Source organism: Paenibacillus sp. EB106-04-04-XG159 (genome assembly GCF_058791835.1).
Map to the genome: position 1 here is coordinate 1 of NZ_JBYTDY010000013.1, position 57,671 is coordinate 57,671.

Here is a 57,671-nt window from a genome sequence, read left to right on the forward strand (position 1 = left end):
CTCTGTTAAACCGAGCTGAGGAAAATAAACCAACTGTTTTTGTTTTTTACACTGTCTACTTGACAGGTAGCACTTCACTCTTTAAGGTGGAGCGGCTTTTTTCTGCGCAAATGGATCATAACCGTTATCTATCGGCAATAAATGGAGAGGAGTGTCGGACTATTTCCAGTAAATAACATGAAACGCGCAGTTACTGTCATACGTAACGATGCAATATATAGTGAAAAGGAGCACAAAACCTACATGACTGGCCTACAGCAAGTGTTACAGAGTAAAGGAATGAAACGATTCTCGGTAATAGTTCTGCTTCTTGTATTTATTTATGCATTTAGAAGTATGATGAATTTGCTGCTAATCTTCTACATTCTGACTTACTTAATGAATCAACTCCATAAGTTCTTGACTCGCAAGATGAAGATTAAGACCAAGGCTGGCATGTTAACGACCTTAATTCTTCAGTACGCCATATTCATTGCGTTAATAGGGTTTGGTATATATAAGCTGATACCGAGTGTCCTAACGGAGTTGAAGCCTTTAGTAGATCAGGTAGTTACATTTTACGAGAAGCCGCTGCCTGTTGTTGAGAATCAATTCCTTCAGGACATACTCGCATCAGTCCAGAGCATCGATTTCTCTAAGTATGTGAATCAAGGGATGACATTCATGCTTAACCTCGTGAATAAAGTCAGTGCGGTGGGCATGAACATCATTATGGCATTGATTCTCAGTTTATTCTTCTTGTTAGAGAAGGATCGAATCAAGCAGTTCATTGATCATTTTAGAACGAGCAAGTTGGCTTATTTCTTTGAAGAACTGTGCTATTTTGGAAACAAATTTACACATTCTTTCGGTAAGGTGCTGGAAGTACAGGTAACGATCTCGTTCCTAAACTGCATCATGTCGTTATTTTTCCTGTGGATAATGGGCTTCCCTAATCTGGTCGCACTTGGCCTCATGATCTTTGTACTCGGCTTAATCCCGGTAGCGGGCGTGTTCATCTCTCTTATTCCATTATGTGCGATTGCCTTCTCGATCGGCGGTTTTAAGTTTATCGTTTATGTGCTTATTATGATTGCCGTGCTGCATTCATTTGAAACGTATCTGATGAACCCGAAGCTGATGTCAGCTAAAACGAAGCTGCCAATCTTCTTTACGTTTATCGTACTGCTGGTTTCTGAGCATTTTATCGGAGTGTGGGGATTAATTCTTGGCATCCCATTGTTTATCTTCGTGCTTGACCTGTTAGATGTTAAATTTGCGGACAAGTCTTTGGAGAAGATCAATAGTGCTCATTAATCGTAACGGTGAGAATGTACAAGAAGAATCACCTAGTTGTCCGAAATAGGCTCCAAATGAATAATAAAGATGTATGAAATGCGAAGAACCCTTGATCAGGCAAGGGTTCTTTTTTGATTTGCTGTACATGATGGCGATTGTGGTTAAATTGGAAGGAATTGCTTATTTAATCTCGAAAACGTATACATGAATGCTTTTAAAGCTATGGGGGTGTGCACATGAACGAGAATCACAACTACTTTATTACAGGTTTTCCCGGTTTTATCGCTAGTTTAATAATTCAAGGGATGTTGAAATGCGGGCGTCCAATCGAGCGTATGTACATGCTTGTACTTCCAGATCTAGTGCAGAAAGCACAGGATGAAATTGCATCCATTGCTGCGCAAGAAGGGGTGATGCTTGATTTATTTACGATCGTACCAGGAGACATTACGAAGCAGGAATTAGGTATTGATTCCGTACATCTTCCTATTATGAGAAAAAAGATCACGCATGTATTTCATCTAGCTGCAATATACGATCTAGCGGTGCCCTATGAAATAGCCTATCAAGTGAATGTCGTCGGTACTCGCAATGTCACGGAATGGGTACATGCATTGGACGGCTTAAAGAGGTACGTTTATTTTAGTACCGCTTATGTGTCTGGAAGACGTGAAGGGCGAATTCTGGAATCGGAGCTTCAGCATCAGGCAGGTTTCAAAAATCATTATGAAAGCACGAAGTATGAGGCTGAGGTAATCGTGAAGGAAGCGATGAGTCATATCCCAACAACGATCATTCGTCCGGGAATCGTCAGAGGCGATTCGAAGACGGGTGAAACGATTAAGTTTGACGGACCTTATTTTATGCTGAATATGATAGATAAGCTGTCCTTTCTGCCGTTCATGCCTTATATGGGAAAGGGAGAAGCCAAAGGAAACTTTGTGCCAGTGGACTATATTATTTCTGCTGTTCTTTATCTTGCGCATGATCAGGTAGGTGAAGGAAAGACTTATCATTTGGCAGACCCTAAGCCTTATCCGATGAGGGACGTATACCGAATGCTGATGAAGGAGTACTTGGGCAGAGAGCCCAAAGGAATGCTGCCGCTTGCAGCAGTCAAGCCATTCATGCAGCTCGCGATGATGCGAAAATGGCTGAGAGTGGAGAAGGAGGGGTTGGACTATTTTAGCTGCATGTCCAAATATGATTGCTCACAAGCGGTACGCGATCTTCAGGGAACCGGGATCCTATGTCCTGATTTTCAGGAGACAATTGCGCCAATGGTCTCTTATTATCGCAAGCACAAGAACGACAAGAGCAAGCAGCTAAACATTAAGTGACAACTATGCTTTTCAGAGATGCTGAATCGTGATAGAGACAACAAACAGAAACGCTAAATAACCTGCCACTAGGATGCAACAATTGGGGGTAGATATGGGACAGGAAGAAAGGTAATTCAGTAAAACGGACACTTTGCTGGTCATGTTGACGATTCTCGTTGAAGCAGGTACGATGGACAGGCATTCGAGTTCAGCAACGCGCAGGCTGCTTGCGTGAACTAACGAAAGGGGATACGGTCACATGAGCAACAAAGAAGTAATGGAACAGATCGATATGCTGGAATGGGAAACACGTTATTGGGACCAAGGGTATGAATTTATTGCGGGTATAGATGAGGTAGGCCGAGGGTGCTTGTTTGGAGATGTTGTAGCCGCTGCAGTTATTATGCCGAAGCATGTGAGCTTGGATGGAGTGAACGACTCTAAGAAGCTGACGGAGAAGAAGCGGGAGCTACTATATGAACAGATCATTAATGAAGCAGTGGCATGGTCAGTGGCGCGGGTAGACGCTGCAACAATTGACCGCATCAATATTAAGCAGGCCGCGCGCATGGCGATGAAGATGGCAGTCGAAGGCCTGTCCACATCACCTGATGCGCTGCTCATTGATGCTGAGCGAATTGATCTGCCGCTGCCGCAGGAAGCATTGGTCAAAGGGGATGCAAGGAGCCAAACGATTGCTGCTGCTTCCATCTTAGCTAAGGTGACACGAGATCGTCTATGTGCTGGAGAATGGGAAGAGATGTATCCTGGCTATGGAATAGCTGTGCATAAAGGGTACGGCACTAAAGCGCATTATGCGAAGCTGGATGAGCTTGGAGCAACAGATCTGCATCGCAGAAGCTTTCTTAAGAAGTGGGAGGACCAGCGAAATACGTTGTTTTAGTCTAACAGAGGAATGGAACAGTCTGATTCATATCTGATGTAATTAGGCGGAAAATGCTCTATGTATTTAGTTGATTCCCGTTTCTGCCGATAAATAAGTTAGACTTGTTGTGGAATCGGGGGACGAACATGAATATTACAAGCATGGTACGCGGTATGATGGGGGATGCGAAGCCCGGTGAAACACGCGTGCTGGAATTAAAGACCGGGCAGCAGGTACGCGGAATCGTGCAAAGTGTTTCGGAAAATGGTAAAGAAGCAATCGTTCAAATCAACGGTGTCGCAGTGCGCGCCGTATTAGAAGCACCATTGCAGCAAGGTCAAGCGACTTGGATGGTGGTTGAAGGTCAACAGGAAGACGGCGTCATTATGTTGAAGCCGTCAGATGGACCTAATGCGCAGCCGCTGCCGACCTTGGCGGATGCATTGAAGCAGGCAGGCCTGCCGGATGAGCCGTGGGCGCGAACGCTTGTATTAGAACTGCAGAAGAACGGGGTCCCGTTAACACGCGACTTCATGGAGCGTCTAGGTAAAGCGATGCAGCTGAAGCCTTCGGGAGTGCCATTGGAACAATGGATGCAGGCTGTTGCAGTCGCAGTGAAGCGTCAGCTGCCGTTAACAGCAGCTGGCATAAGCGGCCTGCAGCAAGCGATGTTCGGCAAGCCGTTGAATGAGCTGCTGACAGCGTTTCTGAAGGCGGGCGATACGCTGCAGGGCGGCGGTATGGCGAATACGGCGTGGAGTGGAGTGCTGAAGGAATCGCAAGCACTGGTGCGCACGCTGCTGGCGCTTATGCCTTCCTCAAGCGGCGGGGCAGGTGGAAGTGGAACTGCTGCGGGCTCGGCTGTTGCGGGGCAAGGTAGTGCGCTAAACGCTGGCGGTGCCGGGGCAAGTGCGCTGCCGCAGGGCGTGCAGGCTGTGCCAAGCGGAAGCGGGGTGCTGGCACAGGGCGGTACGACCACGCTGGCTGCGGGCAGCGCAGCCGCAGCGAATGCGGGGCAAGGTGGCGCGCCAAGCGCGGGAGCTGGCGCCACTGGTGGCGCGGCCAATGCGGCACAGGCGCCGGTGGGCAGCGGAGCGGCGAGTGTGCAGCCGCAGCAGGCAGCGGGCGAGCAAGCGCCGGTGGGCAGCGGAGCGGCGAGCGTGCAGCCGCAGCAGGCAGCAGGCGCACAGGCGCCGGTGAGCGGCGGAGCGGCGGGTATGCAGCCGCAGCAGGCAGCAGGCGCGCAGGTGTCGGCGGGCAGTGGAGCGGCGGGTGTACAGCCGCAGCAGGCAGCAGGCGCGCAGGCGCCGAGCACGCCCGCGACGCATGCAGGCGGCATGATCGGCCGCCTGCTGACGCTGCTCGGCGTATCGCACGAGCACGGCGTGCAGCGCACGCTGCTGCAGGGCAGCGCCGCGGCGCCTGCCCAGGCTGCGCCTGCGGCACCGCCAGCGCAAGCGGCAGCGACCGCCGGTCCGGCTGCGCCGGAGGCGGACGTGCCTGCGCAAGAGCTGCTGCGCCAAGCCGCTGCTATGCCAGCGGCCGCGCGCCCTGCCTGGGACGGTTCAATTAACCCGTCCCAGGCACAACAAACGCAAGCTGCGCCGCAAGGGGGCGCGCTTGCGCAGGAGTCGCTGAAGAGCGCGCTGCTTCAGCTCCTCCAGAGCGATAGCTTGCCTCCGGCAATACGCGAGTCCGCTCAATCGATTGTGCAGCAGATAACGGGGCAACAGCTCCTGCTGGCAAGCGATCGCTCGCAGCCGTTTGCGCATGTTACATTGTTTGTGCCCTTTGTAACTCCAGACGGGCAGCAAACGGCTGCAGTGCATGTGCAGGCGCGGCAAGGACGTAAAGGCGAGCTCGACGCCGGCAACTGCAGGCTGTGGTTTGATCTCGAGCTGAAGTCTCTAGGTCGGACGCTCGTTGATGTGAATGTCGTTGAGAAGCTGGTTGCTCTCAACATTCATCATCCGGATGAGGACATTCAAGATAAACTGCGTCTATTCCGCGGCGAGATTGAAGCAGGGCTGGAGCGAATCGGATATCAGATGTCGGCTTACCGGCTGCTCGATCTGCCGAAGAAGGAAGAACGCTCCGAACAAGCGGAGCGAATTATAAAAGATTACACGTCCGAGAGCTACAAGGGGGTAGATCTTCGCATATGAAGAACAACAACTCCAATAAACGCGCCAAAGCAGTAGCCCTCTCCTATAAGCCGGGTGAGACGGAAGCTCCAGTCGTTGTCGCTAAAGGACAGGGATTTCTCGCGGAACAGATCGTGGAAAAGGCCAAGGATCATGGTGTGCCTATCCAAGAGGATGCTTCGCTCGTTGAAGTATTGTCAAAGCTCGACATTGATCAGCAGATCCCGGGGGCGCTGTATGAATTAGTTGCAGAGGTGCTTACCTTTATATACAGGTCGGATCAACGTGCGGCATCGGGCTGGTATGATCATGAGTAATCACAAGGGTAGTGGAATGCGTCGGTCTTCACATACTGTGATCAAGTCTACTGGCAATGAGAAAGTGGCAAGAGGGAGAGAAGCGGAAGAACTGGCTGTGCAGCATCTGCTCGGTATCGGCTTGACGCTGATTGCAAGGAATTGGCGCTGTCGCGGAGGAGAGATCGATGCCATCATGCGGGATGGTGACGAGTGGGTGTTCGTTGAGGTCCGGAGCAGGCTGGAATCTGCTGGCTATGGTACAGCCAAAGAAGCCATTCATTCTAGAAAACAGCAGCGTGTCCGTCAATTGGCTGAGAGGTATGCAGCTTTGAACGGATTATATGATGCTGGATTGCGCTGCGATGCAGTTGCAGTCACCTTTCATTCCGATGGCAGAGCGCCAGTGGTAGAACATTTTCGAGCTGCCTTTTAATCGAGATAATTGAAGTGCATCTTGGATCGGAACAGTAAGAATTTCACCATCATCGCGTTAACTTTGTATAGCAATCCGCTAAATAAAGGAAAAACTGATTACATTTCGGGAATAGAAGGGTGATACGATGGATAAGCATCTGTTCTTAATTGGGGGAGGACCTCCGTTTCCTGCACATTCGGCCAAACGCTTTACTGAATTGCTCTCAGATCCGAAAGCTCCAGTAGCTATCTTAATAGTAGGGAAAGAAGGCTGGGAGCAACATATTCCTAGATACACTCAGGCATTGATCGATTGTGGAGTAGAGGAGTTTCGCTTCCTGCCGCTTCCTTCAACTTCAGTTGAGCAGGTGGTAGAGTGTATCAACAACTGTTCTGGAATTATTATTGGGGGCGGGAATACGAATCTGTATGCAGATTACATTGTAGAAACGGCAATTTCCGACTCTATTAAGCAAAAATATGAGGCAGGCATTCCAGTCGCGGGATTTTCCGCGGGAGCGTTGATCAGCCCGGCTACATGTGTAATTTCTCCTAAGGATAACGAGCAGCATGAATTTCAACATCGAAAGGGAATGGGCTTAATATGCAATGTAGTCATTGCCGTGCACTTTTCAGAGTGGGAAGAAGAAGGTCATCTGAGAGAAGCAGTCAGCCAATTCAGCGACTATGCCAACTATGGAATCGATGAAAATACTTGTGCTTATTTTGTTAATGGACAGCTTAAAGATACGGACGGCAATGGCGTATTCAGTATAGAGAATGATAGATTATCGAAAATAAATTAAACAGTAGAGGTTAAGATAGCAAATGTATTGCGTCAGATTTGAGGAATATGAGTAAATGAAAAGCGGTGTATATCCTGTGCGCAGGGATAAACACCGCTTTATGTTTATACTGTTCCGTTTGGCTAGCTGACAGCAGCTGTTTCGGCTCCGTTTTTTACGCTCCAATTATACTTTTATGATTTAGACCACTCATCATTGGAAATAGGACACCACTTTCCGTTATCAAAAGGTAGAAATGAATCAACTTATCCGTAAGTCGCTGCGTAATCATCGTCGATTTACAGTTTGCGCTTCGCGTTTGCCCCAATCCAGACTGCGATAGCGGATCGCTTCGACCGTATGCTCGGTCGTGATGCGTTCACTGCCTTCGAGATCAGCGATTGTACGGGCCAGCTTAAGGATCCGATCATGAGCGCGAAGGCTCAGACCGAGCTGCTCATATACATCGTTAAGCAAGGTGGATGCCTCATCTGTCATCTGACAGAAGCGTTGCAGCCATCTGCCCCTTAGCTCGCTGTTGAAGCGTATTGGTAGATTGCGATAGCGAATATGCTGACGTTCATGCGCTTCCATCACGGCTTGCCTCATCTCGGATGAGGAGAGCGTCTGTTTATGCCAATCCTGCAGCGGTGCTCTAGGCACGGTCACTTGAACATCAATGCGATCAAGCAATGGTCCTGACAGCTTGCTGCGATATTGATTGAGGCGTGCGGGTGTACAGGTGCAGGTCTGCTGATTGAATCCGTCATATCCGCACGGACATGGATTTAACGAACATGCCAGCATGAAGTGTGCTGGAAAACGATATACCGCACGGGCTCTGCCGATCGTTACGCTGTGCTCCTCCAGCGGCTGACGCAGCACCTCCAGCGCTTGGCGCGGGAACTCGGGCAGCTCATCGAGAAACAGCACGCCGCGATGCGCCAGGCTGACTTCGCCAGGCTTCGGAATGGGGCCTCCGCCGATCAGGCCGGCGGAAGAAATGGAATGATGCGGCGCGCGGAAAGGTCGCTCGCGCATCAGCCCGGAGCTTAGCTGCGTCCATTTTCCAGATACGCTGTACAGCTTCGAAACCTCCAGCGCTTCATTATCTGTCAACGGCGGCATGATCGTCGGCAAACGGCGAATGAGCATGGTCTTGCCGGTGCCTGGTGGGCCGGACAATAGAACATTATGCAACAATACCACGTATCGAAAATCCTCATTTTAAAGAGTCTTATCTAATGGATAAGGCTTTTTTTGTGCGGAAAATTCAGTTTTTGTGGAGGGTAATAATGGAAAGTGTCGAAAGTAGTATTAAACTATTTCAGAGGAGGATTATCAATGTTAGTTGATGATATCAAAGTTTACTGGAATCCTGATAAGACTGTCAATCATGTGGTGGCATCCACACAGGTGAAAATGGATCAGATGACCGTTACGAGAACAACAAAGGTTATAACAGGAGGAGAGTATATTGTCGCTCCTGTAAACCCACAGAAACTCAGACACAGGGGCAAGAAAGGTGTCGTTGTAGGGTTCATTAAAGAAGAGTGGGAACCCATCAAAGTTAAATTAAAGTTTACTGACAATAATCGAATCGGTAAAATTGATGTTCGTGATTTAGATGTTATATAGGAATATTCCAATAAGGCTCTCCGTCAACATGCAGGAGAGCCTTATGTATTTAACCTTAAAATTCATGCATATATCAGACAAACTAAACAATGCAATTATTCAATACTTCCACTTTCAAATTGCATAAGTATGGATATGTCTTTGATATTCAATGCGTGTGCGACCTTTTCTAACATCTCTAAGTTTACTTCTTGTCTGTTTGAACTACAGAGTTTGGAGATACGTGCTTGTGCAACACCTGACTTTTCAGCAAGTTCCATTTGAGTAATTCCTTTCTCCTTCATAACTTCCTTCAACTTTATTCTAATTCTCATCATTATTAAATTCCCCCTTGACATTATATGACCCTAAGCGTATATTATGAGTATGACCGCAAGCGTATATTTGACTAAGATTATACTCTTTATTTTCGGGAAAGTATATACTTTTCTGCTAGTTTTCTATTGCCAAAAAGGAGGAATTTATTATGGGGATTATTAAAAACGTTGTTGATTTTACGGTTGAGATGCAGCAGGCAAACACAGATGGTGAGAAGCTCATTGACCTCACTATTAATATGGGGGAGAGTAAGTTGGACTTCCTGAAATTGTGTGCTGTGTATGGTGGCGTATTAACGGTAAGGATTGCTGATTGGTACATACAATCTCAACAATCCCTCAACGAATTTATTGCTAACTTTTTTGATGGTGACTTAGACTCACTGTACACAAATCTTACTGACTACGCTCGTTATGTAGAGCATTACAACTATACTGTAACAGATGACTACAAGCCTATATTTGTTTAAGCGTAAAAAAGCCTAGTAAATTACCTACTAGGCTTTGGTCTTTTTCTATTAGTATTGACTTAAATATTTTGTATTTAGTATGATGATAACGGAATAAAAATTATTAATTATAGCATTTTACATATATAAAGTAAACATAAAATTAATGGAGGGTAAAACTTGCAAGACACAATCGTAATAACACAGGAACGAATGGCTGGATGGTTAATGTTTAACCGATTCCACAAGCTAGATGAGAGGATAGACTATAAAGATAGTACACGTAAAATATATATCTTTAAGGATTCACCTCTGCTAAGACAAACAATGCATAAATATACAGAATATAAATCCATGATATAGGGAAAGGGCGTTCAGAATAATTGGGGATCGAAACAAATTACAGGGAATTATATGGTGCGAAATATGTATCGAAAATGGAAAATCTCAAGAAACAAATTATTGAAGGTGATACAGACGATAATACGTTTAAAGTTATCGATATTGAAGCTGGACTTGGAAAGTCAGTTGAAACGAATCGAATCATCAGGGAGTATCTTCTGAGTTTCCAATTCGCTCAGTCTAATTTTAGTAAGACTAATCGTAAATTTTTGATTGTTAAACCATTTGCAAAAGATGTCCTTGATACAGAGAGAGCAATAGCAGGAGTTGATGAGCAACTTAATAACAGATATCGTCAATCTATAATTGGGATCACTAAAGACAACTGGCGAACTATACGATTAGACGAAGGCAAATTGTTGGATGCTGATGTCATTATCATCACGCATTCTCGGTATAAAATACTGTGTTCCAACACAGAAATGAGAGCATTACTAACTCAAGGTAGACATATCATTATCATCGACGAACGTATAGATTTTCCTAAATATACATTCACAAAAGAAACATATAAACAGATGGTAGGATTATTAGACACAGCATTGCTTAAGGATTTAGCTGATATCTGCTCTCCACTCTTTAACGAGATTAAACGTATAAGGGCGCTTATAGATAATAAAGAGTATAGTTTAAATGAGATAATTAAAGCTCGTCCCAAGTTTGGTAAAAAGGATCATTATAAGTTAGATAAGTTTATATCCGATGTGTACAGAAACATGCAATATTTAGACGAAGATGAAGATTATCTACAAGGAGCCAATAAAGTAAAGGATTTTATCAACTCTCTCAAATGTTTGTATCATAACGATTACTGTTACTATAACAATAATACTCTCACTGGCTGGAATAGAGATGATAAGTTATGGGGGCTTAATAATAACATAATTTTAGATGCCAACGGCAGCTTTGAAGCACTATACTCCTCAGATGATAAATGGCTTAATAAATTCGTTTTAAATAAACAAAGCAATATTGTCAATCACCGCAATTCAAGTATTACACAGATACAATACAATTCATCGGCCTCAAATATCAAAGCGAACGAAGAATATTACTTCGAGGAAATTGTAAAGCTTATGCACGATAAAAGGAAAAATAATGAAAAGACATTAATTGTCCTCCAAAAAAAGTTTGTAACGTCTCAAAAAGGTGACGGATCGTTTATCAATAAAATGAGGGAATCAGGGATAAATGACATCTTTATCGGATCTGAAAGCGAAGACGATATCCGTACAATAAACGATGAACGATATGCAGTAACATGGTTCGGTAACATCATAGGCAAAAATGAATGGAAAGACTTTAACCAATGTTGGATAATTGGAACTCCTAATATCCCATTACAGACGCACATCATTAATCTTGCACAATATTCTGGGCGAGCATGGAACATGAGTAGGAAGATAACCAGTCAAAAAGGTAAAGGATTTAAGTTTAAACATGATACTTATGATAAGATCAGGCAAGGCTATATAATTGGTGAGATATATCAATCAGTTAAACGTATCCAGCGTAATGAACAGCCAAGAGGTCAGATTTTTATCGTTAACAGTGATGAGACTATATTTAATAAGATTGTGCGACAACTAGCTAATATACGAATTACAGAGCCAATAAAAATCAATACTGCTCAGATTGAGGATAATCAGCCTACAACAGTCCGACAGGATGACGGAGCGATTGCAAAAAAGAAGCAAATCCTGTCTTTTATTCTGAACAGTAAGAGAGATTTAACCAAAGAAGAAATTGCTTTGCACGTCGATATACCAAAGTCTCACTTAAGCAGATACCTTAAAAAAAGCGATGCACTATTCAAAGGATATATTGATGCTAAACTATTCAGCATAGAACACCATAAGGTTAAATGGCAGTAAATTAAACTTTAAGAGTCCGACTGATACACAAGGAAACAAAAGATTCGCTTATCGCTCACTTTCGTTCAATTCGTATAAGGCATACGCCTATTACGTTGATATATCTATTATAGGAAAAGTGGCGAGTTTGCCATTAAACTCAATGAAAATATAGGTTTTTCGAGTGTGAAATTTTTAGACTTTTTATCGATTTTCACTGTTTTTTGGTCAAAACTCAGACTATCTATGGCGAGTTTGAAAGTTATAAATTAACCGAAATACGCATGTATTGCAGGAATCGTTGGAAATACCTGAGCGATAGCGAATGGTTTTTTAATCGATATAGTATCAGTCGGACTTCGTAAGTCTGTTGCTGCATTAAGCACGCAATATGAACGCTAGATAGGAACTATGGAGTACTCTGGAGATTACGAAATGCAGCTTGCATAATAAATTCATATCCATATAATATTTGTAAGGGGATAGAGAGCCATTATTTGCACTCTCTATCTTGTGTCTAACGCTTTACCTTGCGGTGCTTATCCTTTCTCGGAGGATAGGTACCGTTTTTCGTTTTGTATATTAAATCACATAAAATAGAGATGATAATATTAACATTAAATGCGGCCAAGGAGGACTAAAAATGAGAGAAGATACGAGTTCAAAATTTACTCAAGTTTATTCATTTACATCGAAGTTTGGTATGGTGAATGTGTTAGTGGGGAATAAAAATAAGCAAGACGTAATGGATGGAATACATAGGGCAGTTGCTCAATCAATGATAAACACAGGAGCTAATAAAGTATACAACCATAGTATAGTACATCATAAATAACGCTGGTGAATTGTATCGTTTACTCTAGATTAGTTTCCAAGGATTTTTATGATAATTCGAACATGGCGAATCACCATATCCGAATTTGAAAGCAAAGATACTCTAGTCAGAATTCTGAAGTAGGGTGTGCAAAATTTTGCACACCCCCACTTAACATTCTTTCTTCAGCCTTAACTCTCTCAATAACCTCTAACCAATACAAAGTCGTTTTGAAACGAAAAAGTCTATAGATATTGATAAGTTAGGTAAGATTTAGTTTGTATTGGAATGTAATTAGGTGTATTACATTTTGATGTGATGAGATTAGATGAATGACAGTTGTATAAGGTTGTTACATAATGTCACAATCCAAAATACGACTCTGGGACATCATGTCCTAGAGTTAGGTTTTACTTGAACCGACCATCAAATTTTTATTGAATAATACTGATCTATTAATTCATAGTTAGCTTACTGGATACATGATTATACACTTTTACTTGATTAGTGAAGTTCAGGGTGGACGTCACCATTTAATTGAGTAGATGTAAAGGTTAAGTCCAGTGCGCACCTAACCTTTAATTATTCGAGGGTGCAGGATAGGTTGTGATTGTGCGATGAAAGATAACGTTATAATGACTAGAGAACGGATGAAGTTACGAAGGATGTTTGATTAATACAAAACTCGTTAGTCCATATATTTATTGAGTTTTTTGATGTTTTATAATAAAAAATATACAAACTTACACATCTTAAAATAGCATTCAGTCCATAATTTTATTGAGTTTTTTAGAGTTTTTACATAATGCTATTTAAGGGAGCATGAACAGTGTGGACACTTAGAAACAGTCAAAAAACCCAATGATTATATAGGTTTTTTGACCGAACATGAAAAATCCTTAATATGAGGAGAAACTAGGTTATCGTGAATCACGATTTCCGAATAATTATAAGGACTCAAGTAAAAGAAGCTAAGAAAAAATATAGAGAAAAACTAAAAAGAGAAAAGGGCATAAAATAGGATTTTTTCATTAAACTCCGTATTTTACTGATTTTTATCTTTGTATATTCCTTATTTTATATTTATTTTATATTTCACTATATGATAAAACATAGATTTTTACTGAGTTCTATCGTCTATATGTTAATTTATACATAAAAATCGTAATGGTATATAAGGGAGCATGTATATTTAGAAAATGCCTTTCAGGCTATATATTATATGGACTGAATCAACTTTTCTGAAAAATCCTTAATATGAGGAGAAACTAGGTTATCGTGAATCACACTGTTTGAATATTTATAAAAAGCATGGTGATAAAATGAAATGATTTCGTTAGTCCATATATTTATTGAGTTTTTTGATGTTTTATAATAAAAAATATATGAATATACCCATCACAAAATATCATTCAGGTCATATATTTATTGAGTTTTTTGATGTTATTGCTTAATGCTATTTAAGGGAGCATGAACAGCTAATATACAAAGAAAAGAGACTTTACATGTCTTCCTTATAAATATAACAGCGAATTATAGCTAGGGTGAGATGCCTGGCACATAACTTAATATTTCATCCCATTATGGGAAGGTGTGAAACCTTTATCATCCGCAAATATGGACTTGGCTATTGCTGAGTCCTTTTTGTTTTGCCTAGATACAGTGAGGTAGATGATAAGGTGAGACGCTTATCCATTATAATTTGAGGATGATTAATTGATGAGTTTAGTAAAGAGTGCATTTAATGAGATTGTATACAGCAACGTGAAAGGTCAACTGGTGACAAATAGTCTCATGTTGTCGGAAGAATTTAGCAAGGATCACGATAAAGTTATTCGTGATATTAAGACTCAGATTTCAAAACTGCGAGAAGCTGGTGAGCAAGAATTTATTAACGCCAACTTTGGCGATATTAGTTATTTTGATAATCGTAACAGGAAGCAGAACATGATTGAACTAACAGAAGACGGTTTTGCAATTGTAGCGATGTCTTATATTACACCAAAAGCGATGAAGCTGAAGGTGAAGTTTATTAGTGAATTTAAGCGACTCCGAGAGCAGGTTAAAGAACAAAGTGGTTTGATTGACGAGATTAAACTATACGTCAAAAATGGAAACCAATTATCGTTAGATGAGTTTAATAAGAAAAGGTTTAGTGTTGGTCGCACAATTAAGACATTTGAGTATGCCGACATGAATGATTATGACTCACTAATTGATGATTTTAACTTGTATATAAGCAATCTAGATACTAAGACACGGATCAAACGTTGTGACAGTGCCATTAATGGGATTGAGCGTAGAATAAAGTATTTAGCTAATGAGTCAGTAGGCAATATTGGTCATTGTTATAATCTACAGCAACACATAATTAGTATAAAAAGCATGTCTAACATGATTGAGAATCGACGTAATGGTGGGCAAAAGGCAGCTCTCAAAAAAGAGAATAATAAACTAAATAAAAAGATGAGACAACTAGAGCCAGACTTTGAGGATTACTACATGATTAACTATGCACCAATATCCGAAAACAATTTATATGAAGATGATCTATCAAGTCCAACAGGCAAAAGAAAGACTAAAGTTTATAGACGTTGGCTTGAAAACTTTCCCTATGACGAATTACCTTATGATCCAAGCATTGATTGGAGTAAGCCAATTAGAATATATCTAGGCTTCACCCATAAGGAAAGATGTGACCTACAAAATCTACATAAAGGCATTATCGATACCTTGTTTAAACACTATGGATATGATGATTACATTGTCGAAGAAATGGACGTAAAGTCAAAGCGATTGGGAACCGTTAAGACTCACAGAGATGGAAAAATATACTGGCTCCTTCGTAATTGTTAGGAGAGGTAATATCATGAGCAAACAGATGTATCTTATTAGCAATGGTAAGTTTGAGTTAGTCGAGATGATTAAAGTAGATGGTAAGATTAAGATCATACATATTAACGATAAGTAAAATAATACTAAGCAAGAGAGATAAGTAATTTATGCCCATTAAGAAGGTGTGTGCAAAGCAATCATGTGGTAGATTGGTTGAGTCATCAGATAGATATTGCGATAAGCATTACATACAAGCGACAATGGATAAACGTGACCGTAATCGATGTTATGACAAAAATGTTAGAGATAAGAATGCAAGTTCTTTTTACCACAGTAAGCAATGGCAATCGATTAGGAAGCAGAGATTAGTTATTGATAATTATTTATGTCAGGATTGTTTGGATGAATATATGTTTAAAGCAGCCGATGTAGTGGATCATATCAAACCGATTGAACATTTCTGGGAGCTGAGATTAACGTCGAGCAACCTTAGATCGTTATGCCACATGCATCATAATCGTAAGACAGCTGAGGATAAGAAGAAATATGGAGGTAACAAGACATGAAGAAGGAACGGTTTGAACTTGCGTTTGATGAGCCGCCAGCACTTGTATTTATTCAAAGGAACCACAACACTAAGCCAGAGATATACCAAGATGGTGAAGAAGTAAAAGGAGTACGGTCGATCGTCATTCGAGCGGGGTCACAAGAACTAACGACTCATGAGATTGATTACGTGACAGGGCTAACAAAGGGGTAGGGGGAGGTCAAAAAGTTTTAAATAGCGATACTAGAGACCGCATCCCCTCTGTTTTAAAACAAAAACTCCGAATGTAAGATATTTTTCCGAAATCTAGAAAGGAGGAGGGACGATGCCAGCTAAACAACCAGTATCATTGTTGCTATACAAAAACAAATCTCATTTAACCAAAAATGAGATTGAACAAAGACTAGCTGAAGAAGCAGCAGTTAAACCGAAATCTGACAATGTAAAATGTCCGTCATGGCTTAAGGATAAGATTGCCAAAAAGGAATTTAAGCGGATAGTGACTGAGTTAATGGGATTAGAACTTATCTCAAACCTTGATGTTGACCTATTATCATTATATTGCCAAGCATATGCAAACTATCAAAAAACAGTTGCAGAAATGCAAGATCAATCATTATCAATAACAAAGTATGATAAATATGATCGTCCATACATGGTTGAAAATCCTCTTATTAAAATTCAGCTAAAATATTCGGACGAAATGAAGAAAATTGCTAGTCAGATGGGACTATCTATATCTTCACGCCTAAAATTAATTATTCCGAAACCTAAAAACGACAAGCCAAAGAATAAATTTAACGAGTTTATGAGTAATGGATGACGTTACAAAGTATGCTATAGATGTTATTGAGGGTAGGATTGTTGCAGGTAAATCAGTAAAAAAGGCTTGTCAAAGACATATAAATGACTTGAATCGACAGGGAACCAATGGGTTCTCTTTTTTATTTGATGAAAATAAAGCAAATCGGATTATTAACTTTGCTCAGACATTGAAATTGGTCGAAGGATCTGAAGAGAATCCATTAATCTTAGCTGATTGGCAAAAGTTTATTCTTGGTTCTCTGTTTGGATGGATACATAAGGACACAGGTTATAGACGATTTAGACAAAGTTATACCCAAGTATCAAGGCAGCAAGGTAAATCATTACTCAATGGTATTTTAGGTACATATTGCGCAGGATTTGATGGATACAAGTTTGGTGAGATTAACATAGCTGCAACAAAGTTAAAGCAATCGAAGATTGTTTACAACGAGATGGTTAAGTTCATTGAATCTGATCCTGACTTGGCAATCTATTTTAAGGTTAAAGATTATAAGTCGACCATTGAAGCACGTAATACTAAATGTGTTGTCAATGCATTATCTAAGGATAATAAGCTTGATGGATTTCGTTCTTTTCTTGCCATTCTTGATGAGTATCACCAACACTCAACGAATGATATATATTCAGCTTTACTTTACGGTCAACGTAATTTAAAAGAATGTTTAATGAGTATTATTACTACTGCTGGTGAGGACTTTAATAGTCCTTGTTATGACATGTACGGATATTGTCTTGATATATTGGATAATCCGACAAGTAATGAACAGTTGTTTATCTATATTGCTCAAATGGATAAAGATGATGACATCTGGAATCCTGATAACTGGATCAAGTGTATGCCAATGTTAAACGAAGACATGAAACAAACGATTATTACCGATGCGCATAAAGCAAAAGCAATAGGTGGTAAAGACTTAAGTACTTTTATGACGAAGGTATTTAACATATGGTGTACAAATACGGATGAAAAATTTGTTGATTTTGCAAAGTGGAAAGACAATGGATGTAATATGACACTCGAAGATATGCGAGGAAGAGAGTGTTATGTTGGGCTTGATTTAAGTGGTGGCGGTTCTGGCGATCTAATTAGTATAGCTTTTGAGTTTCCGTTAGATGATGGTAAATTTTTTATTGATTCTGTTAGTTTTATGACGAAAGAACACCTTGATCAAAAAATTGAAATTGATAATGCTCCTTATGGTAAGTGGGTAGATGACAAATTAATCATTTTGACTGATGGATATAGAGCAGATTATAAAGGGATTCTGCGTTATCTCAATGAAGTTCAAGACAATTATGATATTAAATATAAGATGATTTGTTACGATCCACATGGTATCAATATGATTATTGATGATTTGGACGAGTTTGGGTGTGATGTGGTTGAGATTACACAATCAGCAAGGAGCTTAAATGAAGCTACGCTTGATTTTAGATTATCGGTTACAGAAGGCTTAATCTTATATAATAAGCGAAATGAACTGCTTACATGGGCTGTTGGTAATGCCAAACTTGATTACAATAGTTTTGGCGAGTGTAAAATTGCCAAAATTAAAAACAAGAGAACTAAGCGAATAGATCCAGTTGATGCCGTTATCGATGCTCATAAGATGGCAATGTTACAAAAAGAGCGGGTTGATTTAAACGAATTTATTAATGACGAATACCTGGAAAAATTAGGTTGGTGAGTGTAGAATGAAAGATGGTGAAACAGATGGGTAAACTTAATGAAACAATCGAGAAAGTACAGGTAAAAAATAAGATTAAACCTTTTCTTCTATCTCATATAGAAGATTTTTTAATTTTAGGGGCAATTATCCTTATCATCGTGACAACTTTTCTGATTACCGTAGTTGCGTGGAACATTATTGCAGGAATGTATGTAACAGCGGCATTCATGTTATTGTTAGGTGTTTATTTCGCCTTTAATCCAGTAAATAGGAAGGTGGAATAGATGGGATTTGTGGGAAAAATGTTCGAACAGAGAAACATTAATGGCTACTCAAATCAAGAGTTTATGAGATTGCTTGGTATTAATGTTGGGAGTATTGATAGTAACAAATTAGGTGAAGTAACTTATTATACTTGTTTAAAATTGCTTGCTGAAAGTGTAGCAAAACTACCATTAAAACTCTACAAAGATCAAGGTCAAGGTTCCGTAAAGGCTACAAATCATCATCTTTATAGTTTACTTAAAACAAGACCAAATCAATATATGTCCAGCTGGAATTTTTGGGCAACGGTTGAGACCAACAGAAATCACTATGGTAATGCTTATGTATACATAGACACAAACAAAGGAAAGATCAAGGGATTATATATCTTACCTAGTGATAATGTGAAAATTTGGGTTGATGATGCCAAGATTATCAGCAGTGACGATAATGCACTTTGGTATATATACAAAGATAAAAATGGAATAGAGCACAAGTTGAATCATCTACAAGTTATGCACTTCAAAAACAGTGTTAGCTTGGATGGAATCACTGGTCTGTCAGTTCAGGATTGCTTAAAAACAAATATCGAAAACGCACAGTATGGGCAGAGATTCATTAATAATCATTTTAAAAGTGGGTTATCTGCAAAGGGTTTACTACAATATACAGGTGATATTTCTGACGAGTCCAGAAATAAGATGCAACAAAAGTTCGAGTCAATGGCTAGTGGTATTTCTAATGCGGGAAGGGTTGTTCCTGTCCCGTTAGGATTCTCATTTAGTGCAATTGAGACGAACATGGTCAACGAGCAGTTCCTTGAATTGAACAAGTATACCGCACTTCAAATTGCTGGCGCACTTGGCATTAAACCAAATCAGATCAACAATTATGACCGTGGAACATACTCCAACGTGGAACTTGAGCAAACATCCTTTTACGTTGATACAATGCTTGCGATTCTCACCATGTACGAACAAGAGCTAACATATAAGTTATTAACTAAATCCGAAAGAGATCAGGGGTACTCTTTTAAATTTAATGTTGATGCGATCTTGAGGGCTGATTTTAAGACTAGGATGGATGCTTATGGTACTGCAATTAACAATGGGATCATGACTCCGAATGAAGTTAGACGTAAGGAAGATATGCCTGACGACGAGAACGGTAATGAGCTTATTGTTAATGGTAATTATGTCAAAATGAAAGATGTTGGTGTTCAATATGATTCGAAAGTTTAAGAGTCCAACTGTTTTTATTAACAGATGGGATTTTTTGTTGTGCCTTAAAGGGGGTGATGGCAACAATGACAACCAAAGAAATACGTTACTTGGCTAAAGATATTGAGATTCGCGCACAAGAAGATGGCACAAAGACAGTTTCTGGCTATGTCGTGAAATTTAATATGCGTAGCGCACTTATCTATGGGGAATTTTATGAAAAAGTAGCACAAGGTGCTTTCACGAAAGCCCTACAAGAGAACACGATTAAAGCATTATGGAATCATCGTACTGATTTTGTTCTCGGATCTACGAAGAATCAAACATTGCGCTTGGAAGAAAATGATATTGGATTACGATTTGAATTGGATCTACCTAACAACAGTTGGGGTAATGATGCTTTTGAATCTATTAATCGTGGTGATGTTGACGGTGTAAGCTTTGGATTTACCGTAAGAAGTGATACTTGGCAATATATACATGCAGAAGATGTTTATGAACGTACACTACTGGATGTTGATCTATATGAGATTTCACCGACACCTTTCCCTGCGTATCCAGATAGCGAAATTGGAAAGAGAAGCTTTGAAGGAATCCCTGACACTAAAGAGCAACGAATGTCGAAGAAAGCATCTGAATTACAAAAACGAAAATTGTTAATCGAGTTGGAACTTTAATTTATGAAGTTCTTTTTTTATGCCCAAATCTAAATTTTATATCCGAAAGGTGATAAGTAAATGAAAAAAATCGATGAATTGATGCAAGAACTTAGCTCTATCAAAGAGACAGTTCGTTCACTCCTAAATGAAGACAAAGTAAATGAAGCAGAAGCAAAAATGGCGGAAGTGCGTTCGCTAGAGAAGAAGATCGATCTACAAAAACAAATTGACGAAGACGAAGTGAGAGAGGTTGAAGCTAAAATGGAAAAAGCAAATACAGAGGTTCGTAAGGAAAGTAAGACTGAAATGCAATATCGTGCAATCGCAAAGGTTCTTGGACGCAAAGAATTAACACCTGAAGAGCGTGCATCTATCAATGTTACAAATAGCGGTGCAGTAATGCCAGAAGGTTTCGTTGCCGTAATTGAAACTTTGACTAAAGGTTTCCCTGCTCTGAAAGCATATACACATGTTATTCCGGTAACAACTAACACTGGTAAAATGCCTATTTCTAATGGTTCTGCAACTCGTAAGCTTGCAAAACTTGCAACAGATACTGAGATGGTCAAAGAAATGGTTACTACTTCTCCTGTTGAGTATGCTGTTGAAGATTACGGTAAATTGTATCCAATTGAGAACGCCGTTCTTGAAGATGCAGGTGTTGAACTGTTTAATGGCTTGATCGCTCCTGACGTTGCTGAATGCTCCGTTAACTCTGAGAATGAAGCAATTATCAAAATTGTTAAAGATAATGCTGTTGCTGGTGCTACTGGTACGGATCATAAGGCAATCACTAAGACTCTTAACACAAAGATTGTTCCTTCCTTGAAGGGTCGTACTATCATCCTAACTAACCAAGATGGATATGACTATTTGGATGGTCTAACAGACACTCAAGGTCGTCCATTGTTGTCCGATAGTCTTGCAGTTGAGGGTGGTAAGACCTTCAAAGGTCGTGAAGTTGTCGTAATGGATAACGCTGATCTTGAGCCTACAACAGCAGGTAAGAAGCCATTTTATGTCGTTAACCTGTATGCATTGGTTAAATTTTTTGACCGTAAACAATATGAGATTGCTACTTCCACAGAGGCTGGTTTCACTTACAATCAAACTCTAGTTCGTGTAGTAGAACGCTTTGACACTGTTAAAGGCGATAATCGCGCGAATTTCTTTATTGAATTGTAATCAACTTAACAGTAAAGGTTGTGATTCCTCATGTTGTTAGATGAGTTGAAACAATACCTGCGAATTGATTATGAGGATGAGGATTTATTCCTCTCCTCTTTAATTGATATTGCTAAAGATTACTTAAAAAAGGGAACAGGTAAGGTATTTGACAATAATAACCCAAAACATAAATTAGCAGTATTCCTGTATTGCTCTCATCAGTATGAAAATAGAAATCCTGTTGTCACAGGCACTATAACTAAAACGCTTGAATATAGCCTACAATCACTCCTATTTCAGATCGAATGGGAGATTGATGAATAATGGGAGCAGGAAAGTTAAAACGCAAAGTCGAGCTGTGGGGAAAAGTACAGTATAAGAATAAACTGAACGAATGGGATTATAAACCTGATAAGATTAAGAATATTTTCGCTGAAATCATCCCACAAACAGGTAACATGCAACGACAACAAGGGATTGAAACAATCATATCTAAGACCACTCATAAGTTTATTATTCGTTATCGAAGCGGTATTAATATCACACAAGATGGTAAAGACATATCACATGGAATGTGGTTTAAATTCCGTGAAAAGCGTTTCGATATCCTATATATGATTGATCCTTATTTTAATCAAGAAAAATGGGAGATATTCTGCGAGGAAGTGATTGAATGAGTGATGGATTAGATTCACGTGAACTGGACACATTTATCAAGCAAATGTTGACAGTTGCTGAACGAACCATGGCTAAGGAAAGTAAAAAGTTTATGATGCAAGAGGGTAATAAACTGAGGTCTACAACAAAGAAAAAAGCTAGGCAAAAGGTGAAAAAGCGCTCAGGAAACTACGAAAAAGGGATAAAACGTGGCAAGGTATATAAATATCAAGGTGAAGACTTGAGTATTCGAGTTTATCATGGATCTCCTCATGCTCATTTAATCGAACATGGACATAGAATCGTTGGTAGAGATGGTAGTGAACATGGGTTTAAAAAGGGCTTGCATGTTTATGAGGAAGCTGGACGTGAATTCGAAAATCAGTTCGTAAAAGATTGTGAGCAATTTATTGATGACTTGCTAGATAAGGGGTTAAATTGACGTGTTAACTCTTAGCGATATTGCAATAGCAATCAACGACAAATTAACTGAGGTATTACCTCATATTAAGATCCAAACTAAAGATATATCTGAAGGTTTCGAGCGTCCTTGTCTATATGTTGATTTTGAGAATGTATCTAATGCAGCTTTCGGTGCAAGCGGACGAGAAAGACAGATACATGTGATTATCTATTTTTTTTCAAGCGATAGGTATCAAAACAAAATTGAAATACTTGAAACCCAAGAAATACTAGAACAAGCCTTTACTGGTCATCTCGTGATCAAGGAAGGTTTTTTTGTTTATCCATTTGAGGTAAATAGTACAAAAGTAGATGGCATTTTACAATTTTCATTCGACGTTCATTGCATCGAAATTGATGATAGCGAAATTGATAGTGAAATTGGCGAGGATATGGAAGAACTAACAATAAATATTGTAAAGGGGAATTAGATAAATGGGTATTGGATTACCAAAAATCGAGATTAATTTTAAACAGTTAGCGGCTAGTATTGTATCACGTTCTACACGTGGTATCGTTGCTCTAATTGTTAAAGATGACACTGATACGACATTCAAAGTTAAAGAATATAAGAGTTCTTTAGATGTTGAAGAAACAAAATTTACATCGGCTAATGTAAAGCATATTAAGGATTTATTTTTAGGAGTACCAAGTAAAGTCTTTGTTGTACGTGTAGATGAAGATAGTCAAAATGCAGTAAGTGAAGCTATAACTGCTATTGGTTCACGTAAATACAATTGGATTGGACTAGCTGAAGGTACTACAACAGAACAGCAAGCTTTAGTTACATATGTCAAAGAGCAAGAGAACAAAGGTAAGAGTATCAAAGCAGTTGTCTACAAAGCAACTATTGCTGATTGTATGCATGTGGTTAACTTTGCTACAGAATCGATTACTTTTAAGGATAATACAACTGTCACTGGTGAAAAGTATGTTTCTCGTTTGATGGGTATCCTTGCAGGTCTTCCGATGACGCAATCTGCCACTTATCTGACATTACCAGAAGTGCTTTATGTGTCAGAAGTAGAAGATATTGAAGTTGAAATTGATGCTGGAAAACTTGTATTGATCAATGATGAGGAAACGGTTCGTATTGGACGAGCTGTCAACTCTCTAGTAACACTTGGTCAAGATAAAACTCAAGACATGCAGAAAATCATCATTGTTGAGTCGATGGATATTATTCGTGAAGATATTTACAGCACATTCAAAAATGAATATCTCAGCAAATACAAGAACAAATATGACAATCAGGTATTGCTTATTAGTGCTGTTAACTCCTATTTTGATGCTTTAGCAAGTGAAGATATCCTCGATATTAATTTTAACAATAAAAGCTTTGTAGATGTGGAAGCGCAACGTGCTGCATGGCTAGCAATTGGGAAGACAGAAGCGGCTGAATGGGATGAATACAAAGTTAGAAATCAAACATTTAGAAGTAACGTTTTCTTGGCTGGAAACATTAAGATCCTTGATGCTATTGAAGACTTTAAATTTAATATCACGATGGAATAGGGGAGTGGATAAATAATGAACAAAGGGAATCAAGTACTTTCAGGTACAGATGGTATGGCTTGGCTAAACGGTGAGGAACTACTTGAATTGAATGGAATTGAAGCCAAGATAACTGGTGAGTTTGAGGACGTTAATTTTTGTGGCGATTACGCAACATATAAAAGGTATATTGGCTGGACTGGCGAGGGGACTTTGAAGTTTAAAAAAGTCAAAAGTCGAGGTGCTAGACTTATGGCAGATGCTTTTAAAACAGGCGTTATGCCAGATATCAAAATTATTAGCAAACTGACTAATAAGCAAACTGGGAAGTCTGAACGAGCAGCTTTAATGGGTGTCGTCTTCAGCGAATTTACTATTGCATCATTCGAAAACAGAGCACTTGTCGAGGAAGAATTACCATTTACTTTTAGTGGCTATGATCCTATTGAATTAATCTAAATCTAAAATATTCGGAAATTTGATAAATGTCGGAGGTGCAATCATGGCAAACGAAAGAAAAAAACTTAGTTTGGCTGATTTAATTACGAAGAAGATTGAAAAAGACAAAAAGCGGGCTAATGTAAAACAGTTTTATGTCAAATCGCTAGAAGGAGAGATTACACTACAATTACCTCCTGAAGAAGTTATTTTTGAGGCGATGGATAAAATCAAAGACGAGACCTTTGTAAGTATTATGTCGGCATATGTTCTACTAATTTACAATTCCATCGAACTATTTAGAAATCCTGAACTTCATAATGAGCTTGGCATCGTTGATCCTTATGATGTAGTTAGTCAATTATTAGATCTTGAAGAACGTCTTGCCATTGGTGAAAAAATTATGGAAATGTCAGGCTTAAATAAGATTGATACAGTCGCAAAAAACTAATAGAGCATGATCCCGAATTGCAATTAATTGAATTTTGGATGCTTCGTGGTCATGCACCAGAGTTAATCATCAACGCAACATATTTGGAAAAAATGTTCTATTCTTTGTTTATGCAAAGATCTCTAGAAGAAGAAGCAAGGAAATATGAAGCGATGTTTAGTGGCAGGGCGAAATAAAGCCCTGTCTTTTTGTTTTATTAAGGATGTGATGTGGTGTCAAAAACAATTAATACAATCCTTCAATTGAAGGACAGGTTAAGCGCTCCAATTAAAAAAGCAAGCGAAAATGTAAAAAGTATGACAAGAGAAACGAAACGTGCAACTAATGTGATTACCAATTTCGCAAACAAAGCTAATGAAGGTTTTTTAAGAGTTGCTAAATTTACAGCAAAATCTCTAGCAACTATATCTGGTGCAGTTACAGCATTAGCAACAGGCGTAGGATTTAAAGAAGCTATGGATTTAGAAGGTTATAGGCTCCAACTCGAAACTGCTACTAAAGACACCAAAAAAGCTGCTGAAATCATGAAATACTCAATCGAATTGGCTAATAAAACACCATTTGAGGGTGGTGAATTGGTTGAAGGAGCAGCAAAACTTGAATCAATGGGTTTATCAGCTAAAAAATGGTTACCACTAATTGGAGACATGGCTGCTGCAACAAATAAACCATTTGATCAAGCAATTGAGGCGTTTATTGACGCTCAGACAGGTGAGTTAGAACGTCTCAAGGAGTTTGGTATTACAAAAGCCAAGATTGCTGAAAAAGCAAATCAAATGTTTGCAGGTCAGGAAATTGTGAACCAACAAGGGCAAATTGTAAACTTTTCAAAGTTTAACGATGCCATGGTTGCCATTATGCAAGATCGTTTTACAGGCGGCATGGAAAAGCAATCCACTACCTTAAAAGGTATATGGTCAACTGTCACAGGTGTTACAAAATCCGCAATGTCAAAAATTGTAGGTATCTCAGAGGACGGTAGTATTCGTCAGGGCAGTATTTATGAGACGCTAAAAAATAAAATTGCATCTGTTGGAGATACACTCACGAAATGGCAGAACGATGGGACACTAGATAAAATCGCTGATAAAGTAACCAATATTGTTACAACTGCGATTAACGGACTTGGAAATGCTGTTAAGTGGTTGAAAGATAATATGGATTGGTTACTCCCTGTAGCTACTGGACTATTGAGTACGTTCATTGCCTATAACATCATCTCAAAAGTGGCAGGGTTTATTAAAGTATTGACCACAGTAATAAAGGGTGTGACTGCAGCACAAGGGGCATGGAACCTTGTCATGAAAATGAATCCAATTGGTTTAATTGCTACGGCTATAGGTTTATTGATAACAGCAGGGATCATGCTGTGGAAGAATTGGGACAAAATTAAGGTCAAAGCAACCGAGTTATGGAATTGGATTAAACAAACTTGGCAGAACTTAAAGCAAAGCACAGTAGAAATATGGACGAGCATATCCGAATGGCTTAACTCTTTCCCTTTTGGTCAAACGATGTTAGAAACTATTAAAAACACGATAGAAAATGTGAAGACAATATTCAATGGTATCGTGGACTTTGTTAAGAACATATTCGCTGGTAATTGGTCAGCGGCGTGGGATGGAATAGTCCAAGCCTTTAAAGGGACGTTCAGCCTAATTGCTGATTTCGCAAAAGCGCCGATCAACTTCATAATTGACATGATAAATGGATTGATTGAGAAGGTAAACAGTCTCAGTATTACCATGCCTGAGTGGGCTGGTGGCGATACATTTGGTGTTAACATTCCAAAGATACCTAATTTTAAGACGGGGACAAGCTATTTTGGCGGTGGCTTAGCACGAACAGATGAGCATGGCGGGGAAATAAAAGAATATCCAAATGGTACAAAGATAATTCCACACGACTTGTCCAAGCGAATGTTAGACGGTCAAGGTGGTATTAATGTTAATGTTACCATTCAGGGTAATGTAATAGGGAACGAACAGTTTGCTAATCAAGTGGGTGACCAAATTGTACGTAAGCTTACATTAGCTATGGGTAACCAATAATAGGAGGGATATCATGGACATTGTATTTAGTGCTAACAACATGCAGGAGACTTTGACATTACCTATCATCCCTCCTGATTTTAATTTCAACATTCCAAGGAAGAATGAAGAGTTCGAGACGATAGGTCAAGGGACATTAAACCTTATTGGCTTAAGAGGGTTGAAGACATTAAGTATTTCGTCTTTCTTTCCGCTTAAGTCCTATCACTTCGCAAAACATAAGAAGGATGGATGGGGATGTGTTCGCTTTTTCAACAAATGGGCGAATAAGCGGCTGCCTATCCGCATCATTGTGACAGATAACAAGTCAAATGAGATTTTGAATATGGCTTGTACCGTAGAAAGCTTTACTTATGGCTTAGATCGTGCGGGGGATATCGCTTATACACTCGATCTAAAAGAATTTGTATTTGTGAAGGTGACGTGATGCATGAGCTTATTCTAGTGCAAGGGAAGACAAAGAAGAACATCACACAAATAGTGGGTAATTTGACTTGGTCAAGCAATAAGGACGCACTTGGCGTTGAGCTAAGTTTCGACTATGCCTATAACGATTCGTTGCACTTCGAAAAGTATGACTTGATTGAGATGGGTGATCATGTCGTACTAATGAATGACGGTAAGGTAATTAGTCGCTTCGTCGTCGTTGCCGAGAGTATAGGTGGTCGTTTTGGTAAGTCTTATACATGTTTTGATTACTCATGGTATCTCAATAAGAATGAGACCGTGATCCAATTCAAAAAGGCTTCTGCAAGCCAAGCAATTGCCAAACTGCTGGATCGTTTTGGAGTTAAACATAAGATTACACCAATCAAGACATTGATTACAAAGATTTATAAAGACATGACGGTTAGCGATATTATCAATGACATTCTAGAGCAAGCGACACAAGAAACAAAAATCAAGTATCGTCTTGAGATGAACAATGATGTATTGACCATATCAAAAATGAGTGATCTTGTTATAAGCCCAAAGGTTAGACTTAGCAGCAATACACCGTTAATACCTATCACATCGGTGTTGGGTAGTCCTTCACGTTCTCGAAGCATTGAGGACATGAAAAATAATGTTATCGTCGTCAACGGTAAAGATGACTCAAGCAAGATACTCGCACCCTTAAACGATCCAAAAAGCATTTCTAAGTATGGACAACTTACCGAAGTAATAACAGCAGATGAGAAGAATGAGTCACAGGCTCGCAACATTGCCAAGAACACGCTTGCTGAAATGAATCGAATAAAGGAAACTGTATCCGTCGAATTGTTGGGTCATGATGATGTGAGGGCTGGTAGAATCTTAGCAATCAAAGAGCCTGTGACTGGTCTTTCAGGTAACTATCTGATCGTATCCGCAAGCCACACGCTAAACAATGGCATTCATAAGGTTTCTGTCGAATTGGAGGCAGTATAGTGGAGTCATGGGATGTTCAGTTAGCAGGGATGTTCAAGGAGCGTAATAACCAGAAACAAATCGGCGCAACAAAAGCCGTTATTATCGATCCATTACCTAACCTTCGAATTGGGTTGGGTGATGAAATTATCTTAGACATGGATCAATTGATCGTTGCTAATCGGGTATATCAGCTTTCTTTAAAACAAGGGGATGAGGTTGTGCTAGTGCCGACCGCCAACGAACAACAATTTTATGTTATAGACAAGGTGGGCGTGTAATGTTCCCTACATTTAAACTAAACGACGAGGACACAGTAACTATCGAACCAAAGATGGGGAAGGTGTTCCTTTTTGATTTTAACGAAAAAAGGCATGTTCTTCGAGACGGTAAGCCTGTTCAGGCTACCTATGAGGAAGCTATAAAACAATGGCTCACAATGCTTTTAATTACCGAGCCTGATAAGTACAGAGTATACAAAGATACTTCATTTGGGATTGCTCTCGCTCACTTCATCAGTCGCCGTGATCTACCAGTTGGTGTGATTCTAAGTGAAACCAAGCGACAAATTGAAGAAAAAGCCTTGCTGCATCCAGAAATTATAGAAGTCGATGAATTTGATATCCAACGTAGTAACGGTATTGCTGAGATAAGCTTCAATGTTACTACTAAAAAAGGAGCGACAATCCATTTTGAAAGCGAGGTAAAATACAGTGGATGATATGCTTGCTTTCCTCTTAAGCAATATAAGTGATGAGTACGACAAATCGGAAGGATACCTAGTCCATGATCTATTGGAATCAGTATCGCTGCTACTTGCTGAACAAAATGTAAAGATAGAGAATGTCGAACAACTTATCAATGTAGATAATCTGTCAGACGGTCTACTTGAAGCATTTGTGTCACAGCGCAAGGGAATAACAAGGACGAAGGCGACATATGCCAAAGGACAACTGTTTGCTGTGGGCAATGGGGAGATTACAAAGGGAGACTTGTTCGAGACCAAGAATGGTGTGCAATTCGAAGCACTTGAAACGGTGATGATTACAGGTAGTGGAACTGTTAATATACAAAGCGTTAAGGCTGGATCTGCTGGAAACGTATCAGCCAATCAGATTATACAAATGCCTGTAACCATTGCTGGCATTACGTCTGTGACGAATCATAACTCAACTGTGGGCGGTTATGAGGAAGAATCAGACGAAAGCCTGAGAGAGCGCTATTACATTGCTACACGCACGCCGCCAACGTCTGGAAACATATATCACTACTTTCAATGGGCAAAAGAAGTATCAGGCGTAGGAGATGTGAAGGTGTTTCCTGTTGCTCGTGGTGACAACACAGTTGAAGTGGTTATTATTGACCAAAATCGGCAGCCAGCTGCTGCAGAACTCGTGGAACGGATACAGGCATATATCGATCCAAATAGCGAGGGACTTGGCAACGGTCAGGCACCGATTGGGGCGAGATGCTATGTTATTTCCGCTGAATCATTGGCAATTAACATTGCTGCTACCGTTACAAAGTCGGTTGGCTATGATGAATCAACGGTTACAGCAAATATCAAAGCATCGATTATCAACTACTTAAGGAGCATTGCCTTCAAAACTTCATACGTAAGTTTTGCAAAAGTAGGCGAAGCTTTGATCAATGCTGAAGGCGTAGAGGATTATTATGGGCTTACAGTAAATGGTGGAACAGCAAACGTGGTAGTTAATGAAAAGCAAGTAGCGGTGCTAGGAGGTATTGCGCTTGGATAAAATCACAGCGAACATGCACAAAGTGATGCGACAAGATCCGTTAACAAACGAACTAAGCGGATCAATTGGTCTATCTATAAGTAACTTTGACGAGCGAATCGATATGTTTAAGATGCAACTGGACATTGATACGGCAACATGGGCGCTAGATGTATATGAAAGTGAACTGGGTATCCCGATTAATCATACTAAACCGCTCGATCAACGACGAAGTGTAATTAAGTCGAAGTTGCGTGGGAGCGGAAATATAGGAGCTGCACAGATAAAGCTTGTAGCAGACTCATTTACAAACGGAAACGTAGAAGTATCTCTTGATACAGGCATTGTAATTGAATTTACAAGTCTATTTGGTGTTCCTACTGCTTTAAATGATTTGAAATCTGTATTACGGACTATTGTTCCAGCACATTTAAATATCAACTATGTGTTTAGATATGTCTTATACAAAGATATCAAGTCTCGCTTATACAGTGAATTAAAAACAAAATCATACAAAGAACTATTGAACGGAGTGGTATAGATGGCAGCGACACAACTTTATAATCTGCCGCTTATCGACGAGAATAACACAGCCGATGTACCTAGAGACTTTAACGCATTATCACAAGCGGTTGATAAAGCAATCAGCGAAGCGGTAAACGGCATTGAGGTCACACCAGAGAGCATTGGTGCAGCATCAAAGAACGAATTTGACGCTCATATAGCTGATTTAACTTCACACGTACCGTATGTAGTTGCAGGTGGTACGGCAAATGTGTACACAGCATCAATCACTACCCCACTTACTGGATACGTTGATGGCATGGCACTGGCAGTTAAGATCAACAATGCAAACACAGGAGCGTCCTCAATTAACGTAAATGGATGGGGAGCTAAACCAATTAAGCGATCGAATGGCTCCGATATGCTCAACGACATGCTTAAAGTAGGATTGGTTTACACGCTTCGATACTCTGGAACGGCTTTTATCTTACAGGGTGAAGGGGGTGAGTATGGGACAGCGCAAGCCCAGCACGTCATACGACCGTACACTATCGGGACGGACAGCGGACTTGTTGAGGGCTCCCTTCTAGACTTTAGAACATCCAATGTTTCGGTCAGTTCGTCAAAAATAAAAGAGGTTGACGGACTAAACAAGACTATCCAGATAGCGCCGGGATCATCGGCTGGTATCGGTCCCGATACGACGTTTGCAGCCAAGGTTGATAACTTATCTCCAGATAACGTAAAGCACGGGGTCAAGGTGGGGAACTCAGCAGCTACAGACCCTAAGCAGTACATGACAGGCACATACACGAGCGACGGATCTATTGCTGCAGACTCAGTGCTTAATGCACGAGTAGGCTATACACAAGGTCAACGAGTCGTAGGGAATATTCAACACAGGTACGTAGGCGGCGGTGCAGGTCAGGCTAAAGCGCACTATGACACAACAGCGCCCGCAGAGTCTGGGGCGTTTAGCGACGACGGGAAAATATACGCTTACCTTCAAGCAGCCAGCACCGCACGCATATGCTACGACGGGGGGACTTTCATTAGATCGGCGCAACCAGACTTAGTGCCGAGCAACATTCTGGCTGGCAAGAACATCATGGGCACGGCTGGGAACATACCAGTTCTAAGTGGCGTACGAAACGCTCAAGGCACAGCAAGATGGGGTGACGGAGCCCTAGCCGTGTATACAGAACGTGGCTATCAGAGCGGAGGAGCTGGTGGCGGCGAGATCAAGGTGACACCAGCTCAATTACAAGCCGCAGAAGGTGGGCTGAGACCTCAATACATCCAGTCAGGCATTGGTATATTTGGGATTACAGGAACGTTACAGCCTAGGCTTTACGCAGAGGGCACAACTACGGCATACCAAAGCTCGGTTTCAGCCGACTATAAGTTGATAAAAGCAACTAACCTAGGATTTAGACCTAAAGCTGTTTTTGCGATAAGATCAGATCTTAACTCCGATTATACAGCAATGGCTTCAGAGTTTCAGAGATTCGCTGATAACAGATCGTACGCTGTTTACTTTTATACCGACACAACATCAGGGCAGCCCAGAACAGCCAGAGGAGCGAGTACGGGTACGCTATTTGACTACGGGTTTGAGTTTACTGTTCACTATAGGCAATACAGCACAGAAGGGACAGGAGTAGAGTACAAGTGGTATGCATACGGATAATAGACAAGGAGACAAGGACTAGCAGTAACTACGAGTATCGTGTCTATTGTAGCCCCTGTATTCTACTTTCTCTATGGAAGTTAGTAGCTGATACGATACTAACGCTGAAGTTCTTTACTGCGATAGACATTTTCGCTGGTGTGTCAGCAGCATACGAAGACGGTTTTACAATGACTATTTTTACATCAGAATACTCACAATCAAACATAACTATATCATGGGAAGCATTTGAATAAGGAGGTGTATAGCATCATGAATACTTTAATTATTTACGACAGCACAGGACGCATTATACAATCAATGGCGGGCGATGTAAGAGAGCCTGTAGGTGTCCCGTTTATATGGTTTGAAGTACCAGAAGATAAACGTGTTGATAGTGTTGACGTGACAGCTACACCGCACGCTGCGGTATTGGTTGATTATCCAAAGAGTACACAAGATGAAGTTGAGGATCTCAAAATGGAGAATGCAGCAGTCATTATGCAAGTTGCTAGTTTGGAGATGCAAAATCAGCAATTAGCAACAGATCAAGCAGGTTTGCTCATGCAACTTGCCGAGAAGGGAGTTATTTAACATGAACTGGTACACAACAATCAAACGCTATTACGATATGGGGATCTACGTCAATGACCCAACTAGACCGATGTATGTCGGCAATTTCGTGGTTTATGGAAAGATAACACCTGAGCAGTACCAAGACATCACTGGAACAGAATACGTAGCAGCTTAAAGCGCAGCCGAATCGGTTAGCGCTATTTTTATGCCCTATTGATTATGTTCAATAGGGCTTCATTATCACTAAAGGTGTGATTAAATGTGTTACTTGAACAAATTAAAGATACAGTTTTAGAAGTTGGCAACTATTATCACAAGTGTATTGAGTTAATTAAACCAATATGGGTCTTTCTTTACACTGGAATCTCTTACCTACTCTTCCCTGATGAATCTTACATCCCACCTACTATTGGCTTACTCATAGCACTATTTCTTGATGTGATAACCAAGTATTATTCAATTGCGAAACAAAATGGTGGACTATGGAATTCAATTAAGACAAAGAAAATTACTTCAGAATCATTATGGAGAGGTTCATATAAGAAAATAGTTAGCATTCTCATAGTAATGATTTTATGTGGTTTACTGATGAGATTTACAGCGTTTCTTCCTGCTATAGCTACTACGGTAACAACAATCTCCTATACCTTCATGTTTTATCGTGAAGTTCAATCAATTCTAGAGAATATGATTGATGCTGGACACGACGACTTGAAATGGTTTCTCGGAGTAATAAAGCGCAAGAAGAATGAAGTTATTGAAGAACATACTGACGATATTGACTCTACTCAATAGATAAAAATAAGGAGGAAAGCAACATGTCATATGACTTTCTAAAGCAAGGATACATACGAATCACTAGTAAGTATGGATGGAGACAAAACCCTCTGAAAGCTTCTGAGCGTGAGTGGCATAAAGGTATTGATTTGGTTAAATCTCACAAAGCTCCTATTTATGCATTTGTAGGAGGAAAAGTTGCTCATGCCAAACTTGGGATATCTGGAAGTGGATTAGGTAATTACGGATATACAGTTGTAATACAAGATAGTGCAAATGTATACCATGTATACGCCCATTTGGACAGTATAAGTGTTTCGTTAGGACAAGTAGTTAAACAAGGACAAGAAATCGGAAAACAAGGCAATACAGGTGCATCTGCTGGTTCACATTTGCATTATGAAGTGAGACTGAATACTTCACCTAGTTATGGTTTAGGTTCTGACACTGATCCGACAGAATATCTAACGAAGTGGTTTGAAAAAGAATCTAAACAGCAAACAAAATACGTTCCGATTTACGCTAATGGTAAAAGATTGGTTGACGGAATATTGATTAATGACCTTACGTTTGCTCAGGTTAGAAGTATTACAGAGACTTATGGTGGAAAGTTAGATTGGAATGGAAAGACACTAAAAGTAAACGGTAATATCGTTAAAAGTGCAAAATTAATAAACAGTTACAACTATGCTCATGTTCGAGAGATTGCTGAAATACTTGGTGTTAAAGTTGAATGGGTTAACAATGAAATAAAATTATCTAAATAGGAGTAGATTATAATGGATAACTTAATAGTAATTGGAATTGTCACACTGGCATTTACAGTGGGATTATTTGTCGTCCCCTATTTGCAGAAAAAAGGTATACTCAATAAAGATTTAGTTGAAGGAATTACACGATCAACGTTTATTGCTAAAGCAGTATTGCGAGTCTTGAAATTGGACACTGAACTAGCCAATAAAACTAATATTTCATTGGAGATTGCAGATATTGTTGCTGACTATGTTGGTGATTTATTGGAGCTAAAACCTGATGAAGATAAAGGAAAAATCGCATTAGATGCAATTCAAATGGTTCTGATGAAGTTGAAAATTACACCAAGCGAAGATGAAATGGAGCTTATTAAAATTATTGTTAATGAAAGCTTAGCTTGGCATGATAGAAAAGAAGTTAAGTAGGTATTTTTCAAAAAACAGGTATAATTCTTGTCTCATTTCAAATTTTGTCCCCTATTTTTTGAAAATACCGTTACTTATAGACACGGTATGTGATATATTGGGAGTATAAACCGATAGGTATATTATCGCAACCAATTCTTTCGGTTAATACTATTGGCTCATCATACATACACTAGTCTAAACAAAACTAGGAGGTGTGTATAATGGACAAGGAGGAAACGAATATGGGCGCAGTAACTCAAATTGATAAGTCTAAAATGTCTGGTCTTACAAAGGATAAGAAAGACATCCTTAAAGGATTCGTAGGGAAATCGTCCTCAAAGATCGACTGGACTAAAGTGAGGGACGAATTCAGAAAATGAATCTAATCGACTTTAATGATAACTTTCAAGGCTTTTTAGAAAAAGAGGATATCCTTCTTGATACTGGAATTATTCTTGGATTATTGAATGAAAAAAGTAAGTGGCACCAAACTATTAAGAACTTATTTGATTCACATATATTCGAGAATGACAATGTTATGTTTCTATATGTAAATCCTACTATGCTTAATGAAGTCACCCATTTAGGAGAAAGACCAATCTTAGAATATATTCGAAGACATCCTACAGAAGGTATAACAAAAGCTGATGCAGAAATCGCTTCAGATGAAATGGTTTCGGATATAAGACAGCTTATAGATGAAGGAATCTTCTTAGTTCTAGATGGCAACAAAGATAGCGTTTTAAAACAACTAGAAGTATATAAGGATTTAGGTTCTGCAGATGCAGTGAATGCTTCGTTAGTAGATACATATGGCATTAGTTTATTAACAGTTGATAGTAAACTTGCACACAATATGAAATCAATTGAAGCAAAACTTCAGAACGTTTGTAACGTATATTATACTAGCGGTGCACATACAACATACTAGAAACAGTTTAAGAGCATCCATTCAAAGAATTGGTGCTCTTTTTTTGCTTTATATAGAGACAAAGCCCCACATTACTCATTTGAGTGTGTAGGGCTATTTTTTTCTTTGGGGAAAATTGAAAGGTATTTCACCTTTGAGAGTTCTTGTGAAATTAGGAAAAAAGCCTTACTATTCACTGTTAAATATATACATTGTATGGTTTAATAGTTGTATACGACTTGTTCGAGTGGGGTGGATACTATGGGAGCAAAAAACAAGGTTATTGCTGGTGATTATCAAGGTAAAATGGTGATGTCTACATTTGGAATCCCTATTATTAACACTAGTTTTACTAAGTCAGTTAATATTGATAAAACGACAGTTGAAGAGTACGAAGTAATGGACGAAGAGAAACGTAAAAGTGCATCTAGTGCAGTAGGTCGAGGTTTTGTGGGTGGACTAGTTCTTGGCCCCGTTGGTTTATTAGCTGGTTTATCGGCTAAGAGTAAAGGGGTATATGTTATTGCGATTCAGTTTAAGGACGGCAAGAAAAGTTTGCTAGAAGTTGATGATAAGATACATAAGGCAATCATGACTAAGTTATTTTAAACATATTTGAGTATTTAACCCTTACCTTACAGGTGAGGGTTTTTTAATTGATTTTTGTGTATAAAATAGCATGGTAATGTTATACAATATAATAATAATAGTGCATTCTTAACAGGGGGAGGATATTATGAATAAAATCAATGTTGCTGCTTATTGTAGAGTTAGCACAAACAGTATAGACCAAGTAAATAGTTTCGAGAATCAACAATTGTATTTTATTGATAGAGCCAATCAAAAAAAGGATGAAAAATTAGTAAAGATATATGCCGACAAGGGTATTACAGGAACAAGTATCAAAAAACGAGATGAGTTTAAGCAAATGATTTATGATGCAGGAATAAATGAATATAAGGGAAATAAAAAATTTACTTATGAGGCAGATCCGTCCAGAGAGCCAAAGTTTAGTAAAATCTATGTGAGGAATACAAGCAGGTTTACAAGAGACGTTGCAATCATTGATATATTGCGAGAACTACTCAAGAAAAAAGTGCATGTTCACTTTCTAGATATTGATTTAATTTTTGACGGTGAAGATAAGGAATTTACATTAAATTTATTTCTTAACTTCTCACAACAAGAATCTGTCGATAAATCAAAAAAAGTGAAGGACGGTAATTCGGTATCTGCATTAAAAGGAGTCATTAGAGTTGGAGGTAAGGGGTTGTATGGATATGACTATCACTCTGATACGAAGACACTAAGCATCATTGAAGAAGAAGCTGAAACTATAAGGAAAATATTTGAACTATATATAAATGGTTACGGTATCAGAAGGATTATTAATTACTTACATGACAACAACTACTATCCACGTAACAAGGGTGAATATTTTCCGATAAACACCATAAAAAATATCTTGTCCAATGAAAAGTACTATGGTAATAACGTGCGAAATAAATATAGCGCAGGTTCAGTATTCAATAAAACAACAGCCAAATTAAATCCAAGGAATGAACAAATAGATCATGAAGACAAGATACCTGCGATTATTGATAAAGAAACCTTTTTCAAGGCTCAATCGATAAAGAAGGAGAAACCACATCATATTAGTCAAAAAGGAGTATATAAAGGGATATCCGAATATGCTAGCTTAATTATTTGCGACAAGTGTGGTAAAGCTTACGTTAGCAATGTTGATCGTGGTAGACATTTTTATAATTGTAGTACTAAAAAATCAAAAGGTTCAGTGATATGCAATGCTCCAAACATCAGTAAATCTATTTTAAATGAAGCAATTGAATACTTTGCTCAAGAAGATGGGATTAAAAACACGATTATAAACATACGTCAAAATTATATTGATAATCTTAATCAAATTACTCAACTTCTTGAGGGTAAGATTGACAACCAAAAGCAAAATGATGCGGATTCCATTGGTGACGAAATAAGGGAGTTGAACGAGCAAAAATATAGACTCATTAAATTATACATGTCTGGAAAATTCGATGAAATGACGTTAGATAAAATGTCTACAGAGCTGGATAAAGAGATTGTGGAAAAACAGAATATTTTCAGAGAGCTAACATTATCGAACGAAGAAATTATAATTGAAACGAATGAGATTAAACAGACAATTAATGATTTAATGTCTATGGACATTAAGAGTACTTACACCCGTCAGGAAGCAATTAATCAGATATCGAAGATTACAGTATGTGAAGCTGAAAGTGAAACGGAAGAAAAGATGGTACTTCTAATTTTTGAGTTTAAAGTATTTGAGGTGTTGAATAAAATTGTCAGTAAGTATCAAGAGATGGACAAATTCAATACTCATGAAGGTGTTTCAATTAGAGTTAAATAATATACTGAGTTGATGGGTAATGTTCTATAACGTGAGAACATTATGCATACCTGCCGCTGTAACGATTAGCGCGCGCTTTACATGCCATTGCCCGCGTACGTCGGCGTAATCCTCGCGTCCTTCTTGAGCATGCTCATGCACGCTCACGGATTCAGAGCTGCTGCGCGATCCTCGCTCGAATCGAGCGGGCATCGATGTATCCCAGCCTCTGAGCTCATCCAATCTCGTCAGGGGATATATATCAACATCTTTGACTAACGAGGCTTCGTCTGCGTTAGCCGCTGGCACCAGCGCCCTGCGAATTCCCTGACGCTTGGCTTCATCGATCAACGCAAGCACGCCGTGAATAGGGCGTGTTGTACCGTCCAGAGCAAGCTCGCCAATGATGAGCATGTCTTCGAATGGTTCGGGCCGCAGCTGTCCGCTGGTGATGAGCAGCGCCACCGCTACGCCCAAATCAAAGGTCGAACCCGCCTTCTTCACATCAGCGGGAGCGAGATTGATCGTAATCCGTTCAAGCGGGAATATCCAACCATTGTTGCGAACCGCGCTCCTTACCCGATCTATCGACTCGCGAACAGCAGCATCTGGCAGTCCTACCAGATGGACCTGAGGCAAACCGCGAGAAATGTCGATCTCAATAGCGATCATTTTGCCTTCAACACCGATGACAGCCGCACTTTTGATTACTCCGTACATAACAAAAAACACCTCTCCCTATTCATATTCCGCAACAGCTTCCTGAAATTGTGTCAGTTTGCGGAGATTCATAGGAAAGGTGCTTCCTTATCCCGAAAAAATCACTATAATAGTATTATATGGAATTATATGCTGTGGAGTCAATGCTCTGATGGAAATCATTCTCATATAGAGATGATATCTATATCAAAAAAATGTACATTCTTGTCAAAATTGGGGAACCCAGCGCATATGAATCATGGTACAATGTGATCGGAATAGTTTAAATTTTAAAATGTCAACAGTGAAGTACATTTATTTATGAAAGCGGAAGCGTTTACTTTTAGTATACGCATCGCCAATTCTCTTTTGGTATGAGACGTGGGAAACGCATCATCGATTATACCTAGCATCACGTCAATCGAGCCTTACAAGCATTGAATCGGATAGGGGGATGCACAATGAATATCCACGAATATCAAGGCAAGCAGGTTTTGAAACAATATGGCGTAGTTGTGCCTAACGGCAAGGTGGCATTTACAGCTGAAGAAGCAGTTGCTGCTGCGCAGGAATTAGGGTCTAAGGTAGTCGTTGTGAAAGCGCAAATTCATGCGGGCGGCCGCGGTAAAGCGGGCGGCGTCAAGATTGCTAAGAGCATTGACGAGGTGCAAGCTTATGCACAAGAGCTGCTTGGCAAGGTACTGGTCACGCATCAGACAGGTCCTGAAGGCAAAGAAGTGAAGCGTCTCTTGATCGAACAAGGCTGTGACATCAAGAAAGAATACTATGTAGGCGTTGTCGTAGACCGCGCTACTGGCTGCGTCGTGATGATGGTATCCGAAGAAGGCGGCATGGAGATTGAAGAAGTCGCTGCTCATTCACCAGAGAAGATTATCAAAGAAGTAGTAGATCCTGCAATCGGACTGCAAGCATTCCAAGCTCGCAAGCTGGCTTACGCTATACATATTCCAACAGAGCTGGTAAACAAGGCAGTTAAATTTATGATGGCTCTTTATCAAGCTTTCGTCGATAAAGATTGCTCTATTGCTGAGATCAATCCGCTCGTCGTAACGGGCGATGGTCAAGTGATGGCGCTTGATGCGAAGCTAAACTTCGACTCCAATGCTCTCTATCGTCATGCTGATATCCTGGAGCTTCGCGATCTGGATGAAGAAGATGAGAAAGAGATAGAAGCTTCGAAATTTGACTTGAGCTATATCGCGCTGGACGGCACAATCGGCTGTATGGTTAATGGTGCCGGCTTGGCGATGGCTACGATGGATATCATCAAATACTACGGCGGCGAACCGGCTAACTTCCTCGATGTTGGCGGCGGTGCGACGAAAGAGAAGGTTACGGAAGCCTTCAAGATCATACTATCCGATCCGAACGTCAAAGGGATATTCGTGAACATATTTGGCGGTATTATGCGCTGCGATGTTATCGCTGACGGTGTCGTTGAAGCAGCCAAGCAGATTGGGCTTGACCGACCGCTTGTCGTTCGGTTGGAAGGCACGAACGTTGCTCTTGGCAAGCGCATCCTGAACGAATCCGGCCTTAACATCGTGGCTGCCGATTCCATGGCGGATGGCGCGCAGAAGATTGTCGCATTGGTTCAATAATCTGGCGGAAGAAAGGATGGTAGCGCGATGAGTATTTTAATCGATAAGAATACAAAGGTCATTACGCAAAATATGACAGGCAAAACAGGTATGTTTCATACCCTCGGCGGACTAGAGTATGGAACGCAGATGGTTGCGGGTGTAACTCCTGGCAAAGGCGGTACCGATGTAGAATTCAAACTAGAGAACGGTACTATCGTCACTCTGCCTGTTTATGATACAGTAGAGGAAGCAAAGCGCGAGACAGGCGCAACAGCTAGTGTTATTTATGTGCCTCCAGCATTCGCCGCGGATTCTATCATGGAAGCGGTAGACGCTGATCTGGATCTTGTTATCTGCATTACAGAAGGTATCCCTGTATTGGATATGGTGAAAGTTAAGCGTTACATGGAAGGCAAACGCACTGTGCTTATCGGACCTAACTGCCCTGGCGTAATCACACCAGGCGAGTGCAAGATCGGTATCATGCCAGGATATATTCATACTCCAGGACATGTGGGCGTTGTATCTCGAAGCGGAACGTTGACCTACGAAGCAGTTCATCAATTAACTTCACGCGGAATTGGTCAATCGACCGCTGTAGGTATCGGCGGCGACCCTGTTAAAGGAATGGAGTTCATCGACGTATTAAGCCGTTTCAACGATGATCCAGATACGTATGCGGTCATCATGATCGGTGAGATCGGCGGAACCGCGGAAGAAGAGGCTGCTGAGTGGGTACAAGCGAACATGAAGAAGCCGGTAGTAGGCTTTATAGGCGGTGCAACTGCTCCTCCTGGTAAGCGTATGGGTCATGCCGGTGCAATCATTTCGGGAGGCAAAGGAACTGCGGCTGAGAAGAAAGCGAAGCTCGAGGAATGCGGTATCCAAGTGGCGCCTACTCCTTCGGAAATGGGCTCTACACTTGTTAAAGTGCTAGAGGAGCAAGGACTTCTCGAAAAGTGTATTACTCATCAACATGCATAATGTCTAAGGTAAGCAACCTTATAGCGCGAAGCGCTAATAGGGTTGCTTTTTTTTATGTTGTTCGATCGAAAGATCGTGAAAGCTCTTGCAATATTGAGTACTCTCAAGCACAATAAGGAAAGCGGTAAACGCTTTCCTTCATTATAATATGAAGGAGTGTTAGTTGATGAAAGTATGGAGCAGTCGTGATGTGCTATTCGGATTGCATGAATTAATGGGGATTGGCTGGAAGTCGATCCGTGCTGTTGAAGAGTTGATAGGCTGGGAGGAACTGCCGGACTGGGTTGGCCGCAGTGCTGATGATTGGCTTGATCTAGGCTTTAGACCTTCAGCAGCGGCTATACTTTCTAAGGGATTGACGAACGAGCATATACATATGAAGATGGATCAGACGTATAAATCAGGCATAAATTGGATTACGATGTTAGATGAACGCTATCCACCTCTGCTTAAAGAAACGTCTGAGCCGCCTTGGGTATTATATGGCATTGGTGATTGGTCCGTATTGGATCATCGCGTTAAGCAAGCTGTTGCAATGGTTGGGACTCGGCATGCAACCGTATATGGGAAGAAGGTTGCTTTCCGTCTCGCTGCTGACCTCGCGGCAATGGGAATTACTGTCGTAAGTGGCCTAGCGAGAGGAATCGACGCTGCTTCTCATGAGGGTGCATTATCTACAGGTTCCACTATCGCTGTATTAGGCAGCGCGATTACATCGCTCTATCCGCCAGAGCATATAGACTTGGCTCATCGAATAGCGGCGAGCGGATTGCTGATCACGGAATATCCGATTGGCACGATGCCGCGAGCAGGCTTATTCCCTCGACGCAATCGTATTATTGCTGGATTAACGTTGGCTACGGTCGTAGTAGAGGCCCCGTTGAACAGTGGGGCTATGCTTACGGCGGATATTGCATTAAATATGTCCCGTGACGTGTTGGCGGTTCCTGGGCCGATTACTTCTCCGAAATCAGACGGGACATTTAAGCTGCTGAAAGAGGGCTCCAAGCCGGTTGCGAAAGTGGAGGATATAATAGAAGAAATATCAAGTCAGTTGACAATTCTCCCATCGGCAGATAATAATGGAACGGTCACGTCAGTTAGAAGCAGAGCTGCGGAGGGAGAATTATCTGAGCACGAAATGCTAGTAATGGATCGTTTAGAAGGACAACGAGCGACATTTGATGAATTGTTATTCAGTACAGGCCTTCCATTTGCACAATTGCATTCTATTTTGTTATCCTTACAATTAAAAAAGAGAATCCATGAACACGCAGGTGGCGTTTATGGTTCGATATGGACATAAGAGTTGTTGGAGAGGAGGATGTGCCTATGGCAGATTCACTAGTTATCGTGGAATCACCTGCCAAAGCCAAGACAATTGGCAAGTATTTAGGCAGCAAATATATTGTTAAAGCATCAATGGGTCATGTGCGCGATTTACCCAAGAGTCAGACTGGGGTTGAGGTGGAAAATAACTTTAATCCAAAGTACATCACGATTCGAGGAAAAGGTTCGGTGATTAAGGAACTCAAGGATGCGAGCAAGAAAGTCAAAAAAGTTTATCTCGCAGCTGACCCCGATCGCGAAGGGGAAGCCATTGCATGGCATCTTGCACATGTATTGGACCTTAAGGAAACAGATGCATGCCGCGTCGTCTTCAATGAAATTACGAAGCAAGCGGTGAAGGATGCGTTTAAGACCCCGCGTCCGATTAATATGGATCTCGTCCATGCACAGCAAGCGAGACGTATCCTTGACCGTTTGGTAGGCTATAAGATCAGCCCTCTTCTCTGGAAGAAAGTGAGGAAAGGCTTGTCAGCCGGTCGTGTTCAATCGGTATCTGTGAAGCTCATAATCGACAGAGAGAATGAGATCGACGCATTTATTCCAGAAGAGTACTGGTCGGTTACGGCAATTCTTGAAAGTGGTAAGTCAACGCTTGAGGCGAAGTTCCATCAGTTGAAAGGTGAGAAGAAAGAGCTCTCATCAGAAGATGATGTGAAGGTGATTCTGAAGGCGATCGGAGAGCATCCATTTGTAGTAAATGAAGTAAAAGAAAAAGAACGGTTGCGCCATCCTTCGGCGCCGTTTACGACGAGCTCCCTGCAGCAGGAAGCTGCGCGCAAGCTAAACTTCCGGGCGTCTAAGACGATGTCTGTCGCTCAACAGCTGTATGAAGGTGTTGAGCTGGGTAAAGAAGGAACAGTCGGTCTTATCACCTATATGCGTACCGATTCAACACGCATATCGCCAACTGCACAGGAAGAAGCGAGCGGCTACATCATAGACAAATACGGTAAAGAGTATATGCCGGAAACTCCACGTCAATATGTGAAGAAGTCCGCTAACGCTCAGGATGCACATGAGGCGGTTCGCCCGACGTCCATCCTGCGAGATCCAGAGGCGATGAAGCCATTCCTGTCTCGCGACCAATTGCGCCTGTATAAGCTGGTCTGGGAACGATTTGTATCCAGTCAGATGTCTTCCGCCGTTATGGATACGATGACGATTGATATTGGTGCTGGCGAAGCGGGTTTCAGAGCTACAGGCTCCAAGGTACGCTTCCCAGGATTCATGAAAGTATATGTGGAAGGCAATGATGATGGAACCGTAGAAACGGATAAGCTTCTGCCTCCGATGTCAGTCGGAGATAAGCTGAAGAAGCAAGCGATAGAGCCGAAGCAGCATTTTACACAGCCTCCTCCGCGTTATACAGAGGCTCGTCTTGTCAAGACGCTGGAAGAGCTCGGAATTGGACGTCCGAGTACTTACGCGCCTACGCTGGAAACGATTCAGAAGCGCGGCTACGTTGCGATTGAAGAGAAGAAGTTTGTGCCGACGGAGCTTGGGGAATTGGTCAATCAATTGATGGAAGAGTTCTTCCCGGAGATTCTGGATGCTGAATTCACAGCTCACATGGAAGAGGATCTGGACCATGTTGAAGAAGGCCAGCAGGACTGGGATAAGGTACTAGCTAACTTCTACGAATCATTTGAAAAGCGGTTGGAAGTAGCGGAAGAAGAAATGAAGGAAATCGAAATCGAAGACGAAGTATCCGATGAGATCTGTGAGAAGTGCGGTAAGCACTTAGTGTATAAGATAGGGCGCTTCGGTAAGTTCCTAGCCTGCTCTGGATTCCCAGATTGCCGTAATACGCGGCCTATCATTAAGGATACTGGTGTTTGTTGTCCAAAGTGCAAAGAAGGCAAGCTTGTGGAACGACGCAGTAAGAAAGGTCGTATATTTTACGGCTGTGACCAGTATCCGACATGCGACTTCGTCATGTGGGATAAGCCTTCAGCCATTCCGTGTCCATCTTGCAGCAGCTTGATGGTCGAGAAACGCTCGAAGCAAGGGACTAAGCTGCAATGTACGCAATGCGACCATTCGGAGACGTTGCAAGAAGCTGACGACGAAGATTAGCTTATGAAGACGACCTGAGAAGGTCGTCTTTACTTGCTTGAATACAGTTTGTACATAGAGGTAATGGAAAGACTAACTGGAATACACTCGGTTAGAAGTATAGGAGGAAACAACGATGGATAAGCAGAGAGTGACCGTTATCGGCGCTGGATTAGCTGGCAGTGAAGCCGCATGGCAGATTGCCCGTCAAGGTGTGCCGGTAACTTTATATGAAATGAGACCGGTGCGTCAGACGCCCGCGCATCATACGGATCAATTTGCAGAGCTTGTATGCAGCAACAGCTTGCGTGCCAACGGCCTTGCCAATGCGGTGGGTGTGATGAAGGAAGAGATGCGCATGCTGGATTCCTTAATCATGTACGCCGCTGACAAGCACGCAGTGCCAGCTGGCGGGGCGCTCGCTGTGGATCGCGACGGATTCTCAGCAGAGATCACAGAGAAGCTTAAGCAGCATCCATTGGTCGAAGTGCGCAATGAAGAGATGGAGTCGATTCCGACTGACGGCATTACGGTTATTGCAACAGGACCGCTAACATCTCCCTCGCTGTCCAGCGAGATTAAAGCATTGATGGGAGAGGAATACTTCTACTTCTATGATGCAGCAGCGCCTATAGTCGATAAAGACAGTATCGACATGGAGAAGGTATATCTAGCTTCCCGATATGATAAGGGAGAGGCGGCTTACCTTAACTGCCCAATGACAGAAGAAGAATTCAATGCTTTCTATGAGGCGATTACGACCGCTGAAGTAGCGGCATTGAAGGAATTCGAGAAGGAGATCTACTTTGAAGGCTGCATGCCGATCGAAGTGATGATGAAGCGAGGCAAGCAGACTGCATTGTTCGGGCCGATGAAGCCTGTAGGCCTGCCAGATCCGCGCACAGGCAAGACTCCTTATGCAGTAATCCAGCTCCGCCAAGATAATGCCGCTGGAACATTGTACAACATTGTTGGTTTCCAGACGCATCTGAAGTGGGGCGAGCAGAAGCGCGTATTTCAGATGATTCCAGGCCTTGAGAATGCGGAATTCGTCCGTTATGGAGTCATGCACCGCAACACGTTTATCAATTCACCTAAGCTGCTTAAGCCGACTTACCAGATGAGTGAGCGGGACAACCTGTTCTTTGCTGGACAAATGACGGGTGTTGAGGGCTATGTCGAATCTGCGGCATCCGGACTTATTGCAGGCTTTAATGCAGCGCGTCTTGCATTATCGAAGCCTTGCATTACGTTCCCGCACGAATGTACACTCGGCAGTATGGCTAACTATATTACGACTGCAGACCCTAAGCATTTTCAACCGATGAATGCCAACTTTGGTCTATTGCCTGCACTTGAGCAGCGAATTCGCAACAAGCGAGAGAAGAACGATCAGCTTGCTAATCGTGCGATCGAAACGTTGAAGAGCTTTGCTGAACAGCTAAAATCAGAACAATAGGTTAACAGGAGAAGTTTGCTTAAGACGACAGATGAGGTTTCAGCCTCATACTGTCGTTTTGCTTGTTGGATGTTCTTTCATTTATAATAGGTGTTAGCAATATTGGTGTATCAACATAAATATAATAAGAAATGAAGTATAACTGCACGATTTACAATTATCTTTCAGGGGCAGGTGTTTAGAAGTATGGAAATGCAGTTTCATGCGACAACCATATGCGCTGTGCGACACAACGGCAAAGGTGCCATTGCGGGCGATGGACAGGTAACCTTCGGAAATAGCATGGTCATGAAGCAGCATGCGCGTAAAGTGAGACGCCTGTATCGAGGTCAGGTCGTAGCCGGCTTTGCGGGATCAGTTGCTGATGCCATCACATTATTTGAGAAGTTTGAGAATAAGTTGGAAGAGCATCATGGCAACCTGCAACGCGCTGCTGTTGAATTAGCTAAGGATTGGCGCCAGGACCGTGTCCTGCGTAAGCTGGAGGCGCTCATGATTGTAATGGATTCCCAATACATGCTGCTGATCTCAGGAAATGGAGAAATTATTGAACCTGATGACGATATTCTGGCAATCGGTTCTGGAGGATCATTTGCCTTATCTGCAGCGAGAGCGTTAAAGCGACATGCGACAGACATGACAGCTAAGGAAATGGCATCAGCATCCCTTCAGGTTGCTAGCGAGATATGTGTGTACACGAATGGCAATATCATTGTTGAGGAGTGCTGACAGCACAACTGAATGGAGGGACTTGAAATGAGCGAGCAAGCTTGGACACCCCGACAGATCGTCGGTGAGTTAGATAAATATATAGTAGGCCAGAAGCAAGCAAAGAAGTCAGTCGCTATTGCCCTGCGGAATCGATATCGCCGCAGTAAGCTGGATGAAGCGCTTCAAGATGAAATTGTGCCAAAGAACATACTGATGATCGGACCTACAGGTGTAGGTAAGACGGAAATTGCAAGACGATTAGCGAAGCTGGTAAAAGCCCCATTCGTAAAAGTGGAAGCAACGAAGTTCACTGAAGTTGGATATGTTGGTCGAGATGTAGAATCTATGGTCAGAGACTTGATCGAGACCGCGATCCGCATGGTTAAGCTTGAGCGTACGGAGGGTGTTAAGGATAAAGCGGAAGATCTGGCAAACGAACGTTTGGTGGAGCTTCTAGTCCCTGCTCCAGCAAGTCAGAAGCAGCAGCGTAATCCGTTTGAGATGCTCTTCGGACAAGGCAATGCGAATACCGAAGAACCGGAGCCTAAAGAAGACTCCGCTATTGTGGAGAAACGACGCATCGTGCGCATGAATCTAGCTGCTGGTCATCTGGAGCAGGATATGGTGGAGATTGAAGTGGAGGAATCCGCTCCGAATATGCTGGATATGCTGGCTGGCCCAGGCAATGAACAGATGGGCATGAACATGCAGGAAATGCTCGGCAGCCTGTTGCCGAAACGTACGAAACGCCGTAAGTTGAGCGTAAAGGATGCGCGTGTTGTTTTGACTCAAGAAGAGGCATCCAAGCTGATCGATATGGATGAGGTTATACAAGAGTCCGTACGCCGAGCGGAGCAATCCGGCATTATCTTTATCGATGAGATCGATAAGGTGGCTTCAAGCGGCAGAGGCTCAGGACCAGATGTATCCCGAGAAGGGGTGCAGCGCGATATTCTGCCGATCGTTGAAGGCTCAACGATTATGACCAAGTATGGTCCGATCAAGACCGACTATATCTTGTTCATGGCTGCAGGAGCATTCCATATTGCGAAGCCTTCTGATCTTATACCGGAGCTTCAGGGGCGGTTCCCGATTCGGGTAGAGCTGACCAGTCTATCAGTTGGGGACTTCGTATCCATTCTAACTGAACCGAAGAATGCGTTGACGAAGCAATATATTGATTTATTGAAAACAGAAGGACTGCAATTGTCATTTTCCGATGGCGCAATTCAAGAAATTGCACGTATTGCATATTCCGTCAACCAGAATATGGAAAATATAGGTGCTCGCAGGCTGCATACAATCATGGAAAAGCTACTAGAAGATATTTCCTTTGAGGCGCCGGAATTAACCTTGTCAGAATTTGATATTACACCTGAATATGTGCGGGAGAAGTTGGCAAGTATCTCACAGGATCGTGATCTAAGCCAATACATCCTATAATAGCAACAATTTTTAATATTTCGATCGCAAACAATTTACCACTTAAAATATAATAATGTAAGAATATATGTGCATATGCTCATGTATTAGTTCATAATTTCCACCAAGCCCAGTTCTTTCATTTGAAAGATAGGGCTTTTTGTCTATTGTTTTCGTTCACAAATTCTAGGATGATTAAATTGAAATATGACATGGATCTTGTCTAATTATGTTGATTTGACGAGAAATGTGTAGAAAATTCAGATTGCAATGGGGAGTTACCATATTTTGCATTAGGTTTTTTGCTTATTTTAGCTTTTTTTGTCGAGTTAAAGAAGGAAAATGCAGTATTATGTAGAATTAGTAGTTTTTATAAGATCTGTTGAAAGTGAGGGGAAGACGTGGACTTGTTAGGTAGTACAACTTTTAAGCAATTAGAAAGTGGCATTCAAGCTTCTTCAGCAAGACACCAAGTCATCACGAACAACGTCGCGAATGTTGAGACACCTTATTTCAAGCGTTCTGATGTAGAATTTGAATCGCTGCTGCGCAATGAAATGAATGAAAACACTTTAACTGGCACTAGGACGAATTCACGTCATTTTTATATCGGTCCCAGTCAGTCCATTCCTGAATATCGCGTCGTTCAAGACGAATCTACAGTGATGGGGAATAACCAGAATAATGTCGATATTGATGTGGAAGCGGCGAAACAAGCTGAGAATCAGCTTCGCTACTATACATACATCCAGCAAGCAAACCACCATATCAATATGATGCGTACAGCGATTGATTCTAGGAGGTAGCAAAAGTAAATGAACATCAGCAACAGTTTTCAGATCAACGCGTCTGGTCTTACTGCGCAACGTCTTCGAATGGATGTCATATCCTCAAATATTACCAATGCGGAAACTACTCGTGCCCAGGTAATCAACGGCCAAGCGGTTCCTTACCGCAGAAAAGTAGTCGTAATGGCTCCAACACAGCCCTCCTTCGAGCAACAGCTTCAAGCGGCAACGAACGGAGGATCATCCCCAAAAGGTGTAAAAGTAGCCCAAATTAAAGAAGATGATTCAGAATTCAAGCTTGTATATCAGCCATCGCATCCTGATGCGAATGCACAGGGGTATGTTTCCATGCCTAATGTCGATATGGCTAAAGAAATGATTGACATGCTTGGAGCTACCCGCTCTTATGAAGCGAATGTGACTGCATTGAATGCATCGAAATCCATGATCATGAAAGCATTGGAAATCGGAAGAGGCTAATAAGCCGTACAACAAAATAGTTGAAATTGATTAAGTAAGTGAAATGAGGGACAAGCATGATTCAAAACACGATGTTGGCTGCACAACCTGTCCAAGCTTCTACTGCTGCTTCAGTGAAAAGCCCAAGTCATACACCAGCCGAAGTAACGAAGGCTTTTAGTTCCCATCTCCAAGATGCACTCCAGCAAGTTGACACTCAAGAGCAACAAGTAAACACAATGACCGAGCAATTCATGCGGGGTGAAGTGGACGTCGATCAACTCATGATAGCCTCTCAACGTGCGCTCCTGAATTTACAACTGACAGTAACAATTCGCAACAAGGTCGTCGAAGCGTATCAAGAAATTATGCGCATGCAAATGTAACGACTTGACGTCTTACATCGTTTTCGTGGGGTGAAGAGGAGTGAATGAAAAAATGGCCCAGTACAGAGAAAAAGCATCTCAGTACTGGAATCAGTACAGCAAGAAGCAAAAAGCTATGATGCTTGCAACTCTTGCTGCTGTAGTATTAATCATAGGAATTGTAACTTTCCAGTTATCTAAGACCGAATATACGCTGGCGTTTCGCGATCTAAATTCGAACGATGCAGCAGGAATAATTGAGTATCTGAACACAAGCGGAATAGACTATCAGCTCAGTGCTGACGGCAGCGCAATATCCGTTCCAACTTCCGTCGCTTCCAAGGTGAAGGTGGATGTTGGTGCTCAAGGAATTATCAAGAACGGCTCTCTCGGCTTCGACTCCTTCGGAGAAGAAGGGTTGATGAGCGGTATGACAGACAATGTGTTCGACGTTAGATACAAGGACGCTTTAAACGGTGAAATCGAAAGACTTCTCCGCGAGATGAATGGCGTCAAGGACGCACAGGTGTTAGTCAACCTGCCGAAAGAAACGGTGTTCGCGGTTGAATCACAGCCGCTCGCAAGCGCTTCTGTAATACTCAAGTTCGAACCAGGATTTGATCCGAGCCAACAAGTAGTTGACGGATACTTCAATCTTATTAAGTCAGCAGTACCGAATCTGCCGGTCGAGCAGATTACGTTAACCAGCTCTGAAGGGCCGCTGTACGCTACTGGCAGCGCAGGCTCCGGCACAGGAGCTCTCGCTGGTCAAGTTGAAGAGCAGCTTGCCATTCAACGCCGTTACGAGCGTGACTTAGCCGAAAAGGTAAGAAGCTTTATGGCCAGTGCAACTGGAATTGAGCTCGATAAAGTTAATGTGCTTGTCTCCGCTAATCTCAACTTCGATAAAGTGAACAAGGAAGAGAACCTGGTTCAACCTGTCGATACTGAAAATATGAAAGGTATTGAAATTAGCGTACAAGAGCTTCAAGAATCCTTCTCCGGTTCTGGTGCCGATCAAGGCGGAGTCGTTGGAACAGGGACGGAAGATGTTACCAATTATCCAGGCGCTTCCGGCTCAGGCGACACGAATTCAGAGAAATCTCAGCGTACTGTCAACTATGAAGTCAATCGTATCAAAAATACGATTGAAGCTAGTCCATATGCATTGCAGGATTTAACGATACATACGGCTATTGAGTCCGATGATTTAACGGAAGACAATATCAATGCACTAGAGAAAGTTCTTGGCTCGATCGTGTCCGCTCAATTGAAAACTTTCGGAACTAATATTACAGACGCCGAATTGGAATCAAAAGTTTCTGTCATTTCTCAAAATGGGACTAACGACGGACTTCCGGGTACGACTTCAATCCCTTCGTGGGTCTGGTATGGTGCTGGAGCCCTTGCTTTATTGCTAATCGGCGGTGGAGTAGCATTCGGTGTAGCCCGCAGCCGCAAACGTAAGCAAGAAGAGTTTGAGGACGAAGACATGCCGTTCATGCCAACGCGAACAGAACTGCCTTCAATAGATTTGGATTATGCAACGAATGAGAATCAAGTGCGCAAGCAGCTGGAGACACTTGCGAAGAAGAAACCAGAAGAGTTCGTTAATCTTCTGCGCACTTGGTTAGCAGATGAATCGAGGTGAGCATAGATGGCAAGACCATCTCAAGGTTTAACCGGCAAACAGAAAGCGGCAATCTTGCTCATTTCACTAGGTCCGGAAGTTTCAGCACAAATATTTAAGCATCTACGCGATGAAGAAATTGAGCAGTTGACGTTAGAGATTGCAAATGTCCGAAAAGTGGATGCTGCCGAGAAAGAAACCGTATTAAGCGAATTTCATCAAATCTGTATGGCGCAAGAATATATATCGCAAGGCGGTATTCAATACGCCAAAGAAATATTGGAGAAGGCGCTTGGCTCGTCAAAGGCTGTGGATATTATCAACCGTTTGACAGCAACGCTGCAGGTTCGTCCATTTGACTTCGCTCGCAAGGCTGACGCGCTTCAGATCTTGAACTTTATCCAGAATGAGAGTTCACAGACAATCGCTCTTGTACTGTCCTATCTCAATACAGAGCAAGCATCGCAGATTCTGTCGTCGCTTCCGCCTGAGAAGCAATCCAGCGTAGCGCGCAGAATCGCGCTCATGGACAGCACATCACCTGAAGTGATCAGTCAAGTAGAGGCTGTACTTGAACAGAAACTATCAGCTACTGTGACTCAGGATTATACAAGCGCGGGCGGTGTCGAATCGATCGTCAACATCTTGAACGGCGTCGATCGCGGCACAGAGCGCACGATATTGGATTCGCTCGAAATTCAAGATCCCGAGCTTGCTGAAGAGATTAAGAAGCGGATGTTCGTATTTGAAGACATCGTCAATATCGATAACCGCTCTATCCAACGGATTATTCGGGATATTGATAACGGCGACCTGCAGCTTGCGCTTAAAGTCGCCAGTGAGGACGTTCGCACTGCCATATTCCGCAACATGTCCAAGCGAATGGCGGATACGTTCCGCGAGGAAATGGAATTTATGGGTCCCGTACGCCTGCGCGATGTAGAAGAAGCTCAGACTCGCATCGTAGCTACAATTCGTCGCTTAGAAGAATCCGGCGAGATCATTATCGCTCGCGGCGGAGGAGACGATGTCATTGTCTAACATCATTAAGTCTTCTCATTATGTGCCAGTAGAACAGATGAGAATGTTAGAGGCGATCCGAAGAGAGCGTGAGAGGCTTTCCGAGCAAGAGCAGCTGGAATATGAATCGGCTATGACTGCTGAACGACTGCTGGAGCAGGATAAGGAGTTGGAAGAGCTTCGGCGCTCGATCTTGCTGGATGCTCAGAGCTTTGCAGAGGATCAAGTGAGGGCATCCTCTGATGAAGCCGAAAGCATGCTCGAGGAGGCAAGACAGCAGATCGAAGCTTGGTGGAATCTACGCCGAGAAGAAGATGAACAGCTTCGTGAGTCTGTGCAGCAGGAAGCCTATACGCAAGGCTATCATGAGGGTATCTCACAAGCGGAGCAAGAAATTAAGATCGCCTACGAAGAGAAGATCGGCGAGGGGGCTGCTGTTCTGCAACAGGCCTATAAAGCGAAGGAGCAGATCATTCAAGAGGCTGAACCTTTCGTAGTTGCTGTGAGCTGCTCTGTCGCGGAGAAGATTATTGATCGTCAGCTCACGCTGGAGCCTGAGCTCATCGTTGAGCTGGCACGCAAGCAGCTTTCTCGCAAGCGTGAAAGCGGAAGAATCACGTTATGCGTGTCGCCTGAGGATTTCAACTTCGTCCATGCTGCTCGTGAAGAGCTGAGCATAGCGATTGATTCGCAGGCCGAGCTGCTTATTATTCCAGATGCCAGCGTGAGGGACCATGGATGCGTAATCCGTTCATCTCTAGGAAGTATTGATGCTCGGATAAACACACAGCTGGAAGAGTTGAAGAAGGCATTGCAGCAGATCGCGATGCAGCATGAGGAGCAGAGCGACCATGAAAGCTAGCAACGGGTTAACGTTGAACGCGGAGAAGTATACGGAGTATCTCCAACACATCGATCCAGTGCGAGTTAATGGAAAGGTTACTCAGGTTATTGGCTTGACCGTCGAATCTGAAGGCCCGGATGCCAGCATCGGTGAAGTATGCCATATATATCCGAGTAAAGGTCATGAGCCTTTGATGGCGGAGGTCGTCGGCTTCCGCGATAACCGGGTCCTGTTGATGCCGCTAGGCGAGCTGAATGATATTGGCCCAGGGTGCGATGTGATCGGTACAGGCAAACCTTTAACTGTGCAAGTCGGATCTGAATTGTTAGGCAAAGTGCTGAATGGGTTAGGACAGCCGTTAGATGGTTCGTTTCTGCCAACTCGAATGGCAAAGTACTCGACCTCTGCTGTACCTTCAAACCCGTTGAAACGTCAGCGTGTGTCTGAGCCTATTGGCGTCGGCGTCAAAGCGATTGACGGATTGCTAACGATAGGCAACGGTCAGCGGGTAGGGATATTCGCAGGCTCCGGCGTCGGAAAGAGTACATTGCTTGGTATGATCGCTCGCAATACGGCAGCTGACGTCAACGTTATCGCATTGGTCGGTGAACGAGGCAGAGAAGTGCTGGAGTTTATGGAACGCGATCTAGGCCCAGAAGGGCTTGCTCGTTCGGTAGTTGTGGTAGCTACCTCCGATCAACCAGCATTGGTCCGAATCAAAGGAGCGGTCATTGCAACTACGATTGCGGAATACTTTCGCGATCGCGGCTTGAACGTGATGCTGATGATGGACTCGGTGACGCGATACGCCATGGCGATGCGTGAAGTCGGTCTTGCCATCGGCGAGCCGCCGGCAACGAGAGGCTATACGCCTTCCGTATTTGCGGCGCTGCCGAAGCTGCTTGAGCGCAGCGGGACTGGACCTCACGGTTCAATAACCGCCTTCTACACCGTATTGGTAGACGGCGATGACATGAATGAACCAATAGCCGACGCCGTGCGCGGGATATTGGACGGGCATATCGTATTGAACAGAAGCATCGCTCATAAAGGGCATTATCCGGCAATAGATGTCCTAGCAAGCGTCAGCCGTGTTATGAAGGATATCGTTCCTGAAGAACATCAGATAGCGGCAGAACAATTGAAGCGGCTGTTGGCGGTACATAAGGAATCCGAGGACTTGATCAATATCGGAGCGTACCAGCGCGGTACGAATCCAGCAATAGATGAAGCAATCGATGCTATTCAGGATATTAATGATTTCACGAAGCAGCGTATAGATGATGCGGCGCCATACGATGAGACGGTGCAACGCCTTCAAATGCTGTTTTAAGGAGAGGGATAACGAATGCGGGCCTTTCAATATTCGTTTCAGAAGGTGCTGGATCTTAAGACTAACACCAAGAGACAATCGGAATGGGTGTTGGCGCAATCGATTGGTCAACTTCAGACGGCGGAGCAATCCTTGGATAGCTTGAGGAAGGAACGGCATAATATTTCACTTCAGTTTCAAGAGATGGCAGATCGATGTGCATCAGTAATAGAACTGCAGTGGTGTCAGCAATATCTCGATCATCTGGACGAGCTGATTACTTCAGCGATCACATCGGTCAAGACAGCTGAACGGAAAGTCCAACTGCAGCAAAAAGAAGTAGAGTTGAAAATGATCGATGAGAAGGTGTGGACCAAAGCGCGTGAGAAGGCGGAGGCCGCATACAAGCAGGAATTGGCTGCAGCGGAGCAAGTTGAAATGGATGAATTAGCAACGGTGCGTTATCATATGGCAACCCGTTAATGCTAGTTTAGCAGACTCCGCTGAAGCAGGAGGGATCGCATTGGCTAACGAAGTGACGGAAGAAAAAGAAAAGCGATATTCTATACTTGAACGAATATTGCTATTCGCTACCCCAATATTGTTTACGATAATCCTTCTGGGCGGATTGCTCATGTTGGTCAATAATGAATGGCGCAACAACGTCTTAACATGGGCGGATCAGGTGCCGGTACTCAACAAGCTGGTTCCGGACCCTGAGAAGCCTGCTGAAGCTAAGAAGAAAGAGTCGAAGTCAGCGGAACAGAAACCATCTGAAAGTGAGCAGATCAAAGACTTGAAGGAGCTGCTCGCATCTAAAGACAATGATCTGCGGGTGCTGGCTGACAAGAAGAAAGAGCTTGAAGAACAAGTCGATACCTTGTCTCAGCAGGTGAAAGAACTGCAGAACAAGGATGAACAGAAGCGCTTGACAGTAGAAGAGTATGCACAGGAAGTGAAGGATCTCGCGAACATGTACGCGAAGATGATGCCTAGCAAGGCTGCACCGGTGATGGAGAATCTGACTATTGATGAGATGGTGCTTGTGTTCGACTCGATGAATACCGAAAGCCGTGTAAAGATCATGGAGAAGATGAACCCTAAGATCGCTGCGGAAGTGTCCATTCGCTTGAAAGATGTCACCTCTGCGGAGGATATGCAGATTGCCGCATTGCAATCTCGCTTGAAGAAGAAGGAAGCGGATGGAGCCCCTCAAACCGAGCTCGATTCGACACAGTTAAGCCAGACTTTTGCCTCTATGCCAGCGAAGAGCGCAGCAGACATTATCTTGGAAACAGCTAAGATAAGCGAGCAGAAAGCGATCGCGATATTAAACAACGTGGATGACGCCACTCGCTCTAAGCTGATAAGCGCAATGACTGAAGTGGATAAAACTGCAACCGCAAAGCTAGTGGCTAAAATTCTACCGAACAAGTAAGAGAAATATGAAGCTGTCTGTCCTAGCGTATCGATGAAAGGAGGTGAAAAATTAGGATGACGATAAGTGTATCATCAACTCCAGCACCAATGGGTGCCGTTCAAGGCGCGGGAACTTCAGGCAAGGCCCAGGAGGCAGCTTCAAGCGGCGGATTTCTCTCGGCACTGAGTCAGCTGATGAATCAGAGTGAAACTTCAACTGGATCGCAAAGTGTGGCGGTTAGTTTACCTGCCGCGTCAGGTGTATTGCCACAATCGGTCGAAGAGGGTGAAAACGAGCTTCTCAAGCTTCTGGATTCGCTGCTTCAAGATATGGGACAGGCTGAGCAGCTGCTAGAGAACAATCCGGAACTTATGGCTATGCTCCAGCAATGGCTTCAGCAAGCGCAGATGTTTACAGGTTCCGCACAGATGATTACAGAACTTGGACAGCTTGAAGGTTCATCTGAGCAGTCTAATGCGATTCAAGCGCTCGCTGCTCAACCGGAAACATTGAGCATTCTAGTGCGGGATCAATTAGAGCAGATGCGAGAGCTGCTGGGTCCGCTTATGAAGAACATTTCAATGAATCAATCCACAGTGCTTGAAGGCGCTGAGCTGTTGGAGGCACTTCAAACGCTGCTCACTGGAGCTGGTAAACAGCTAAGTTCTGCTGAACAGTCCGGCAATCGTTCCATGCAGGCTGCAGCTCTATTGTCTAATCAACAAGCAGTTGATATTGACGGAGCGATGGCTGCTGCGAATAAGGCGGGACAAGCTGAACAGGTGACCAACGGAAAAGGCACAGATATGGTTTCCGAGCTGCGTGCGGCCCAAAGTACAGCTGATCGAGCAAACGGATCGAGCCTAGTGAATACGGGCAAGCAAGCTGAGGCGCTGAATCAGGCAGGTGCAAATCTATCCGCTTCTGCTTCTACGGATGACAGTGCTGCGATCGCTCAGGCTGATTCTTCTCCTGAGGTGATGACAGCAGGACAGTATGCCATTCGTTCTGAAGGTATGCAATCCTCGAAGCCTGCTCAAGTGATTCGAGCGAGTCATTTTGCACAGGATATGGGCGGCTTTGTTATGAAAC

General features: G+C 42.2%; 63 protein-coding genes and 1 pseudogene (1 of these 64 running past the window's edge). 61 read left to right on the forward strand and 3 right to left on the reverse strand.

What is annotated here, in order from left to right:
• Positions 1-243: 243 nt before the first annotated feature.
• The 7 genes from AC3WTP_RS16085 to AC3WTP_RS16115 all read left to right on the forward strand — a co-directional run bounded on the left by AC3WTP_RS16085 (position 244) and on the right by AC3WTP_RS16115 (position 7,149).
• Entirely contained in the window at positions 244-1,296 is a 1,053-nt protein-coding gene (locus AC3WTP_RS16085) for an AI-2E family transporter (protein ID WP_492395651.1), read from the forward strand.
• Positions 1,297-1,514: 218 nt separating this feature from the next.
• Positions 1,515-2,618, forward strand: coding sequence for an SDR family oxidoreductase (locus AC3WTP_RS16090; protein ID WP_492395652.1), 1,104 nt, complete (start codon positions 1,515-1,517; stop codon positions 2,616-2,618).
• A 241-nt stretch (positions 2,619-2,859) separates the two neighbouring features.
• Positions 2,860-3,504: a ribonuclease HII gene (gene rnhB / locus AC3WTP_RS16095; protein ID WP_492395653.1), complete on the forward strand. Its 645-nt coding sequence runs from the start codon at positions 2,860-2,862 to the stop codon at positions 3,502-3,504.
• Between the two features lie 128 nt (positions 3,505-3,632).
• On the forward strand, positions 3,633-5,651 hold the full coding sequence (locus tag AC3WTP_RS16100) for a TP0910 N-terminal domain-containing protein (protein WP_492395654.1): 2,019 nt from the start codon (positions 3,633-3,635) through the stop codon (positions 5,649-5,651).
• Complete coding sequence (locus AC3WTP_RS16105) at positions 5,648-5,947, forward strand: EscU/YscU/HrcU family type III secretion system export apparatus switch protein (RefSeq protein WP_492395655.1); 300 nt, start codon at positions 5,648-5,650, stop codon at positions 5,945-5,947. The genes AC3WTP_RS16100 and AC3WTP_RS16105 overlap by 4 nt, the downstream gene beginning before the upstream one ends.
• A complete protein-coding gene (locus AC3WTP_RS16110; RefSeq protein ID WP_492395656.1) occupies positions 5,940-6,362 on the forward strand; it encodes a YraN family protein in 423 nt (140 codons plus the stop codon). The genes AC3WTP_RS16105 and AC3WTP_RS16110 overlap by 8 nt, the downstream gene beginning before the upstream one ends.
• 127 nt (positions 6,363-6,489) lie before the next feature.
• Positions 6,490-7,149, forward strand: a complete 660-nt coding sequence (locus AC3WTP_RS16115; RefSeq protein WP_492395657.1) for a Type 1 glutamine amidotransferase-like domain-containing protein — start codon at positions 6,490-6,492, stop codon at positions 7,147-7,149.
• A gap of 267 nt (positions 7,150-7,416) precedes the next feature.
• Here AC3WTP_RS16115 and AC3WTP_RS16120 read toward each other — a convergent pair.
• A pseudogene (locus tag AC3WTP_RS16120) lies at positions 7,417-8,328 on the reverse strand (YifB family Mg chelatase-like AAA ATPase); the annotation flags it as partial.
• Positions 8,329-8,472: 144 nt separating this feature from the next.
• Here AC3WTP_RS16120 and AC3WTP_RS16125 point away from each other — a divergent pair.
• Complete coding sequence (locus AC3WTP_RS16125; protein WP_492395658.1) at positions 8,473-8,766, forward strand: hypothetical protein; 294 nt, start codon at positions 8,473-8,475, stop codon at positions 8,764-8,766.
• A 95-nt stretch (positions 8,767-8,861) separates the two neighbouring features.
• Here AC3WTP_RS16125 and AC3WTP_RS16130 read toward each other — a convergent pair whose 3' ends face one another.
• Positions 8,862-9,083, reverse strand: coding sequence for a helix-turn-helix domain-containing protein (locus AC3WTP_RS16130; protein WP_492395659.1), 222 nt, complete (start codon positions 9,081-9,083; stop codon positions 8,862-8,864).
• A gap of 149 nt (positions 9,084-9,232) precedes the next feature.
• Here AC3WTP_RS16130 and AC3WTP_RS16135 point away from each other — a divergent pair, with 149 nt between their 5' ends.
• From AC3WTP_RS16135 to AC3WTP_RS16310, 36 genes are all read left to right on the forward strand, one after another.
• Positions 9,233-9,553 carry a hypothetical protein gene (locus AC3WTP_RS16135; RefSeq protein ID WP_492395660.1) on the forward strand — a complete coding sequence of 107 codons (321 nt, stop codon included), beginning with the start codon at positions 9,233-9,235 and terminating at the stop codon, positions 9,551-9,553.
• Positions 9,554-9,915: 362 nt separating this feature from the next.
• Complete coding sequence (locus AC3WTP_RS16140; RefSeq protein WP_492395661.1) at positions 9,916-11,808, forward strand: hypothetical protein; 1,893 nt, start codon at positions 9,916-9,918, stop codon at positions 11,806-11,808.
• Positions 11,809-12,430: 622 nt separating this feature from the next.
• Entirely contained in the window at positions 12,431-12,622 is a 192-nt protein-coding gene (locus AC3WTP_RS16145; protein WP_492395662.1) for a hypothetical protein, read from the forward strand.
• A gap of 1,698 nt (positions 12,623-14,320) precedes the next feature.
• A complete protein-coding gene (locus AC3WTP_RS16150; protein WP_492395663.1) occupies positions 14,321-15,457 on the forward strand; it encodes a Rha family transcriptional regulator in 1,137 nt (378 codons plus the stop codon).
• Positions 15,458-15,603: 146 nt separating this feature from the next.
• The gene (locus AC3WTP_RS16155) at positions 15,604-16,002 is read left to right on the forward strand and encodes an HNH endonuclease (protein WP_492395664.1); all 399 of its coding nucleotides are present in this window, start codon (positions 15,604-15,606) and stop codon (positions 16,000-16,002) included.
• Positions 15,999-16,196, forward strand: a complete 198-nt coding sequence (locus tag AC3WTP_RS16160) for a hypothetical protein (protein WP_492395665.1) — start codon at positions 15,999-16,001, stop codon at positions 16,194-16,196. Before AC3WTP_RS16155 ends, AC3WTP_RS16160 begins: the two co-directional genes overlap by 4 nt.
• A 112-nt stretch (positions 16,197-16,308) precedes the next feature.
• Positions 16,309-16,806, forward strand: coding sequence for a phage terminase small subunit P27 family (locus AC3WTP_RS16165; RefSeq protein ID WP_492395666.1), 498 nt, complete (start codon positions 16,309-16,311; stop codon positions 16,804-16,806).
• A complete protein-coding gene (locus AC3WTP_RS16170; RefSeq protein WP_492395667.1) occupies positions 16,799-18,499 on the forward strand; it encodes a terminase large subunit in 1,701 nt (566 codons plus the stop codon). Before AC3WTP_RS16165 ends, AC3WTP_RS16170 begins: the two co-directional genes overlap by 8 nt.
• Before the next feature lie 26 nt (positions 18,500-18,525).
• The gene (locus AC3WTP_RS16175) at positions 18,526-18,765 is read left to right on the forward strand and encodes a hypothetical protein (protein ID WP_492395668.1); all 240 of its coding nucleotides are present in this window, start codon (positions 18,526-18,528) and stop codon (positions 18,763-18,765) included.
• On the forward strand, positions 18,766-19,986 hold the full coding sequence (locus tag AC3WTP_RS16180) for a phage portal protein (protein ID WP_492395669.1): 1,221 nt from the start codon (positions 18,766-18,768) through the stop codon (positions 19,984-19,986). It abuts the gene before it with no gap.
• A gap of 65 nt (positions 19,987-20,051) precedes the next feature.
• Positions 20,052-20,642 carry an HK97 family phage prohead protease gene (locus AC3WTP_RS16185; RefSeq protein ID WP_492395670.1) on the forward strand — a complete coding sequence of 197 codons (591 nt, stop codon included), beginning with the start codon at positions 20,052-20,054 and terminating at the stop codon, positions 20,640-20,642.
• 60 nt (positions 20,643-20,702) lie between these two features.
• Positions 20,703-21,809, forward strand: a complete 1,107-nt coding sequence (locus AC3WTP_RS16190) for a phage major capsid protein (RefSeq protein ID WP_492395671.1) — start codon at positions 20,703-20,705, stop codon at positions 21,807-21,809.
• Between the two features lie 30 nt (positions 21,810-21,839).
• Positions 21,840-22,115 (forward strand): head-tail connector protein, encoded by a 276-nt coding sequence (locus AC3WTP_RS16195; RefSeq protein WP_492395672.1) that lies wholly within the window; start codon positions 21,840-21,842, stop codon positions 22,113-22,115.
• Positions 22,115-22,468 (forward strand): phage head closure protein, encoded by a 354-nt coding sequence (locus AC3WTP_RS16200; RefSeq protein ID WP_492395673.1) that lies wholly within the window; start codon positions 22,115-22,117, stop codon positions 22,466-22,468. The genes AC3WTP_RS16195 and AC3WTP_RS16200 overlap by 1 nt, the downstream gene beginning before the upstream one ends.
• Positions 22,465-22,890 carry an HK97 gp10 family phage protein gene (locus AC3WTP_RS16205; RefSeq protein WP_492395674.1) on the forward strand — a complete coding sequence of 142 codons (426 nt, stop codon included), beginning with the start codon at positions 22,465-22,467 and terminating at the stop codon, positions 22,888-22,890. The genes AC3WTP_RS16200 and AC3WTP_RS16205 overlap by 4 nt, the downstream gene beginning before the upstream one ends.
• Position 22,891: 1 nt before the next feature.
• Positions 22,892-23,341 (forward strand): phage tail terminator family protein, encoded by a 450-nt coding sequence (locus tag AC3WTP_RS16210; RefSeq protein ID WP_492395675.1) that lies wholly within the window; start codon positions 22,892-22,894, stop codon positions 23,339-23,341.
• Positions 23,342-23,345: 4 nt separating this feature from the next.
• A complete protein-coding gene (locus tag AC3WTP_RS16215; protein ID WP_492395676.1) occupies positions 23,346-24,425 on the forward strand; it encodes a phage tail sheath C-terminal domain-containing protein in 1,080 nt (359 codons plus the stop codon).
• A gap of 15 nt (positions 24,426-24,440) precedes the next feature.
• Complete coding sequence (locus tag AC3WTP_RS16220; protein ID WP_492395677.1) at positions 24,441-24,863, forward strand: phage tail tube protein; 423 nt, start codon at positions 24,441-24,443, stop codon at positions 24,861-24,863.
• Between the two features lie 43 nt (positions 24,864-24,906).
• Positions 24,907-25,293, forward strand: coding sequence for a hypothetical protein (locus tag AC3WTP_RS16225; protein ID WP_492395678.1), 387 nt, complete (start codon positions 24,907-24,909; stop codon positions 25,291-25,293).
• Positions 25,294-25,505: 212 nt separating this feature from the next.
• Entirely contained in the window at positions 25,506-27,344 is a 1,839-nt protein-coding gene (locus AC3WTP_RS16230; protein ID WP_492395679.1) for a tape measure protein, read from the forward strand.
• A gap of 13 nt (positions 27,345-27,357) precedes the next feature.
• Positions 27,358-27,771, forward strand: a complete 414-nt coding sequence (locus AC3WTP_RS16235; RefSeq protein ID WP_492395680.1) for a hypothetical protein — start codon at positions 27,358-27,360, stop codon at positions 27,769-27,771.
• On the forward strand, positions 27,771-28,754 hold the full coding sequence (locus AC3WTP_RS16240) for an XkdQ/YqbQ family protein (protein WP_492395681.1): 984 nt from the start codon (positions 27,771-27,773) through the stop codon (positions 28,752-28,754). The genes AC3WTP_RS16235 and AC3WTP_RS16240 overlap by 1 nt, the downstream gene beginning before the upstream one ends.
• Positions 28,754-29,014 carry a DUF2577 family protein gene (locus tag AC3WTP_RS16245; protein ID WP_492395682.1) on the forward strand — a complete coding sequence of 87 codons (261 nt, stop codon included), beginning with the start codon at positions 28,754-28,756 and terminating at the stop codon, positions 29,012-29,014. Before AC3WTP_RS16240 ends, AC3WTP_RS16245 begins: the two co-directional genes overlap by 1 nt.
• A complete protein-coding gene (locus AC3WTP_RS16250; RefSeq protein ID WP_492395683.1) occupies positions 29,014-29,454 on the forward strand; it encodes a DUF2634 domain-containing protein in 441 nt (146 codons plus the stop codon). The genes AC3WTP_RS16245 and AC3WTP_RS16250 overlap by 1 nt, the downstream gene beginning before the upstream one ends.
• Before the next feature lies 1 nt (position 29,455).
• Entirely contained in the window at positions 29,456-30,493 is a 1,038-nt protein-coding gene (locus AC3WTP_RS16255) for a baseplate J/gp47 family protein (protein WP_492395785.1), read from the forward strand.
• Positions 30,486-31,013, forward strand: a complete 528-nt coding sequence (locus tag AC3WTP_RS16260; RefSeq protein ID WP_492395684.1) for a putative phage tail protein — start codon at positions 30,486-30,488, stop codon at positions 31,011-31,013. The genes AC3WTP_RS16255 and AC3WTP_RS16260 overlap by 8 nt, the downstream gene beginning before the upstream one ends.
• Positions 31,014-32,666 (forward strand): hypothetical protein, encoded by a 1,653-nt coding sequence (locus AC3WTP_RS16265; protein WP_492395685.1) that lies wholly within the window; start codon positions 31,014-31,016, stop codon positions 32,664-32,666.
• Positions 32,667-32,918: 252 nt separating this feature from the next.
• Positions 32,919-33,239 carry a hypothetical protein gene (locus tag AC3WTP_RS16270; RefSeq protein ID WP_492395686.1) on the forward strand — a complete coding sequence of 107 codons (321 nt, stop codon included), beginning with the start codon at positions 32,919-32,921 and terminating at the stop codon, positions 33,237-33,239.
• A 1-nt stretch (position 33,240) separates the two neighbouring features.
• Complete coding sequence (locus tag AC3WTP_RS16275) at positions 33,241-33,396, forward strand: XkdX family protein (protein WP_492395687.1); 156 nt, start codon at positions 33,241-33,243, stop codon at positions 33,394-33,396.
• An 86-nt stretch (positions 33,397-33,482) separates the two neighbouring features.
• Positions 33,483-34,016, forward strand: a complete 534-nt coding sequence (locus AC3WTP_RS16280; protein WP_492395688.1) for a phage holin family protein — start codon at positions 33,483-33,485, stop codon at positions 34,014-34,016.
• A 23-nt stretch (positions 34,017-34,039) separates the two neighbouring features.
• The gene (locus AC3WTP_RS16285; RefSeq protein WP_492395689.1) at positions 34,040-34,765 is read left to right on the forward strand and encodes a peptidoglycan DD-metalloendopeptidase family protein; all 726 of its coding nucleotides are present in this window, start codon (positions 34,040-34,042) and stop codon (positions 34,763-34,765) included.
• A gap of 12 nt (positions 34,766-34,777) precedes the next feature.
• On the forward strand, positions 34,778-35,176 hold the full coding sequence (locus tag AC3WTP_RS16290) for a hypothetical protein (RefSeq protein ID WP_492395690.1): 399 nt from the start codon (positions 34,778-34,780) through the stop codon (positions 35,174-35,176).
• 203 nt (positions 35,177-35,379) lie between these two features.
• A complete protein-coding gene (locus AC3WTP_RS16295) occupies positions 35,380-35,538 on the forward strand; it encodes a hypothetical protein (RefSeq protein WP_492395691.1) in 159 nt (52 codons plus the stop codon).
• Complete coding sequence (locus tag AC3WTP_RS16300) at positions 35,535-36,089, forward strand: hypothetical protein (protein WP_492395692.1); 555 nt, start codon at positions 35,535-35,537, stop codon at positions 36,087-36,089. Before AC3WTP_RS16295 ends, AC3WTP_RS16300 begins: the two co-directional genes overlap by 4 nt.
• Before the next feature lie 240 nt (positions 36,090-36,329).
• Positions 36,330-36,677, forward strand: coding sequence for a hypothetical protein (locus AC3WTP_RS16305; RefSeq protein WP_492395693.1), 348 nt, complete (start codon positions 36,330-36,332; stop codon positions 36,675-36,677).
• 127 nt (positions 36,678-36,804) lie between these two features.
• On the forward strand, positions 36,805-38,478 hold the full coding sequence (locus tag AC3WTP_RS16310) for a recombinase family protein (RefSeq protein WP_492395694.1): 1,674 nt from the start codon (positions 36,805-36,807) through the stop codon (positions 38,476-38,478).
• Positions 38,479-38,502: 24 nt separating this feature from the next.
• On the opposite strand, the gene AC3WTP_RS16315 is transcribed toward AC3WTP_RS16310, so the two are convergent.
• On the reverse strand, positions 38,503-39,177 hold the full coding sequence (locus AC3WTP_RS16315; protein ID WP_492395695.1) for a magnesium chelatase domain-containing protein: 675 nt from the start codon (positions 39,175-39,177) through the stop codon (positions 38,503-38,505).
• 440 nt (positions 39,178-39,617) lie between these two features.
• On the opposite strand from AC3WTP_RS16315, the gene sucC reads away from it, so the two are divergent.
• The 17 genes from sucC to AC3WTP_RS16400 all read left to right on the forward strand — a co-directional run.
• Complete coding sequence (sucC, locus tag AC3WTP_RS16320) at positions 39,618-40,778, forward strand: ADP-forming succinate--CoA ligase subunit beta (protein ID WP_492395696.1); 1,161 nt, start codon at positions 39,618-39,620, stop codon at positions 40,776-40,778.
• 27 nt (positions 40,779-40,805) lie between these two features.
• Positions 40,806-41,744, forward strand: a complete 939-nt coding sequence (gene sucD / locus AC3WTP_RS16325; RefSeq protein ID WP_492395697.1) for a succinate--CoA ligase subunit alpha — start codon at positions 40,806-40,808, stop codon at positions 41,742-41,744.
• A gap of 166 nt (positions 41,745-41,910) precedes the next feature.
• On the forward strand, positions 41,911-43,050 hold the full coding sequence (dprA, locus tag AC3WTP_RS16330) for a DNA-processing protein DprA (protein WP_492395698.1): 1,140 nt from the start codon (positions 41,911-41,913) through the stop codon (positions 43,048-43,050).
• A gap of 26 nt (positions 43,051-43,076) precedes the next feature.
• Positions 43,077-45,170 carry a type I DNA topoisomerase gene (gene topA, locus AC3WTP_RS16335; protein ID WP_492395699.1) on the forward strand — a complete coding sequence of 698 codons (2,094 nt, stop codon included), beginning with the start codon at positions 43,077-43,079 and terminating at the stop codon, positions 45,168-45,170.
• Positions 45,171-45,285: 115 nt separating this feature from the next.
• Positions 45,286-46,608 carry an FADH(2)-oxidizing methylenetetrahydrofolate--tRNA-(uracil(54)-C(5))-methyltransferase TrmFO gene (trmFO, locus tag AC3WTP_RS16340; RefSeq protein ID WP_492395700.1) on the forward strand — a complete coding sequence of 441 codons (1,323 nt, stop codon included), beginning with the start codon at positions 45,286-45,288 and terminating at the stop codon, positions 46,606-46,608.
• Between the two features lie 186 nt (positions 46,609-46,794).
• Positions 46,795-47,337: an ATP-dependent protease subunit HslV gene (gene hslV, locus AC3WTP_RS16345; protein ID WP_492395701.1), complete on the forward strand. Its 543-nt coding sequence runs from the start codon at positions 46,795-46,797 to the stop codon at positions 47,335-47,337.
• 27 nt (positions 47,338-47,364) lie between these two features.
• Positions 47,365-48,762: an ATP-dependent protease ATPase subunit HslU gene (gene hslU, locus AC3WTP_RS16350; RefSeq protein WP_492395702.1), complete on the forward strand. Its 1,398-nt coding sequence runs from the start codon at positions 47,365-47,367 to the stop codon at positions 48,760-48,762.
• Positions 48,763-49,142: 380 nt separating this feature from the next.
• Positions 49,143-49,547, forward strand: coding sequence for a flagellar basal body rod protein FlgB (gene flgB / locus AC3WTP_RS16355; RefSeq protein WP_492395703.1), 405 nt, complete (start codon positions 49,143-49,145; stop codon positions 49,545-49,547).
• 9 nt (positions 49,548-49,556) lie between these two features.
• Positions 49,557-50,009, forward strand: coding sequence for a flagellar basal body rod protein FlgC (gene flgC, locus AC3WTP_RS16360; protein WP_492395704.1), 453 nt, complete (start codon positions 49,557-49,559; stop codon positions 50,007-50,009).
• A gap of 56 nt (positions 50,010-50,065) precedes the next feature.
• The gene (gene fliE, locus AC3WTP_RS16365; protein ID WP_492395705.1) at positions 50,066-50,374 is read left to right on the forward strand and encodes a flagellar hook-basal body complex protein FliE; all 309 of its coding nucleotides are present in this window, start codon (positions 50,066-50,068) and stop codon (positions 50,372-50,374) included.
• Positions 50,375-50,414: 40 nt separating this feature from the next.
• Positions 50,415-52,004: a flagellar basal-body MS-ring/collar protein FliF gene (gene fliF / locus AC3WTP_RS16370; RefSeq protein ID WP_492395706.1), complete on the forward strand. Its 1,590-nt coding sequence runs from the start codon at positions 50,415-50,417 to the stop codon at positions 52,002-52,004.
• A 6-nt stretch (positions 52,005-52,010) separates the two neighbouring features.
• Entirely contained in the window at positions 52,011-53,024 is a 1,014-nt protein-coding gene (fliG, locus tag AC3WTP_RS16375) for a flagellar motor switch protein FliG (RefSeq protein WP_492395707.1), read from the forward strand.
• Positions 53,017-53,865 (forward strand): FliH/SctL family protein, encoded by an 849-nt coding sequence (locus tag AC3WTP_RS16380; RefSeq protein ID WP_492395708.1) that lies wholly within the window; start codon positions 53,017-53,019, stop codon positions 53,863-53,865. The genes fliG and AC3WTP_RS16380 overlap by 8 nt, the downstream gene beginning before the upstream one ends.
• Positions 53,855-55,180: a flagellar protein export ATPase FliI gene (gene fliI / locus AC3WTP_RS16385; protein ID WP_492395709.1), complete on the forward strand. Its 1,326-nt coding sequence runs from the start codon at positions 53,855-53,857 to the stop codon at positions 55,178-55,180. Before AC3WTP_RS16380 ends, fliI begins: the two co-directional genes overlap by 11 nt.
• A 15-nt stretch (positions 55,181-55,195) precedes the next feature.
• Positions 55,196-55,642 (forward strand): flagellar export protein FliJ, encoded by a 447-nt coding sequence (fliJ, locus tag AC3WTP_RS16390; protein WP_492395710.1) that lies wholly within the window; start codon positions 55,196-55,198, stop codon positions 55,640-55,642.
• A 40-nt stretch (positions 55,643-55,682) separates the two neighbouring features.
• Positions 55,683-56,597 (forward strand): MotE family protein, encoded by a 915-nt coding sequence (locus tag AC3WTP_RS16395; RefSeq protein ID WP_492395711.1) that lies wholly within the window; start codon positions 55,683-55,685, stop codon positions 56,595-56,597.
• Between the two features lie 56 nt (positions 56,598-56,653).
• A protein-coding gene (locus AC3WTP_RS16400) for a flagellar hook-length control protein FliK (protein WP_492395712.1) crosses the window boundary here: on the forward strand, positions 56,654-57,671 show its 5' portion. Its footprint extends 431 nt past the window's final position; only the first 1,018 of its 1,449 coding nucleotides appear in the window; it begins with the start codon at positions 56,654-56,656; its stop codon lies off the right edge, out of view.

Coding starts and splice junctions, on each gene's coding strand:
- AC3WTP_RS16090 (WP_492395652.1), top strand. CDS start 1,515: ATGAACGAGAATCACAACTACTTTATTACAGGTTTTCCCGGTTTTATC.
- dprA (WP_492395698.1), top strand. CDS start 41,911: ATGAAAGTATGGAGCAGTCGTGATGTGCTATTCGGATTGCATGAATTA.
- AC3WTP_RS16115 (WP_492395657.1), top strand. CDS start 6,490: ATGGATAAGCATCTGTTCTTAATTGGGGGAGGACCTCCGTTTCCTGCA.
- AC3WTP_RS16290 (WP_492395690.1), top strand. CDS start 34,778: ATGGATAACTTAATAGTAATTGGAATTGTCACACTGGCATTTACAGTG.
- AC3WTP_RS16165 (WP_492395666.1), top strand. CDS start 16,309: ATGCCAGCTAAACAACCAGTATCATTGTTGCTATACAAAAACAAATCT.
- AC3WTP_RS16235 (WP_492395680.1), top strand. CDS start 27,358: ATGGACATTGTATTTAGTGCTAACAACATGCAGGAGACTTTGACATTA.
- AC3WTP_RS16220 (WP_492395677.1), top strand. CDS start 24,441: ATGAACAAAGGGAATCAAGTACTTTCAGGTACAGATGGTATGGCTTGG.
- flgC (WP_492395704.1), top strand. CDS start 49,557: ATGAACATCAGCAACAGTTTTCAGATCAACGCGTCTGGTCTTACTGCG.
- AC3WTP_RS16110 (WP_492395656.1), top strand. CDS start 5,940: ATGAGTAATCACAAGGGTAGTGGAATGCGTCGGTCTTCACATACTGTG.
- AC3WTP_RS16275 (WP_492395687.1), top strand. CDS start 33,241: ATGAACTGGTACACAACAATCAAACGCTATTACGATATGGGGATCTAC.
- AC3WTP_RS16240 (WP_492395681.1), top strand. CDS start 27,771: ATGCATGAGCTTATTCTAGTGCAAGGGAAGACAAAGAAGAACATCACA.
- AC3WTP_RS16135 (WP_492395660.1), top strand. CDS start 9,233: ATGGGGATTATTAAAAACGTTGTTGATTTTACGGTTGAGATGCAGCAG.
- AC3WTP_RS16085 (WP_492395651.1), top strand. CDS start 244: ATGACTGGCCTACAGCAAGTGTTACAGAGTAAAGGAATGAAACGATTC.
- AC3WTP_RS16200 (WP_492395673.1), top strand. CDS start 22,115: ATGGGAGCAGGAAAGTTAAAACGCAAAGTCGAGCTGTGGGGAAAAGTA.
- AC3WTP_RS16145 (WP_492395662.1), top strand. CDS start 12,431: ATGAGAGAAGATACGAGTTCAAAATTTACTCAAGTTTATTCATTTACA.
- AC3WTP_RS16100 (WP_492395654.1), top strand. CDS start 3,633: ATGAATATTACAAGCATGGTACGCGGTATGATGGGGGATGCGAAGCCC.
- topA (WP_492395699.1), top strand. CDS start 43,077: ATGGCAGATTCACTAGTTATCGTGGAATCACCTGCCAAAGCCAAGACA.
- AC3WTP_RS16155 (WP_492395664.1), top strand. CDS start 15,604: ATGCCCATTAAGAAGGTGTGTGCAAAGCAATCATGTGGTAGATTGGTT.
- AC3WTP_RS16300 (WP_492395692.1), top strand. CDS start 35,535: ATGAATCTAATCGACTTTAATGATAACTTTCAAGGCTTTTTAGAAAAA.
- AC3WTP_RS16160 (WP_492395665.1), top strand. CDS start 15,999: ATGAAGAAGGAACGGTTTGAACTTGCGTTTGATGAGCCGCCAGCACTT.
- hslU (WP_492395702.1), top strand. CDS start 47,365: ATGAGCGAGCAAGCTTGGACACCCCGACAGATCGTCGGTGAGTTAGAT.
- AC3WTP_RS16195 (WP_492395672.1), top strand. CDS start 21,840: ATGTTGTTAGATGAGTTGAAACAATACCTGCGAATTGATTATGAGGAT.
- AC3WTP_RS16265 (WP_492395685.1), top strand. CDS start 31,014: ATGGCAGCGACACAACTTTATAATCTGCCGCTTATCGACGAGAATAAC.
- sucD (WP_492395697.1), top strand. CDS start 40,806: ATGAGTATTTTAATCGATAAGAATACAAAGGTCATTACGCAAAATATG.
- sucC (WP_492395696.1), top strand. CDS start 39,618: ATGAATATCCACGAATATCAAGGCAAGCAGGTTTTGAAACAATATGGC.
- fliG (WP_492395707.1), top strand. CDS start 52,011: ATGGCAAGACCATCTCAAGGTTTAACCGGCAAACAGAAAGCGGCAATC.
- fliJ (WP_492395710.1), top strand. CDS start 55,196: ATGCGGGCCTTTCAATATTCGTTTCAGAAGGTGCTGGATCTTAAGACT.
- AC3WTP_RS16225 (WP_492395678.1), top strand. CDS start 24,907: ATGGCAAACGAAAGAAAAAAACTTAGTTTGGCTGATTTAATTACGAAG.
- AC3WTP_RS16205 (WP_492395674.1), top strand. CDS start 22,465: ATGAGTGATGGATTAGATTCACGTGAACTGGACACATTTATCAAGCAA.
- AC3WTP_RS16170 (WP_492395667.1), top strand. CDS start 16,799: ATGGATGACGTTACAAAGTATGCTATAGATGTTATTGAGGGTAGGATT.
- AC3WTP_RS16315 (WP_492395695.1), bottom strand. CDS start 39,177: ATGTACGGAGTAATCAAAAGTGCGGCTGTCATCGGTGTTGAAGGCAAA.
- AC3WTP_RS16250 (WP_492395683.1), top strand. CDS start 29,014: ATGTTCCCTACATTTAAACTAAACGACGAGGACACAGTAACTATCGAA.
- AC3WTP_RS16105 (WP_492395655.1), top strand. CDS start 5,648: ATGAAGAACAACAACTCCAATAAACGCGCCAAAGCAGTAGCCCTCTCC.
- fliI (WP_492395709.1), top strand. CDS start 53,855: ATGAAAGCTAGCAACGGGTTAACGTTGAACGCGGAGAAGTATACGGAG.
- AC3WTP_RS16215 (WP_492395676.1), top strand. CDS start 23,346: ATGGGTATTGGATTACCAAAAATCGAGATTAATTTTAAACAGTTAGCG.
- AC3WTP_RS16185 (WP_492395670.1), top strand. CDS start 20,052: ATGACAACCAAAGAAATACGTTACTTGGCTAAAGATATTGAGATTCGC.
- AC3WTP_RS16180 (WP_492395669.1), top strand. CDS start 18,766: ATGGGATTTGTGGGAAAAATGTTCGAACAGAGAAACATTAATGGCTAC.
- AC3WTP_RS16190 (WP_492395671.1), top strand. CDS start 20,703: ATGAAAAAAATCGATGAATTGATGCAAGAACTTAGCTCTATCAAAGAG.
- AC3WTP_RS16270 (WP_492395686.1), top strand. CDS start 32,919: ATGAATACTTTAATTATTTACGACAGCACAGGACGCATTATACAATCA.
- AC3WTP_RS16305 (WP_492395693.1), top strand. CDS start 36,330: ATGGGAGCAAAAAACAAGGTTATTGCTGGTGATTATCAAGGTAAAATG.
- AC3WTP_RS16175 (WP_492395668.1), top strand. CDS start 18,526: ATGGGTAAACTTAATGAAACAATCGAGAAAGTACAGGTAAAAAATAAG.
- AC3WTP_RS16310 (WP_492395694.1), top strand. CDS start 36,805: ATGAATAAAATCAATGTTGCTGCTTATTGTAGAGTTAGCACAAACAGT.
- AC3WTP_RS16125 (WP_492395658.1), top strand. CDS start 8,473: ATGTTAGTTGATGATATCAAAGTTTACTGGAATCCTGATAAGACTGTC.
- rnhB (WP_492395653.1), top strand. CDS start 2,860: ATGAGCAACAAAGAAGTAATGGAACAGATCGATATGCTGGAATGGGAA.
- AC3WTP_RS16255 (WP_492395785.1), top strand. CDS start 29,456: ATGCTTGCTTTCCTCTTAAGCAATATAAGTGATGAGTACGACAAATCG.
- fliE (WP_492395705.1), top strand. CDS start 50,066: ATGATTCAAAACACGATGTTGGCTGCACAACCTGTCCAAGCTTCTACT.
- AC3WTP_RS16285 (WP_492395689.1), top strand. CDS start 34,040: ATGTCATATGACTTTCTAAAGCAAGGATACATACGAATCACTAGTAAG.
- AC3WTP_RS16130 (WP_492395659.1), bottom strand. CDS start 9,083: ATGATGAGAATTAGAATAAAGTTGAAGGAAGTTATGAAGGAGAAAGGA.
- AC3WTP_RS16295 (WP_492395691.1), top strand. CDS start 35,380: ATGGACAAGGAGGAAACGAATATGGGCGCAGTAACTCAAATTGATAAG.
- hslV (WP_492395701.1), top strand. CDS start 46,795: ATGGAAATGCAGTTTCATGCGACAACCATATGCGCTGTGCGACACAAC.
- trmFO (WP_492395700.1), top strand. CDS start 45,286: ATGGATAAGCAGAGAGTGACCGTTATCGGCGCTGGATTAGCTGGCAGT.
- AC3WTP_RS16150 (WP_492395663.1), top strand. CDS start 14,321: ATGAGTTTAGTAAAGAGTGCATTTAATGAGATTGTATACAGCAACGTG.